Origin of the sequence: Kribbella sp. NPDC051936 (assembly GCF_040680955.1) — a bacterium.
GTDB lineage: Bacteria > Actinomycetota > Actinomycetes > Propionibacteriales > Kribbellaceae > Kribbella.
The window spans coordinates 167,464-223,118 of sequence record NZ_JBFAXS010000012.1 but is presented as its reverse complement, the minus strand read 5'-3'; the positions used below and the strand labels follow the sequence as shown (position 1 = coordinate 223,118).

54 protein-coding genes (2 of these 54 only partly in view) are annotated in these 55,655 nt (G+C 69.6%); 31 read left to right on the top strand and 23 right to left on the bottom strand.

Features of this window, described 5'->3' with window-relative positions:
* The 3 genes from AB0L64_RS37065 to AB0L64_RS37055 all read right to left on the bottom strand — a co-directional run.
* A protein-coding gene (locus AB0L64_RS37065) for an aldo/keto reductase (protein ID WP_363717651.1) crosses the window boundary here: on the bottom strand, window positions 1–738 show its 5' portion. 87 nt of this gene lie to the left of the window's left edge; the window shows 738 of its 825 coding nt (coding positions 1–738); its start codon is at window positions 736–738; its stop codon lies beyond the left edge, outside the window.
* Between the two features lie 62 nt (window positions 739–800).
* On the bottom strand, window positions 801–1,886 hold the full coding sequence (locus tag AB0L64_RS37060; RefSeq protein WP_363717650.1) for a winged helix DNA-binding domain-containing protein: 1,086 nt from the start codon (window positions 1,884–1,886) through the stop codon (window positions 801–803).
* A gap of 31 nt (window positions 1,887–1,917) precedes the next feature.
* Window positions 1,918–2,505 (bottom strand): hypothetical protein, encoded by a 588-nt coding sequence (locus AB0L64_RS37055; protein ID WP_363717649.1) that lies wholly within the window; start codon window positions 2,503–2,505, stop codon window positions 1,918–1,920.
* Window positions 2,506–2,680: 175 nt separating this feature from the next.
* On the opposite strand from AB0L64_RS37055, the gene AB0L64_RS37050 reads away from it, so the two are divergent.
* On the top strand, window positions 2,681–3,226 hold the full coding sequence (locus AB0L64_RS37050; protein WP_363717648.1) for a hypothetical protein: 546 nt from the start codon (window positions 2,681–2,683) through the stop codon (window positions 3,224–3,226).
* Here the strand turns inward: AB0L64_RS37050 and AB0L64_RS37045 are convergent.
* Window positions 3,223–3,825 carry a hypothetical protein gene (locus tag AB0L64_RS37045; RefSeq protein WP_363717647.1) on the bottom strand — a complete coding sequence of 201 codons (603 nt, stop codon included), beginning with the start codon at window positions 3,823–3,825 and terminating at the stop codon, window positions 3,223–3,225. The genes AB0L64_RS37050 and AB0L64_RS37045 overlap by 4 nt on opposite strands.
* A 16-nt stretch (window positions 3,826–3,841) precedes the next feature.
* Here AB0L64_RS37045 and AB0L64_RS37040 point away from each other — a divergent pair, with 16 nt between their 5' ends.
* Window positions 3,842–4,216, top strand: coding sequence for a hypothetical protein (locus tag AB0L64_RS37040; protein WP_363717646.1), 375 nt, complete (start codon window positions 3,842–3,844; stop codon window positions 4,214–4,216).
* 1 nt (window position 4,217) lies between these two features.
* Here the strand turns inward: AB0L64_RS37040 and AB0L64_RS37035 are convergent, their stop codons facing one another.
* Both AB0L64_RS37035 and tdh read right to left on the bottom strand, forming a co-directional pair.
* Entirely contained in the window at window positions 4,218–5,402 is a 1,185-nt protein-coding gene (locus AB0L64_RS37035; protein ID WP_363717645.1) for a glycine C-acetyltransferase, read from the bottom strand.
* Window positions 5,402–6,460: an L-threonine 3-dehydrogenase gene (tdh, locus tag AB0L64_RS37030; RefSeq protein ID WP_363717644.1), complete on the bottom strand. Its 1,059-nt coding sequence runs from the start codon at window positions 6,458–6,460 to the stop codon at window positions 5,402–5,404. Before tdh ends, AB0L64_RS37035 begins: the two co-directional genes overlap by 1 nt.
* A 176-nt stretch (window positions 6,461–6,636) precedes the next feature.
* Here tdh and pyrE point away from each other — a divergent pair, with 176 nt between their 5' ends.
* From pyrE to AB0L64_RS37005, 5 genes are all read left to right on the top strand, one after another.
* A complete protein-coding gene (pyrE, locus tag AB0L64_RS37025) occupies window positions 6,637–7,182 on the top strand; it encodes an orotate phosphoribosyltransferase (RefSeq protein WP_363717643.1) in 546 nt (181 codons plus the stop codon).
* Window positions 7,182–7,883: a hypothetical protein gene (locus tag AB0L64_RS37020; RefSeq protein WP_363717642.1), complete on the top strand. Its 702-nt coding sequence runs from the start codon at window positions 7,182–7,184 to the stop codon at window positions 7,881–7,883. The genes pyrE and AB0L64_RS37020 overlap by 1 nt, the downstream gene beginning before the upstream one ends.
* Before the next feature lie 64 nt (window positions 7,884–7,947).
* Window positions 7,948–8,814 carry a LemA family protein gene (locus AB0L64_RS37015; protein WP_363717641.1) on the top strand — a complete coding sequence of 289 codons (867 nt, stop codon included), beginning with the start codon at window positions 7,948–7,950 and terminating at the stop codon, window positions 8,812–8,814.
* Between the two features lie 217 nt (window positions 8,815–9,031).
* Window positions 9,032–12,013 carry a BTAD domain-containing putative transcriptional regulator gene (locus tag AB0L64_RS37010; RefSeq protein WP_363717640.1) on the top strand — a complete coding sequence of 994 codons (2,982 nt, stop codon included), beginning with the start codon at window positions 9,032–9,034 and terminating at the stop codon, window positions 12,011–12,013.
* A gap of 86 nt (window positions 12,014–12,099) precedes the next feature.
* Window positions 12,100–12,510: a hypothetical protein gene (locus AB0L64_RS37005; RefSeq protein WP_359931128.1), complete on the top strand. Its 411-nt coding sequence runs from the start codon at window positions 12,100–12,102 to the stop codon at window positions 12,508–12,510.
* Here the strand turns inward: AB0L64_RS37005 and AB0L64_RS37000 are convergent.
* Complete coding sequence (locus AB0L64_RS37000; RefSeq protein ID WP_363717639.1) at window positions 12,504–13,202, bottom strand: DedA family protein; 699 nt, start codon at window positions 13,200–13,202, stop codon at window positions 12,504–12,506. The genes AB0L64_RS37005 and AB0L64_RS37000 overlap by 7 nt on opposite strands.
* A gap of 60 nt (window positions 13,203–13,262) precedes the next feature.
* Here AB0L64_RS37000 and AB0L64_RS36995 point away from each other — a divergent pair, with 60 nt between their 5' ends.
* From AB0L64_RS36995 to AB0L64_RS36985, 3 genes are all read left to right on the top strand, one after another.
* Window positions 13,263–13,886, top strand: coding sequence for a TrmH family RNA methyltransferase (locus AB0L64_RS36995; RefSeq protein ID WP_363717638.1), 624 nt, complete (start codon window positions 13,263–13,265; stop codon window positions 13,884–13,886).
* Entirely contained in the window at window positions 13,876–15,048 is a 1,173-nt protein-coding gene (locus tag AB0L64_RS36990) for an alpha-amylase family glycosyl hydrolase (protein WP_363717637.1), read from the top strand. The genes AB0L64_RS36995 and AB0L64_RS36990 overlap by 11 nt, the downstream gene beginning before the upstream one ends.
* Window positions 15,049–15,141: 93 nt before the next feature.
* Entirely contained in the window at window positions 15,142–15,327 is a 186-nt protein-coding gene (locus tag AB0L64_RS36985; RefSeq protein ID WP_355695300.1) for a hypothetical protein, read from the top strand.
* Here the strand turns inward: AB0L64_RS36985 and AB0L64_RS36980 are convergent.
* Genes AB0L64_RS36980 through AB0L64_RS36970 form a run of 3 tightly spaced genes read right to left on the bottom strand, consistent with a single transcriptional unit; the run spans window position 15,316 to window position 18,942 of the window.
* Window positions 15,316–17,046: an FAD-dependent monooxygenase gene (locus AB0L64_RS36980; protein WP_363717635.1), complete on the bottom strand. Its 1,731-nt coding sequence runs from the start codon at window positions 17,044–17,046 to the stop codon at window positions 15,316–15,318. The genes AB0L64_RS36985 and AB0L64_RS36980 overlap by 12 nt on opposite strands.
* Window positions 17,043–17,888 (bottom strand): intradiol ring-cleavage dioxygenase, encoded by an 846-nt coding sequence (locus AB0L64_RS36975; RefSeq protein ID WP_363717634.1) that lies wholly within the window; start codon window positions 17,886–17,888, stop codon window positions 17,043–17,045. Before AB0L64_RS36975 ends, AB0L64_RS36980 begins: the two co-directional genes overlap by 4 nt.
* A gap of 16 nt (window positions 17,889–17,904) precedes the next feature.
* Complete coding sequence (locus tag AB0L64_RS36970; RefSeq protein ID WP_363717633.1) at window positions 17,905–18,942, bottom strand: maleylacetate reductase; 1,038 nt, start codon at window positions 18,940–18,942, stop codon at window positions 17,905–17,907.
* 139 nt (window positions 18,943–19,081) lie between these two features.
* Here AB0L64_RS36970 and AB0L64_RS36965 point away from each other — a divergent pair, with 139 nt between their 5' ends.
* Both AB0L64_RS36965 and AB0L64_RS36960 read left to right on the top strand, forming a co-directional pair.
* Complete coding sequence (locus AB0L64_RS36965; RefSeq protein ID WP_363717632.1) at window positions 19,082–19,864, top strand: IclR family transcriptional regulator C-terminal domain-containing protein; 783 nt, start codon at window positions 19,082–19,084, stop codon at window positions 19,862–19,864.
* A gap of 47 nt (window positions 19,865–19,911) precedes the next feature.
* Complete coding sequence (locus AB0L64_RS36960) at window positions 19,912–20,937, top strand: GNAT family N-acetyltransferase (protein WP_363717631.1); 1,026 nt, start codon at window positions 19,912–19,914, stop codon at window positions 20,935–20,937.
* Between the two features lie 3 nt (window positions 20,938–20,940).
* On the opposite strand, the gene AB0L64_RS36955 is transcribed toward AB0L64_RS36960, so the two are convergent.
* Window positions 20,941–21,360: a VOC family protein gene (locus AB0L64_RS36955; RefSeq protein WP_363717630.1), complete on the bottom strand. Its 420-nt coding sequence runs from the start codon at window positions 21,358–21,360 to the stop codon at window positions 20,941–20,943.
* A gap of 80 nt (window positions 21,361–21,440) precedes the next feature.
* A complete protein-coding gene (locus AB0L64_RS36950; protein ID WP_363717628.1) occupies window positions 21,441–22,460 on the bottom strand; it encodes an SIS domain-containing protein in 1,020 nt (339 codons plus the stop codon).
* Between the two features lie 139 nt (window positions 22,461–22,599).
* On the opposite strand from AB0L64_RS36950, the gene AB0L64_RS36945 reads away from it, so the two are divergent.
* On the top strand, window positions 22,600–23,319 hold the full coding sequence (locus AB0L64_RS36945; protein ID WP_167204857.1) for a GntR family transcriptional regulator: 720 nt from the start codon (window positions 22,600–22,602) through the stop codon (window positions 23,317–23,319).
* A gap of 207 nt (window positions 23,320–23,526) precedes the next feature.
* Window positions 23,527–24,552, top strand: coding sequence for a class II fructose-bisphosphate aldolase (fbaA, locus tag AB0L64_RS36940; protein ID WP_363717627.1), 1,026 nt, complete (start codon window positions 23,527–23,529; stop codon window positions 24,550–24,552).
* 65 nt (window positions 24,553–24,617) lie between these two features.
* Here fbaA and AB0L64_RS36935 read toward each other — a convergent pair whose 3' ends face one another.
* Entirely contained in the window at window positions 24,618–25,589 is a 972-nt protein-coding gene (locus tag AB0L64_RS36935) for a type IV toxin-antitoxin system AbiEi family antitoxin domain-containing protein (protein ID WP_363717626.1), read from the bottom strand.
* Between the two features lie 82 nt (window positions 25,590–25,671).
* Window positions 25,672–26,121: an HNH endonuclease gene (locus AB0L64_RS36930; RefSeq protein ID WP_344194380.1), complete on the bottom strand. Its 450-nt coding sequence runs from the start codon at window positions 26,119–26,121 to the stop codon at window positions 25,672–25,674.
* Between the two features lie 143 nt (window positions 26,122–26,264).
* On the opposite strand from AB0L64_RS36930, the gene AB0L64_RS36925 reads away from it, so the two are divergent.
* The 3 genes from AB0L64_RS36925 to AB0L64_RS36915 all read left to right on the top strand — a co-directional run bounded on the left by AB0L64_RS36925 (window position 26,265) and on the right by AB0L64_RS36915 (window position 28,821).
* Window positions 26,265–26,672 (top strand): DUF3151 domain-containing protein, encoded by a 408-nt coding sequence (locus AB0L64_RS36925; RefSeq protein ID WP_359931169.1) that lies wholly within the window; start codon window positions 26,265–26,267, stop codon window positions 26,670–26,672.
* 43 nt (window positions 26,673–26,715) lie between these two features.
* Window positions 26,716–27,462, top strand: coding sequence for a 2-phosphosulfolactate phosphatase (locus AB0L64_RS36920; RefSeq protein WP_363717625.1), 747 nt, complete (start codon window positions 26,716–26,718; stop codon window positions 27,460–27,462).
* 153 nt (window positions 27,463–27,615) lie between these two features.
* Entirely contained in the window at window positions 27,616–28,821 is a 1,206-nt protein-coding gene (locus tag AB0L64_RS36915; RefSeq protein ID WP_363717624.1) for an MFS transporter, read from the top strand.
* Here AB0L64_RS36915 and AB0L64_RS36910 read toward each other — a convergent pair.
* Window positions 28,808–29,626: a helix-turn-helix transcriptional regulator gene (locus tag AB0L64_RS36910; protein ID WP_363717623.1), complete on the bottom strand. Its 819-nt coding sequence runs from the start codon at window positions 29,624–29,626 to the stop codon at window positions 28,808–28,810. The two genes, AB0L64_RS36915 and AB0L64_RS36910, sit on opposite strands and share 14 nt — an antisense overlap.
* A 57-nt stretch (window positions 29,627–29,683) precedes the next feature.
* Here AB0L64_RS36910 and AB0L64_RS36905 point away from each other — a divergent pair, with 57 nt between their 5' ends.
* Window positions 29,684–30,169, top strand: a complete 486-nt coding sequence (locus AB0L64_RS36905; protein ID WP_363717622.1) for a VOC family protein — start codon at window positions 29,684–29,686, stop codon at window positions 30,167–30,169.
* A 296-nt stretch (window positions 30,170–30,465) separates the two neighbouring features.
* A complete protein-coding gene (locus AB0L64_RS36900; protein WP_355695268.1) occupies window positions 30,466–31,746 on the top strand; it encodes an adenylosuccinate synthase in 1,281 nt (426 codons plus the stop codon).
* A gap of 24 nt (window positions 31,747–31,770) precedes the next feature.
* Here the strand turns inward: AB0L64_RS36900 and AB0L64_RS36895 are convergent, their stop codons facing one another.
* The 3 genes from AB0L64_RS36895 to AB0L64_RS36885 form a co-directional block, all read right to left on the bottom strand.
* Complete coding sequence (locus tag AB0L64_RS36895; protein ID WP_363717621.1) at window positions 31,771–33,621, bottom strand: protein kinase; 1,851 nt, start codon at window positions 33,619–33,621, stop codon at window positions 31,771–31,773.
* Between the two features lie 30 nt (window positions 33,622–33,651).
* Window positions 33,652–35,547 carry a sialate O-acetylesterase gene (locus AB0L64_RS36890; protein ID WP_363717620.1) on the bottom strand — a complete coding sequence of 632 codons (1,896 nt, stop codon included), beginning with the start codon at window positions 35,545–35,547 and terminating at the stop codon, window positions 33,652–33,654.
* 370 nt (window positions 35,548–35,917) lie between these two features.
* Window positions 35,918–36,619, bottom strand: a complete 702-nt coding sequence (locus AB0L64_RS36885; RefSeq protein WP_363717618.1) for an SDR family oxidoreductase — start codon at window positions 36,617–36,619, stop codon at window positions 35,918–35,920.
* An 88-nt stretch (window positions 36,620–36,707) separates the two neighbouring features.
* Here AB0L64_RS36885 and AB0L64_RS36880 point away from each other — a divergent pair, with 88 nt between their 5' ends.
* The 3 genes from AB0L64_RS36880 (at window position 36,708) to AB0L64_RS36870 (ending at window position 39,055) form a co-directional block, all read left to right on the top strand.
* Window positions 36,708–37,292 (top strand): TetR/AcrR family transcriptional regulator, encoded by a 585-nt coding sequence (locus tag AB0L64_RS36880; protein ID WP_363717617.1) that lies wholly within the window; start codon window positions 36,708–36,710, stop codon window positions 37,290–37,292.
* 8 nt (window positions 37,293–37,300) lie between these two features.
* Entirely contained in the window at window positions 37,301–37,708 is a 408-nt protein-coding gene (locus AB0L64_RS36875) for a PPOX class F420-dependent oxidoreductase (protein ID WP_355695258.1), read from the top strand.
* Window positions 37,709–37,867: 159 nt separating this feature from the next.
* Window positions 37,868–39,055: an alginate lyase family protein gene (locus tag AB0L64_RS36870; RefSeq protein WP_363717616.1), complete on the top strand. Its 1,188-nt coding sequence runs from the start codon at window positions 37,868–37,870 to the stop codon at window positions 39,053–39,055.
* A gap of 85 nt (window positions 39,056–39,140) precedes the next feature.
* On the opposite strand, the gene AB0L64_RS36865 is transcribed toward AB0L64_RS36870, so the two are convergent.
* Window positions 39,141–39,947, bottom strand: coding sequence for a siderophore-interacting protein (locus tag AB0L64_RS36865; RefSeq protein ID WP_363717615.1), 807 nt, complete (start codon window positions 39,945–39,947; stop codon window positions 39,141–39,143).
* A gap of 113 nt (window positions 39,948–40,060) precedes the next feature.
* Between AB0L64_RS36865 and AB0L64_RS36860 the strand changes: the two genes are divergently transcribed.
* The 5 genes from AB0L64_RS36860 (at window position 40,061) to AB0L64_RS36840 (ending at window position 49,385) form a co-directional block, all read left to right on the top strand.
* Window positions 40,061–41,128, top strand: coding sequence for an iron chelate uptake ABC transporter family permease subunit (locus AB0L64_RS36860; RefSeq protein WP_363717614.1), 1,068 nt, complete (start codon window positions 40,061–40,063; stop codon window positions 41,126–41,128).
* Window positions 41,125–42,162 (top strand): iron chelate uptake ABC transporter family permease subunit, encoded by a 1,038-nt coding sequence (locus AB0L64_RS36855; protein WP_363717613.1) that lies wholly within the window; start codon window positions 41,125–41,127, stop codon window positions 42,160–42,162. Before AB0L64_RS36860 ends, AB0L64_RS36855 begins: the two co-directional genes overlap by 4 nt.
* Window position 42,163: 1 nt before the next feature.
* Window positions 42,164–43,057: an ABC transporter ATP-binding protein gene (locus tag AB0L64_RS36850; protein WP_363717612.1), complete on the top strand. Its 894-nt coding sequence runs from the start codon at window positions 42,164–42,166 to the stop codon at window positions 43,055–43,057.
* A gap of 89 nt (window positions 43,058–43,146) precedes the next feature.
* Window positions 43,147–44,310, top strand: coding sequence for a M48 family metalloprotease (locus tag AB0L64_RS36845; RefSeq protein ID WP_363717611.1), 1,164 nt, complete (start codon window positions 43,147–43,149; stop codon window positions 44,308–44,310).
* Window positions 44,307–49,385 carry an AAA domain-containing protein gene (locus AB0L64_RS36840; RefSeq protein WP_363717610.1) on the top strand — a complete coding sequence of 1,693 codons (5,079 nt, stop codon included), beginning with the start codon at window positions 44,307–44,309 and terminating at the stop codon, window positions 49,383–49,385. The genes AB0L64_RS36845 and AB0L64_RS36840 overlap by 4 nt, the downstream gene beginning before the upstream one ends.
* Window positions 49,386–49,438: 53 nt before the next feature.
* Here the strand turns inward: AB0L64_RS36840 and AB0L64_RS36835 are convergent, their stop codons facing one another.
* Window positions 49,439–50,656, bottom strand: a complete 1,218-nt coding sequence (locus AB0L64_RS36835) for a glycosyltransferase (RefSeq protein ID WP_363717609.1) — start codon at window positions 50,654–50,656, stop codon at window positions 49,439–49,441.
* A 10-nt stretch (window positions 50,657–50,666) separates the two neighbouring features.
* Complete coding sequence (locus AB0L64_RS36830; RefSeq protein WP_363717608.1) at window positions 50,667–51,281, bottom strand: hypothetical protein; 615 nt, start codon at window positions 51,279–51,281, stop codon at window positions 50,667–50,669.
* 106 nt (window positions 51,282–51,387) lie between these two features.
* Here AB0L64_RS36830 and AB0L64_RS36825 point away from each other — a divergent pair, with 106 nt between their 5' ends.
* Window positions 51,388–51,582, top strand: coding sequence for a hypothetical protein (locus tag AB0L64_RS36825; RefSeq protein ID WP_363717607.1), 195 nt, complete (start codon window positions 51,388–51,390; stop codon window positions 51,580–51,582).
* A 466-nt stretch (window positions 51,583–52,048) separates the two neighbouring features.
* Here the strand turns inward: AB0L64_RS36825 and AB0L64_RS36820 are convergent, their stop codons facing one another.
* Together AB0L64_RS36820 and AB0L64_RS36815 are read right to left on the bottom strand one after the other, a co-directional pair.
* Window positions 52,049–52,420 (bottom strand): FKBP-type peptidyl-prolyl cis-trans isomerase, encoded by a 372-nt coding sequence (locus AB0L64_RS36820; RefSeq protein WP_355484881.1) that lies wholly within the window; start codon window positions 52,418–52,420, stop codon window positions 52,049–52,051.
* Window positions 52,421–52,502: 82 nt separating this feature from the next.
* Window positions 52,503–52,901 (bottom strand): hypothetical protein, encoded by a 399-nt coding sequence (locus AB0L64_RS36815; protein WP_363717606.1) that lies wholly within the window; start codon window positions 52,899–52,901, stop codon window positions 52,503–52,505.
* Window positions 52,902–53,011: 110 nt separating this feature from the next.
* Here AB0L64_RS36815 and AB0L64_RS36810 point away from each other — a divergent pair, with 110 nt between their 5' ends.
* From AB0L64_RS36810 to AB0L64_RS36800, 3 genes are all read left to right on the top strand, one after another.
* On the top strand, window positions 53,012–53,872 hold the full coding sequence (locus AB0L64_RS36810; RefSeq protein WP_363717605.1) for an alpha/beta hydrolase: 861 nt from the start codon (window positions 53,012–53,014) through the stop codon (window positions 53,870–53,872).
* A 186-nt stretch (window positions 53,873–54,058) separates the two neighbouring features.
* Window positions 54,059–54,784 carry a hypothetical protein gene (locus AB0L64_RS36805; protein WP_363717604.1) on the top strand — a complete coding sequence of 242 codons (726 nt, stop codon included), beginning with the start codon at window positions 54,059–54,061 and terminating at the stop codon, window positions 54,782–54,784.
* A 68-nt stretch (window positions 54,785–54,852) separates the two neighbouring features.
* Window positions 54,853–55,655 carry the 5' portion of an SEC-C domain-containing protein gene (locus AB0L64_RS36800; protein WP_363717603.1) on the top strand. The gene runs 187 nt beyond the window's last position, so only the first 803 of its 990 coding nucleotides appear in the window; the start codon lies at window positions 54,853–54,855; its stop codon lies off the right edge, out of view.

The following is a 55,655-nucleotide window of genomic DNA, read 5'->3' as shown; positions in this document are numbered from 1 at the left end:
GTCGAAGACCTCGAAGTTCTCCTTGATCCGGCTCGGCGTGACGGTCTTCGGGATCACCACGTTGCCGAGCTGGAGGTGCCAGCGGATCATCACCTGGGCCGCCGACTTGCCGTACTTGGCGCCGATGGTCGCGAGCACCGGGTTGGCCAGCAGCTCGCCGGAGGCCAGCGGGCTCCACGCCTGCGTGACGATGTCGTTCTCGGCGTTGAACGCGCGCAGCTCGTCCTGCGGCAGCGCCGGGTGCAGCTCGATCTGGTTCACCGCCGGCCGGATCGTGGTCTCCTCGAAGATCCGCCGCAGCGCGGGCTCGTGGAAGTTCGACACGCCGATCGCGCGGACCCGCTTGTCGGCGTACAGCTGCTCGAACGCCTTCCAGGTGTCGACGTACAGGTCCCGCTGCAGCGACTGCCAGTGGATCAGGTACAGGTCGACGTACTCGAGGCCGAGCTTGGCCAGGCTCTGGTCGAACGCCTTCAGCGTGCTGTCGTAGCCCTGGTCGGAGTTCCACAGCTTGGTGGTGATGAACAGCTCGTCACGCGGGATGTCCGACGCGGCGATCGCGCGGCCGACGCCTTCCTCGTTCCCGTAGATCGCGGCGGTGTCGATGTGCCGGTAGCCGGTCTCGAACGCCGTCGTCACGACCTCGGTGACGATCGAGTCCTCGACCTGCCAGACCCCCAGGCCCAGCTGCGGGATCTCGACGCCGTTGTCCAGAGTGATGGAGGGGACTGTGCTCATCCACCCATTCCACCCGGCAAAGGGTTTCTGGCCCAGTCATCCGACGTGTGACAACAACCTCATTAACCGGTAGTAACCACTTCGTAGGACTTGGCCTCGGGCTCCAGGAAGCGGAGCAGCCCGGCACCCTCCCGCTCCAGCTCGGCCTGCGTCTTCTTCAGCGTCCGGCCGAACGGCGTGAGCGTGAGAGTGGCCACACCACGCTTCTTCTCGGTCGTCCACAGCCCGGCGACCAGGCCGTCGACGGTGTACGTCGCCTTGACCCGGAGGTTCTTCGTGAACACGGCCGGCTTGTGCTCGTCGGCGATGATCCGCTCGCGTTTCGCGTGCGACAGCAGCACGTTGTCGAACTCCGGCAGGAACCGCACCGGCGCCAGTGTCTCCGGATCGGGGCGAGGCGCGTCGGGTACGTCGTACAGCGTCTTGCCCGCCTCGTCCGTGAAGGTCTCGAGCTCGAGCTCGTCGAACAGCGGCTTCGCCTTCTGCAGACCCGACCAGGTCTGGAAGTCCGCGGGTGTGGCCGGTCCGAAGGCCTGCAGGTACCGCGTGACGAGCTCCTTCGTCCGGGCGCGACGGTGCAGCTTCTTCCCGATCCACTCCTCGGCCGGCGTGAACTTGGAGTTCGCCGCCCAGGACCAGCGGACATCCGTTGGGTACACCACCAAAGGCACCAGCATCCGCGTGCAGAACCCGAGCGCGCGCTCGTTCACGTCCGGGAACTGCTGCTGCAACGCGTCCCGCACCGCGGTGAACGTCAGAGGCTCCTTCGCGAGCAACTTCTCCGCCGCGGCAACGACCTTCTCCGGCTCCAGCCCGGCGCCACGATCGCCGAGCATCTTCAAGCCGGCCTCGAGCACCGGCGCGACCGTCACCCGGAACCGCAGGTAGTCCGCCGCGGTCACCAGATGCAGCGTCCCGCGGAACAGCGTGCCGCGCACGACGTCCCGCTCCTGGACGGCGCGATCCAGCTCGGACTCCTCGAACCCGTCGATCCGCGACCACAACCCGACGTACGGATGCTTGGCCTCCTGACCCTGCATCCCCACCAGCCGGCCCACCACGTCGACGGCCGGCACCGCTTCCCTGTCCAGCAGAAGCTGCCGCGCCAACGTCGCCCGGTTGACCGCCCGCCCGCTCATCACCGCCATGCACGCATCTTCGCGTACGGCGCCGACAAGTTCAGCTGTAGTCCTTCTCGTCGTACTTCGGGAGGCCGAGAAGCCGGCGGATCTGCGCGGACGGGGCCTTGCCGCCCGCGGCCGTGGCGAGCTTCAGGTGGTCCGCCATCTCCGACTTGCTCTCGCTGGCCGCGACCTTGAGCCAGTGTGGGCGCGCGGCCGCGTCCGCCTTCGCCAGGGCCCGCATCTGCGTCGAGACCCGGGCCGGCCAGACGGTCGACCGCAGCGCGGTGTACTCGGCGAGGTTCGCCGCGGCCACCGCCTTGGCCCTGTTCTGCAACGTCGCGAGGGACATGTTCTCGTTCGCGGCCTTCTCGAACCGCTCGAGCGCCACGTTGTACGCCCGGGTGATCTGCAGGTACTTCGCGCCGGCAGCGGCCACCGTCATCGCCGGCGGCGACGACCGCACGACCGGAACACTCCGCGCCGGGGTCGGCGGCGCATAGGCCCCGCCCGGCGCCGACGGAGTCACCGAAGGCGCACTCGACAACGCCGGCGACGGCGCCGTCACCCCCGTCCCGTCAGCGGCCCCGCATCCGGCCACACACGTCAAACACAGCACCCCGACAACGGCCAGCATCTGGCGCATAAAGCTCCTCACCCAGTGCGAACCGGACAACCCTAGCGGCGACGGCCGTCCTTCGCGCCCCGGCCCCTGAATCCTTCGGTTCCCGTGAATCTCGCCCCTTGCGGATGATCCCGAGCGGTCACCGCGGGTGCGATCTTGCTCCTGGAAGACCCGAGCGAACGAGGGAGCAGGAGTCATGGCCTTTGACACCTTCATGGCCTACGTCGGCGTGTACGACGACGTCGCCGACGCGGAGGCGGATTACCAGCTCGTCAAGGAGCTGCACACCAAAGCCAACCTGATCGACGCGTACGACGCGGCCCTCATCGAGCGTCGCGAGGACGGCAAAGTCAAGATCAGCAAGAAGCACGAGACACCGACCCGGGCCGGCGGGGTCCTGGGTGGCGGCGTGGGGTTGGCCACCGGCCTGGTCGTCGCGCTGTTCCCGTTCGCGGCGATCGGCGGCGGGTTGCTCGCGGCCACGACCGCGGGCGGAGCCGTCCTGGGCGCGGTCGCGGGACATGCCTCCGCGGGGATGAGCCGGAGCGACCTGAAGGAGCTCGGCGAGAGCCTCGACGCCGGCCAGGCCGGGCTGGTGGTCGTCGGCGTGTCCGACATGGGCGCCAAGATCGAAGCGTCGATGAAGCGCGCGAAGAAGACCGAGGCGAAGCAGATCAAAGCCGACGCCGCCGAGATCGAACGCGACGCCCGCGCCGCGGGCGCTGCTCCTGCGGCCGGTTAGCCGAACGCGGGCGGGGGCGCAGTGGCCAGGCGAGCGGGATCCGGCAGCGCCGGTTGGTTTCCGCTGATGGTGCGGATCGCCGGGCTGGCGCTGGCGGCCCTGTTCCTCGGTTCCTGTGGAGGGAACGGAGGCGTCAGCTTGCCCTCTCCGACGGTGACGCGCACCGCGAGCGGGTTGCCGTCCCCCACGGCGACGGTCCCGGAACCGACCCGCACGCCGGCGTCCGCGGAACCCGGTCGGACGCCGGCGTCGCCGGAGGTCCCGGAGCGAACCCGTACGCCGGAAGACACCGAGTCGCCGTCCCCGCCTGCTCCCACCCGGACGTCTGCGCCGGCGCAGGCAGAGCCGAGCCCCACCGAGTCGTCGGTGATCGTGGTGGCCCCGACGCCGACGCAGACGGCGCCGCGCACCTCGCCGACGCAGACGGCGCCGCGCACCTCGCCGACGCAGACAGCGCCACCCACCTCGCCGACCCGGACAGCGGCCACGCCGGCGCCGACGGCCTCGCCGTCGGTGCAGCCGTCGTCGTCCGAGTCGAGCGGCCCGCCTTCATGGCTGTGGTGGGTGCTCGCAGCCGTCGTCGTGCTCGGGCTTGTCATCGGTGTTCTGCTACTGGTGCGGTCGCGCCGCCGTGCCAAGTTCTGGCGCGACGATCTCGCATCCGCCGAGGGCGAGGTGGCGTGGTTCGCCCGCAGTCTCATCCCCGAACTCCGCCGGCTGGGCTCGCCGGCCGAAGTCGCCGGCGGCTGGAACATCGCAGCGAGCCGGATCACCGCGGTGGAGGACAAGCTGACCGCGCTCGAGCCGTCGGCCCCGGACGATGCCGCGCAGAACCGCGCCCGTTCGCTGCGCGACGCCGTACGAACGGCGCGAGGACGCATCGACGGCCTACTGACATCGCCCGGCCCGGTCCTCGTGCCGCAGGGCCTGGACGCGGTGGCCGCCGACCTCGAGCAGGCCTTGCGGCCGCCGGCGCCCCCGTTGGACTGAGTCAGCCCGCGAGGGCGTCCCGAGCCTCGATGAACGCCGCGATCGCGGTTTCGACGTCCTGGGTGGAGTGCGCCGCCGACAACTGGACGCGGATGCGTGCCTTGCCCTGCGGTACGACGGGATACGAGAACCCGATCACGTAGATTCCGAGGTCGAGCAACTTGTCCGCCAGCCGCCCGGCTTCCGCGGCGTCGCCGATCATCACCGGGGAGATCGGGTGGTCGCCGGGGAGGACGTCGAAACCGGCCTCGGTCATCGTGGTCCGGAAGAGCTTGGTGTTGGCCGCGAGCTTGTCGCGCAGGTCGCTCGACCCGCCGATCAGCTCGAGCGCCTTCAGCGACGCGGCGGTGACCGACGGCGCCAGCGAGTTCGAGAACAGGTACGGACGGGAGCGCTGCCGGAGCAGTTCGACGATCTCCCGGCGCGCGGACACGTAGCCGCCGGACGCGCCGCCGAGGGCCTTGCCGAGGGTGCCGGTGACGATGTCGACGCGGTCCTTCACGCCGAACAGCGACGGCGTACCGGCGCCGTCCGGGCCGACGAAACCGACCGCGTGCGAGTCGTCGACCATCACCAGCGCGTCGTACCGCTCGGCCAGGTCGCAGATCTCGTCGAGCGGCGCGACGTACCCGTCCATCGAGAACACGCCGTCGGTCGCGATCAGCCGGTACCGCGCGTCGGCGGCGTCCTTCAGCTGGGCCTCCAGGTCGGCCATGTCGCGGTTCTTGTACCGGTAGCGGCGGGCCTTCGACAGCCGGATGCCGTCGATGATGCTGGCGTGGTTCAGCTCGTCGGAGATGATCGCGTCCTCGGCGCCGAGCAGGGTCTCGAACAGACCGCCGTTGGCGTCGAAGCAGGAGCTGTAGAGGATGGTGTCCTCGGTGCCGAGGAAGGTGCTCAGCGCAGCTTCCAGGTCCTTGTGGATCTGCTGCGTGCCGCAGATGAAGCGCACCGAGGACAGGCCGAAGCCCCACCGGTCGAGGGCTTCCTTGGCGGCCGCGACCACCTCCGGGTGGTCGGACAGGCCCAGGTAGTTGTTGGCGCAGAAGTTCAGCACCTCGTTGCCGGTAGCAACAGAGATCAAGGCCTGCTGGGGTGACGTGATCACCCGCTCGGACTTGTACAGCCCGGCGTCCCGGATCTCGCCGATGGTCGCCGTCAGGTCGTCCCGCATCCGCCCGAACATCAGTGCTTCTCCTCCAGCGTCTCAGCCGTCCAGTCCATGATTACCTTGCCGCACTGCCCCTGGCGCGCCACGTCGAAGGCGCGCTCGAAGTCGCCGTACCCGAACCGGTGCGTGATCACCGGCGTCAGGTCGAGCCCGCGCTCCAGCATCACCGACATCGAGTACCAGGTCTCGAACATCTCCCGGCCGTAGATGCCCTTGATGGTCAGCATGTTCAGCACCACCGTGCCCCAGTCGATCGCGATCTCGTCCGACGGCAGGCCGAGCATCGCGATCTTCCCGCCGTGGTTCATGTTCGCGATCATGTCCCGCAGCGCGGCCGGCTGCCCGGACATCTCCATCCCGACGTCGAACCCCTCGCGCATCCCGAGGCTCTGCTGCGCCTGCGCGATCGACTCCTCGCCGACGTTCACCGCGTGCGTCACGCCGATCTTCCTGGCCAGGTCGAGGCGGTACTCCGACAGGTCGGTGATCACCACGTTCCGGGCGCCGGCGTGTAGCGCGACCGCGGCGGCCATCACCCCGATCGGGCCGGCGCCGGTGATCAGCACGTCCTCGCCGACCAGCGGGAACGACAGCGCCGTGTGGACGGCGTTGCCGAACGGGTCGAAGATCGCGGCGACGTCGAGGTCGACGGTGCCGTTGTCGTCCTTGTGCACCCAAGCGTTCGTGGCCGGCAGCGCGACGTACTCCGCGAACGCGCCCGGCACGTGGACGCCGAGGCCGCGGGTCTTGATGCACAGGTGCCGGCGTCCGGCGCGGCAGTTGCGGCAGCGACCGCACACCAGGTGTCCCTCGCCGCTGACCAGGTCGCCGACCGCGACGTCGCGGACCCCGACGCCGATCTCGACCACCTCACCGCAGAACTCGTGCCCGGTGACCATCGGCACCGGGACGTTCTTCTGCGCCCAGTGGTCCCAGCTCTGGATGTGCAGGTCGGTGCCGCACAACCCGGTCCGGAGCACTTTGATCAGGACCTCGTCGGCCTCGATCTTCGGCTCCGGTACGTCCTGCAACCACAGGCCTGGCTTCGCCTCGGCCTTCACGAGCGCCTTCATGCCCACATCGTCGTCCGGGGCAACCATCGGCGTCCATCGACACGTCGTGCACAGCCTTTACAGCTCCCCTGCATACTGGCCCGTGTGCGGGGCGTAGTCAGCCGACTCGGGACCGTGTTCCTCGTGGGGTGAGCAAGAAGTAGCCGCGCCCCGCCGGTGATCTAAGCTCAAGGCTCATGAGCTACGACCGGGACGGACTGCTGGAGCAGGTCAAGAGCAAGGCGATCGTGCACGGCCGGGTGACGCTGGCGTCGGGCAAGGAAGCCGACTATTACGTCGACCTGCGCCGGATCACCCTCGACGCGGCCGCGGCGCCGCTGATCGGCCCGGCGATGCTCGAGCTGACGAAGGACCTGGAGTACGACGCGGTCGGCGGGCTGACGCTCGGCGCGGACCCGGTCGCGTTGTCGATGCTGCACGCCGCCGCCCAGCAGGGCCGGACGCTCGACGCGTTCGTCGTACGCAAGGCCGAGAAGACGCATGGTCTGCAGCGGCGGATCGAGGGGCCGGACGTGACGGGCCGGCGGGTGCTGGCGGTCGAGGACACGTCGACGACGGGCGGATCGGTGCTGACCGCCGTCGAGGCGTTGCGCGAGGCCGGTGCCGAAGTCGTCGCGGTCGCGGTGATCGTGGACCGGTCGACCGGGGCGCAGGAGCGGGTCGAGGCGGAGGGTCTGGAGTACCGGTCGGTGTTCGGTCTCGAGGACCTGGGGCTCGGCTGATGCAGAGCAGCACCCTGCTGTTCGTCCTGCTGGCGATCGTCGTCGGCGTCGGCCTTGCCTGGTTCAACTACTACCGCGCGAAGAAGCGCCGGGAGCTGTTCGCCGGTTTCGCCGCCCAGCACGGCTGGTCGTACGTGCCGGCCAACCACTCGCTGGCCGGGCAGTGGGCCGGTACACCGTTCCGCACCGGCGACAACTGGCGCGTCAAGAACGTACTGTCCGGGCCGTACAACGGGCACCAGATGGTTGCCTTCGACTACAGCTACCAGACCCACACCACGAACGGAAAGGGTCAGCGGCGGACGACCACCCACAACTTCGGCGTGGTCGTGCTGCAGCTGCCGGGCGCGCTGCCGCACCTCGAGGTGACGCACGAGGGGATCTTCGGCGGCGCGGTCGCGAACGCGTTCGGGTTCCGCGACCTCCAGTTCGAGAGCGAGCAGTTCAACCGGGCGTTCCGGGTCAAGGCCGACGACGAACGGTTCGGGCACGCGGTGGTGACGCCGCGGATGATGGAGATGCTGCTCGCCCGCGGCGAGATCGGCTGGCGGGTCGAGGGCGACTCGCTGGTCGGCTGGGACAGCGGCGCGCACGACCCGACCGAGGTGCTGAACCGGCTCGCGCTGCTCGAGCAGGTCGTTCTGAACGTTCCGCCGTACGTGTGGCGCGACTACGCCGGCGTCGACCCCCGCCTGCGTTAACCACCGGGCGGACCCGGCTGGCCGTAGAGTCGCTGTCAGCACTGCCAACTCTCGGGAGCTCGTCATGGTCTGGGTCATCATCGTGATCGTCGCGGTGATCGTCGTTGCGGCGATCATGCTGATCACGTCGTACAACCGGTTCGTCAAGCAGCGGAACCTGATCCAGGAGTCGTGGCGGCAGATCGACGTCGAGCTGCACCGCCGGTACGACCTGATCCCGAACCTGGTCGAGACCGTCCGCGCGTACGCCGCGCACGAGCGGCACGTGTTCGAGGAGGTCGCCCGGCTGCGCACCCAGGCGGTGAACGTGCAGAACACCACCCCCGAGCAGCGGGCGGCGGCGGAAGGTGAGCTGTCCGGCGCGCTGCGTCAGATGATGATCTCGGTGGAGGCCTACCCGCAGCTGCAGTCGAACCAGAACTTCCTCGGCCTGCAGCGCGAGCTGACCGACACCGAGGACCGGATCGCGGCCGGCCGCCGGTTCTACAACGCGAACGTCGGCGACTACAACACGCGGATCGAGGCGTTCCCGTCGAATCTGATCGCGAGCGGCTTCAAGTTCGAGAAGGCCGGCTACTTCGAGGTCAAGGACGAGCAGGTCCGCGCGGTGCCGCAGGTCTCGTTCGGCACCATCGGCTCGGTCGCCGGTGAGCAGGCGCCGCCGCAGATGCAGCCGGGCGCGCCGTCGTCGGGGCAGATCCACCCGCAGATGCCGGGTGACCAGGGCAACTACCAGCAGGGCTACCCGCAGCAGCAGATCCCGGGCGGGTACCAGCAGCCGCAGCAGCCGCAGCCGCAGCAGCAGCAGCCGTACCAGGGCCGGCCCGGCCAGTACCCGGGGCAGTACCAGGGAGAGCCACCGGTGGGCGGGCCGCCTGCGGGTTCCCCCGCGCCACAGGACGGTCAGCCGCCATTCACCGGTGGCCAGTAGGCACCGGTCCCCGTAGTCCAGGACCCCCGACCCCGGACTCTCTCCCAGTGCCAGGCCCGGTGTGACGGCGGTCAAGTCGCCACCTCCGGGCCTGTCCTCCCCCCGGTACCTGTGTCAACTGTGCCGCACTGAGATACATCCGGCGTACATCGGCCTTCCCGGCGGGTACAGGTGGATGCCACGATAGGGCGGTTTCCAGAGTGGAGAGGTCGGACGAGTGGACAGTCTGAGGTACGGGATCCTCGGACCTCTGCGGCTCGTCCATGTCCAGGGACAGCCGCTCAAGGCCGCCAAACCGCGTCAGCTGCTCGCCACGCTGCTGCTGCACCCCAACCGGTTCGTCTCGACCGATCTGATCGCGGACGCTCTCTGGGAGAACACCCCGCCGCGGTCGGCCACAGCGAACATCCGCACGTACGTCCGCGCGCTCCGCGGTGTGCTGCAGGAGGCCGGGCTGCCCGCGCCGATCGACACGTCGGCAGCCGGGTACAGCATCGAGGTCGGGGTCGACGAGCTCGACGCCAGCCTCTTCGAGTCCCTGCTCGCCGAGGGCGGCCACTTGCGGGACGCGGGTGACGGCCGGCAGGCGATGCAGGTCCTGTCCCGTGCCTACTCGCTGTGGCAGGGCCGTCCGCTCGAGGACCTGCCGATGCCCGCCGCGTGGGAGGGCACGATCTCCCGGCTCGAGGCGCAGCACCGCGGCCTCGTCGACAGCCTGCTGGATCTCCGGCTCGAGTACGGCGACGCCAGCGGTGCCGCCGTGCTGCTCAGTGCCCGCCTCACCGAGGACCCGTACGACGAGCAGCTCTGGCGACGGCTCGTCGACGCGCTGGTGGCGGCCGGCCGGGTGGGCGAGGCGCGCGCGGCGTACGCGAAGGCGGTGCAGACGCTCGCCGACGAGCTGGACATCAAGCCCGGTCCGGAGCTGGAGGCCGCCGGCGCCCGCGCCGAGAACGGCCGCTCGGCCAACTGGCCGAACCCTGGCGTCCCCGCCGACCGTACGGCGGACCGCCCGGAACCGACCGCCCAGCCCCGTCCGATGGCCGCGCCCGAGCTGACCGATCCACTGCGGCCGCCGAGCCAGCTCCCGCTCGACCTGGCTGACTTCAGCGGTCGGCAGGACCAGCTGGAGCAGCTGCGGGACCTGGTCTGCGGCCGGGATCCGGTGCGGCCGCCGATCGCCGTCATCTCCGGCGCACCGGGGACCGGGAAGACTTCGCTGGCCGTCCGGCTCGGCCATCTGGTCCGCGAGCACTTCCCGGACGGGCAGATCTACCTGGACATGCACGGTGCGACGCACCCGCGCGACCCCGCTGCCGCGCTGACCGATCTGCTGCTCAGCCTCAACCTGCCCGACTACGCGATCCCGACCGACCCGGAGCGGCGGTCGGCGATGCTGCGGTCCGAGCTGGCGAGCCGGCGGGTGCTGATCCTCCTCGACGACGTGGCCACCGCAGGTCAGGTGACGCCGCTGATGCCCGGTACCGGCGCGTCGGCAGTGGTGGTGACGAGCCGCAACCGGCTGATGGACCTGGCCGGCGCGGACAGTACGCCGCTGGACACGTTCGACGACCGGGAGGCGGCGCTGCTGCTGTCCTCGGTCGCCGGATCGGGCCGGATCGACCCGTCGTCGCCCGAGGCCGAGGAGATCTTGTCCGCGTGCGCGAACCTGCCGCTGGCGATCCGGATCGTCGGCAGCCGGCTGGCGCAGCGGCCGGACCTGAGCGCGCGGGAGCTGGCGCGGCGGTTGCGGGACGAGACTTCGCGGCTCGACGAGCTGAGCATCGGCGAGCTCGCCGTACGGTCGAGCGCGGACCTGAGCTACGACGCGCTGAGCCCCGAGGAGGCCCGGCTGTACCGGCTGATCGGCCACTTCGCGGTGGGGGTCTTCTCCGCGCGGGCGCTCGAGTCCGTCGCCTCGCCGGCCGCCGTACGGCGGAGCCTGGACCGGCTGATCGAGGTCAACCTGGTCCGGATCAGCTCGGTCGACCACCGCGGTACGGCGCGCTATCGCGTCCATGACCTGCTCCGGCTGCATGCGCTCGGCGTCGGCGACGACGAGCAGAAGTCGCAGGCGGTGCGGGACGTCGAGGCGGTGGTCGACGCGATCCTGAACAAGATCCGGCGAGCCAACAACGCGCTGTCCTTCGAGTACTTCGGCGTCCTGGAGCACACCGGTCCGCTGACCGCGCCCGATCCGTCGCCGTTCACCGAGACCGACGCGATCGCCTGGTTCGACAGCGAGCGCAGCACCTTCGTGCCGGCGATTCGTGCGGCGGCGCAGAACGGATTGCACGAGCACGCCTGGCGGATCGCGGCCGCCTGGGGCCCGTACCTCGACCTCCGGGCCGGGTTCGACGACTGGAACGGCTCGCACCAGCAAGGGCTGCTGAGCGCGATCGCCTGCGGGGACCGGCACGGCGCGGCGATCATGCACCGCAACCTCGGCCAACTGGCCCTCTACCAGGACGACTGGGAGAACGCTCGCCGGCACTTCGACGAGGCCGCGCAGGCGTTCGCCGAGGTCGGCGACCGGCTCGGTGAGGGGATCGCCGCCGTCGGCCTCGGCACCTGGCTGCGGGAACGCGGCGAACGCGAGCGGGGCCTGGAGCAGTACGAGAAGGCGATCGAGGCGTTCGTCGAGGACGGCAACGCGAACGCCGAGGCGCTGGCGCGGACCGCCGCCGCGAACGTCTACCTGGTCCGCGGCGACCTGGTCACCGCCCGCCGGTACCTGGCCCAGGCGTTCCTGATCGCCGTACGGCGGGCCGACGCCCACCGGGAGGCCAAGGTCCGCCGCCGGATCGCGGCGCTCCGGGTCAACCAGGGACGGCACGACGAGGCGATCCGGCAACTGCGCAAGGCGCTCGCGATCTTCGACGGGATGGGCGACGACCACTGCGCGGCGTACACCCGGGCGCTGCTCGGGCGGGCGCTGATGGAGCGTGGCGAGGTGGCGGCGGCCCGGAAGACGCTGCTGGACGCGATCGACATCGGTCACCGCCTGGGCGACCGGAGCGTGGAGGGCGACGCGGCGCAGCACCTCGGCGAGCTCTATCTGTCCACCGGCAGCCTGGACAACGCCCGCCGTACCCTCGAACGCGCCGCGCGCGTGTGGCAGCAGGCAGGGAACGACGCTGCCGCGTCCGAGTGCCGGCGGCTGCTGACCGGGTCAGAGGCCGCTGTCGCCGCCGGCTGAATGTACGGCGGCTGTATACGGATCCAGCACGCTGTGAACATGCCGCGGCAAGCAGGCCGAGGACGGGGGATCGGGGGAGGACACCTATGGCCTGGGGGGAGCTTGCTGTGGAGGGGCGTGACGTCTCGCGGGTCGCGAACCCGCGGGACACCGAAGCGGCGCTGAACTGGCAACTGGAGCGAGTTGGCTCCGCGGCGTGGCTGGACTGGCCGCTGAAGTTCCAGCGGATGGCGTTCGGCTACGCGCACGACAGCGGCTGGCACGACGCGGCCGACGCGGTTCGCTGGCTCGACCACCATGCCTTGCTCCGTGAGGGGGCGGCGCCACGGGGGGCGCTGGTCTGGTACCAGGCGGCAGACCGGATCCGGGTGGCTTGTTCGCTCGGGTCCGGCCAGGTGGTCGGCCCGCTGCCGACCGGTCCGGTCGACGTCGCGGAGCTGTCGCTCCTGAGCGCCGACTGGGTCTGGTCAGACCCGCACTTCCCCTTCGGTCACTGACCGTTGCTGATCGGGTGCTTGGGGGCGGCGTGCTTCGGCGCGTCGCCGGCCCGGCCGTTGCGGTTGCGGCGGCGGGCCAGGAAGTACTCGACGACCATCGGGATCAGCGAGACCAGCACCAGCAGGATCAGCGCCGACTCCAGGTGGTCGTGGATGAACTTCACGTTGCCGAGCGCGTGCCCGAGCAGCGTGATGCCGCAGGCCCAGATCACCGCGCCGATCCCGGTCCAGAGGAAGAACTTCTTCGCGTCCATCCGCCCGGCGCCGGCGACCACGGTGATGAAGGTCCGGACGATCGGCACGAACCGGGCCATCACCAGCGCGCGGGGGCCGTACCGGGCGAAGAACTCATGCGTTTGCTCGATGTACTTCGGTTTCAGGAACCGGGCGTTCGGATTCCGGAACAGTGACGTTCCCAGCACCCGGCCGATGTAGTAGCCGGACACGTTGCCGAGGAACGCGGCGACGGTCAGCAGCACGCAGGCCAGCCAGAGCGGTACGTCGATGCTGCCTTGCGCGATGAACAGGCCGACCGCGAACAGCAGCGAGTCACCGGGCAGGATCGGGAAGAGCAGCCCGCACTCGATGAACACCACCAGCAGCGTGCCCCACAGGGCCCAGTCACCCAGCCAGTGCAGCAGGTACTCCGGGTCCATCCAGTTGGGCATCAGCATCGCGACGAGAGCAAGCACGCGGACAGGGTAGCGTCCCGACCTGTGCATGAGCTGAGCAGCGACCTACGGGGAGCGGACATGGTGGGGCCGAACGAGGTCGGCGTCGGCCCATGGGAGGGCGACTGGCCTGACGACCCGCGGCTGGATCCGGAGCTGCTGGCGGCCGGCGACCGGCGCAACGTGGTCGACCGGTACCGGTACTGGAAGCTCGACGCGATCGTCGAGGACCTGGACCGGCAGCGGAACCCGTTCCACGTCGCGATCGAGAACTGGCAGCACGACCTGAACATCGGCTCGGTCGTCCGGACCGCGAACGCGTTCCTGGCCGCCGAGGTGCACATCGTCGGCAACCGGAAGTGGAACCGCCGCGGCGCGATGGTCACCGACCGCTACCAGCACGTCCGACACCACCCAACTCTCGCTGACCTGGCGTCGTACGCCGCTGTGAACGAACTCCCGGTCATCGGCATCGACAACCTGCCGGGCTCCGTCCCGCTGGAAACCTACGACCTGCCCCGCGCCTGCGTCCTGCTCTTCGGTCAGGAGGGCCCCGGGCTGACGGAGGAGGCCCACCAGATCTGCACAGCGGTCCTGTCGATCGCCCAGTTCGGCTCCACCCGCTCGATCAACGCCAGCGCCGCGGCCGCCATCGCGATGCACGCGTGGATCCGCCACCACACCTTCGGTCAACATGTGGGCTGATCACGCGATCTGGTGGCAGGTCTATCCGCTCGGTTTCACCGCGGCCGAGTCCGTCGCCCAGCCGGCTGTCGTCCACCGCCTGCCGCAGTTGGAGAACTGGCTCGACTACGCGATCGAGCTCGGCTGCTCGGGCCTGCTCCTGGGCCCGGTCTTCGCCTCGGAGACGCACGGCTACGACACCGTCGACCACTTCCGAATCGATCCGAGGCTCGGTGACGAGGCCGACTTCGACCACCTGGTGGACGCCGCGCACGCCCGTGGCCTGCGGATCGCACTCGACGGCGTCTTCAACCACGTCGCGCGGTCGTTCGCGCATCCGGAGTGGTTCCGCGGTGGCGACGTGTTCGAAGGGCACGAGCATCTGGTCGCGTTGGACCACGGCAACCCCGATGTCGCTTCCTATGTGGGCGACGTCCTCCGCTTCTGGAACGACCGTGGCGTCGACGCGTGGCGCCTGGACGCCGCGTACGCCGTACCGCCGGGGTTCTGGCGCGCAGCACTGCCGCGGGACCGCGACACCTGGTACTTCGGCGAAGTCATCCACGGTGACTACGCCGCGTACGTCGAACAGAGCGGCCTCGACTCCGTCACGCAGTACGAGCTCTGGAAGGCGATCTGGAGCTCGCTGAACGATCGCAACTTCTTCGAGCTGTCGTACGCCCTCGGCCGGCACAACGCGCTGCTCGACACGTTCGTCCCGCAGACGTTCGTCGGCAATCACGACGTGACCCGGCTGGCGACGCGGCTCGAGGACGAGCGCCACCTCGGTCACGCGCTGGCGATCCTGTTCGTCGTGGGCGGCGTCCCGAGCGTCTACTCCGGCGACGAGCAGGCGTTCCGCGGGCTGAAGGAGGATCGCGCCGGTGGCGACGACGCGATCCGCCCAGCGTTCCCGGGATCCCCGGACGAACTCGCGCCGTACGGACTGCCGACGTACCGCCTGCACCAGGAGCTGATCGGCGTACGGCGGCGGAACGCGTGGCTCACCCGCGCCCGGACGACCGTCGAGCACCTGACCAACGAGACCATCGCGCTGCGAAGCCGGCACGGTGCCGACTGGGTCCTGCTCCTGCTGAACGTGTCGGACGAGGAGCAGCCCTTCCCGCTCGACGACACACCGCCGGTCCCGGCCCACAGCTGGAAGTTATTGACGAGTCCGTAACCTCCTTGCGCTTGCGCCCGTTGTTCTCGGTGAGACAGAAGTGAGGCCTTCTCGTCGCACTGCCTTTGCGACGGGAATCATGGGGGTTTGCTGATGAATGCTCTGTGGGACGAACTGATACACGAGCTGGGCACCGTGCGCGCCTTGAGCGCGGCTGCTCTGGAGGCGCGCTCGGAGACCTCGCGGGTCGCGCTGATCACGCTGCTGGACGCCGAGACCGCGGAGATCTCGGCCATCCTCGACCGGATCCTCCGTGCGGACGCGACGTCAGCGGCCTAGCAATCCGTTCACTGCTCGACGAAGCGTTTCGGTCGCGTCTTCCGGCTGATCGAACGCGCGGTACGCGATGTGCGCGTCGGGCCGGACGAGCAGACATCCCTCGTCCGGGATCTCGCGCACCCGCGCCCAGTCGCCGTACAGGTCGTCGAGCTCCCGGCCGGGTCCGATCACGAGCGCCTCGATCGGTACGCCGAGTTGTTCGGACACCGACTGCGTCGCCTTCACCCAGGCGTCGCCGCCGATGCCTGTGAGTAGGGTGAACCGGCCCTTCCCGACCACGTCCAGCGTGCTCACGGTGTCCGATCCGCGCGTCAGCCAGCAGTGCGGGATCCGCGCGCCCGGCCAGGTCGTGGGGTGGTAGTACAGCTCGTGGTCCCGTTCGTACGGCGGCTCCGGCGTACCGTCGTCGACGACCGCGGACGACCGGTAGCGCTGCCCGAGCTCGACGCCGTGCGCGTTGAACTCGTAGTCCTTCAGCTCGATCGCCTTCCGCAGCTCCTCGCGCTGCTCCGCCGCGGCCGGCGTGTCGTCCTTGCGGGAGTCGATCGTGCGGCCGGCCGGGGCGTCCGGCGTCATCCCCAGCGCGCGGAAGATCTGCCCGAACTGGGTGCGGCTCTTGTTGGCGCGGTCAACGATCTGCTGTGCGATCGGTGCGCGCTCGTCGTTGTAGCTGTCGAGGAGCTTCGGCGCTGCCTGCCCTTTGAGGACCAGCGCGAGCTTCCAGGCCAGGTTGTACGCGTCCTGGATCGAGGTGTTCGAGCCGAGGCCGTTGCTCGGCGGGTGCCGGTGGATCGCGTCACCCATACAGAACACGCGGCCCTTGGACGTCTTCTCGGCGTACATGTGGTTGACGCTCCACACCGACGTACTCTTCAGCTTCACGTCGATGGTGTCGTCGCCGACCAGGTTGTGCACGATCTCGGTCGCCATCGCCTCGTCGACCACGGGAGCGGGCTGGTTGATGTCGTAGCCCCAGACGATCAGCCACTCGTTCCAGGGGCGGACCATGCGGACCAGGCCCGCGCCGATGCCGCCGATCTGCGCGCCGGGCTGGAGCACCCAGTACAGGACGCTCGGCCGATGTGCGACGTACCGGCTGAGGTCCGCCTCGAACACGATGTTCATCGAGCCCTCGATGTCCATCGCGCCGGCCATCGGCAACTCGATGTCCTGGGCCACCTTGCTCCGCCCGCCGTCCGCTCCGATCAGGTACTTCGCGCGGATCTGGTACGTCGTACCGCTCAACCGGTCCCGGACCGTGGCGGTGACGCCGTCGTCGTCCTGCTCCAGACTTTCGTACTCGGTGTTGAAGCGCAGCCGCGCGCCGCGACCGGCCGCCGTACTGACCAGGATCGGCTCGAACAGCGTCTGGGGGAGATCCATCGGCAGGCAGGGACTCGCCTCCGTGTAGTCGGCCAGGCGCCGCGGATGCGTGCCCCAGGTGCGGATCCGGCCGATCTCCTCTCCGGCGAGACTCGTGCAGAACGCGGTCTGCCCCATCAGGTCGTGGGCGGTGCCCTTGTCGACGACCTGGTCCTCGATGCCCATGTCGCGCATCAGTTCGATCGTGCGCTGGTTGGTGATGTGCGCGCGCGGCGTGTTCGCGGTCCAGCCGTGCCGGGTGAGGACGATGTTGTCGATGCCGTACGTCGACAGGAACAGCGAGGCGGCTCCGCCGGCGGGGCCGCTGCCGACGATCAGGACGTCTGTGGTGATCACTGCTGCGTCTCCTCGGTGGTGGCGAGCACGAGGTCGTACTGGACGGCGTAGTAGGTCTTGCCTTCGTCGGTGTGCTCGGTGAAGTCCGCGATGAGCGACTGCTTGACGCCGAAGACCGCGTCGGTGTCGAGGTACTCGTCGCCGGCCGCGAAGACGTGCGTGATGAGACGGGCGTAACCCGGAGCCGTGACCATGAAGTGGATGTGGGCGGGACGCATCGGGCCGCGACCACCGGCCCGGAGCAGCTCACCGACCGGCCCGTCGTCAGGGATCGGGTAGGCGACCGGCTTCACCGCCCAGAACCGGTAGTTGCCATCGGCATCGGTGGTCAGATGCGCGCGGTTCTGCGGCGCGTCGAGATCCTTCTGCACGTCGTAGAAGCCGTCCTCATCGGCCTGCCACGTCTCGACGAGTGCTCCTGGGATCGGCTCGCCCTTCGTGTCGAGGACACGCCCGCTCACCAGGCACGGCTGTCCAGGGGCTCCGTTCGAGATGTCGTCGCCGAGTTGCGCCTCGGGGGAGCCCTCGACGAAGAACGGGCCGAACACGGTGGACTGCGTGGCCTCGGGCGGCTTCCGGTTCCCCAGGCCCACGGTGAGCATCGACAGCCCGAGTACGTCGGCCAGCAGGACGAACTCCTGCCGCGTGCCGGTCGAGATCTGGCCGGTCCGGGTGAGGAAGTCGATCGCGGTGAAGTACTCGTCCTCGGTGAGGTCGACCTCGCGCGCGAACGCGTGCAGGTGGCGCACCAGGGCGCCCATCACCTCCTTGTAGCGGTCGCTCGGACTGTCGTCGAAGCTGGCTACCACGGCAGCGGTCAGGTCGTCGCCTTGCAGATCCATCCGATCTCCTCGTTCATCAAGGTCGAGTACCGGACCAGGCACGGGTCAGGATGTCCCGCACCAGGTCCTTGGTCACCGGGACCGGGTTGTCCGTCGGCTTGAACCTCGCGGCCGCCTCGGCGACCTGTGCCTCGGTCAATCCCAGCTCCCGCAAGCTCGTCGGCACGCCGGCTGCCTGGAACATGTCGAACAGGCCCTGCGCCAGGTCCGTGGTGTCCAGGGCGGCTTCCAGCCGCGCTTTTGCTTGGGGGACTGAGGAAGCGTTGACGCGGGTCACCTGCGGGAGGACGGCTGCGTGCGTTTCCGCGTGCGGCAGGTTGTAGGTGCCACCAAGCAAATGGCACAGCTTGTGATGCAGCCCGGTGCCGGCCGTCGCCAGCGCAGATCCAGCCAAGCAGGCGCCGTACAGAAGCTTCTCCCGAGCACCCAAGTCGTCGGCCTCGACAAGCACGTCGCGCAACCCGCTGCTCAACGCCCGCAGTCCTTCAACCGCAGTCATCTCCGTGATCGGATCGGCCTTGGGCGTCCAGACCGCCTCCACACAGTGCGCGACCGCATTAGCCACACTCGCCGCTGTCACCTTCAACGGCAGCCCTCGACTCAAACCCGGGTCGTAAACAACCACGCGAGGCAGCACGCGCATATCAGTCCCCGTCGTCTTACTCCCACCAGCAGTCTCCCCCCACACCGGCGTCATCTCAGACCCCGCATAAGTAGTGGGCACCGCCACAACCAGCACGCCCCCACCGCCAGCCTCGGCGGTGCTGGTTGCTGTGAGAGCGATGGCTTTGGCGAGCCCGATGGCTGAGCCGCCTCCGATGGCGACGATCGCGTCGGCGCCGACGTCGCGAGCCCTGGCTCGCGCAGCGACGGCCACCTCGGTGGGCACGTGTTGTGCCACGCCGTCGATCCGTCCGGCGAAGCGGCTGCCCAGCTGCTGTTCGACCACGTCGGCCGCGTCCCGCGCGGAGTTCGTCGCCACCACGAGCGCCCGTCGTACGCCGAGCGCCTCGACCTCACCCGCGACCCGGTGGAACGAGTCGGCTCCGAACACCACCCGCCCGGGCAGGAACGTGTGGACGAACCCACCCCCGGGTGCTGTCGCCTCGGGCTCGGCTGGACGTGGCATCGGCGGCTCCGCTAGGATTTCGCTCAGCGAATAGTTCTTCTTTCAACGAAAAGCAGGCTAGCCGATGCCGGGTGACGCGTCTACAGGCACGTTTCTGCAGGGTCTGGAGCGAGGCCTCGCGGTGATCCGCGCGTTCTCCGCCGCGGCGCCGTCCTTGACGCTGAGCGAGGTGGCCCGCGCGGTCGGCATCACTCCGGCAACGGCCCGCCGGATCCTGCTCACCCTGGAAGAGCTCGGCTATGTACGCAGCGACAACCGCCGCTTCTCCCTCACCCCGCGCGTCCTCGCCCTCGGCTGGGCGTACCTGTCCTCACTCGACCTCGGCGAACTCGCCGGCCCGTTCATGGACGAGCTGAGCGCCAAGACCCGCGAGTCGTGCTCGATCGCGACGCTCGACCTCCCGGACATCGTGTACGTCGCCCGCGTACCGACCAGCCGGATCATGACCGTCGCGCTCGGCGTCGGCGCCCGGCTGCCGGCGTACCCGACCTCGATGGGCCGCGTCCTTCTCGCCGGCCTGCCCGACGACGCCCTCACGGCGTACCTCGACACGCTGCAAGCTGAGCCGCTCACCGACCGCACGCTCACGGCTCCCGAGGACCTCCGCACCGCCGTCACCCAGGCACGCGCCGACGGGTACGCGCTGGTGGACCAGGAGCTCGAACTCGGCCTGCGCTCCATCGCTGCCCCGATCCGCGACTCCCGCGGCCGCGTCATCGCCGCCCTCAACGTCTCCGCCCATGCGTCCCGCTCGACCCCGACGTCGCTGTGCGAGGAGTTCCTTCCGCACCTGCAACGGGCGGCCCAGCACATCACCACCGCCCTCACTCACCGCGGCCACTTCTGACCCAAAACCGGAAGTGATGTGTCCGGAACCGGGCCTAGCATCGGGCCATGGACCAGTCCTTCACCAGCGAAGTCATCGAATGGCGCGGACCGGCGCCGTACTACTTCGTGCCCGTGCCGGAGGAGGACGGCGAAGCACTCCGGGCCGTCGCCCTGTCGGCCAGCTACGGCTGGGGCATGCTGCCGATTCGCGCCCGCATCGGCACCACCGAGTGGAAGACGTCACTGTGGCCGAAGGACGGCGGCTACCTGCTCCCACTCAAGGACGCCGTACGCAAGCCAAAGGGCCTCGACGCCGGCGATACCGTCGAAATCCAACTCACCTTCGAACCACCGCCCCGAGGCCAGAAGCAGACCCGTGAACAGACTGCGCGCCCACGGACCAGGGAATCTGCGCGGGACGAGGCCCGAGACCGAGCGCGGGATGGGGCGCGGGACGGAGCGCGGGAGCGGGCGCGGGATGCTCGGTCGGGGAGGTCGCGGGAGCCGGTCGGGGCGGCGGAGTTGACGATCGTGCCGGCCAATCAGGCGACTGCTGCGGACCTCCGGGCGGTTTTCGGTGAGCGGGGTGACAGCGCGCGCTGCTGGTGCCAGCGGTTTCGGATGTTGCCCAAGGAGTCGTGGGCTTCGGAGGGCGCCGAGGAACTCGCCGCCCGCCTCCGCGACCAGACCGCCTGCGACAACCCGAAGGCGGAGGCAACGAGCGGCCTGATCGCCTACCTGGACGGCGAACCCGTCGGCTGGTGCGCGGTCGCGCCCCGGGCGGACCACCCGAGACTGCTCCGCGACTTCCGCGTCCCGTGGCAGGACCGCACCGAGGACAAGACCGATCCGACTGTCTGGGCGGTCACCTGCTTCGTCACCCGCGTCGGCTACCGGCGCCGCGGGATCAGCCGCGCCCTCGCCCGCGCCGCCGCCGACTTCGCCCGGGACCGCGGCGCCCGCGCCGTCGAGGGCTACCCGGACCTGGTCGACGGCGGGTACGTCGGCACCCTCGCCACGTTCGCCGACGCCGGGTACGCCGAGGCGAGCCGTCCGGGCAGACGCCGCGCCGTGATGCGCATCGACTTCTGAACCTCAGCCCTTCAGTTCTTCGAGGATCCGCAGGTAGTGCGGGTTGTTCATGATGCCGATCAGGTTGCCGAACGGATCCACGACCGACGCGGTGCGAAACCCCGTGTTGTTGCCTCGCTCAACGATTCCTTCGTTGACCGTCGCCCCGAGCTCGAGCAGCCGCGCGAGCGTGCCCTCCAGGTCGTCCACGTGCCAGTTGACGATCGCCCCCGCCGCCGTCGGCCCGACCGCGTGCGGCGCGTACTTCGCATCGATGATCCCCAGCTCGCACTGAAAATCCCCGAACCGGAACTCGACGTACGCCGGCTCCTCCGCGCTCGGCACCGCGTAGTACGCCTCGATCCCCAGCAGTTCCTCGTACCAACGCCGCGCCGCCTTAACGTCGCTCGCGTAGAAGCTGACGGTGGCAAGTCCTCGCAACATCGTGGTGGTCCTCTCTCAGGTGTCCCCGGTTGATGACCACCACGATTCCAGCCAAAGTGCTCACCGAGTGAGCACTTTGTTCAATCGGTCTGGGTGACCTTGCGGAGGCCTCGGGGGGCGTCGGGGTCGAGGCCGAGTTTGCGGGCCAGGAGCTCGATCGCGCGCTGGGCCGGGATGACCAGGGCGAGCGGGGCGAGGGTCTCCGGCAGGTCGGGGCCGGCGAGGTTCACGTCGCAGCGGGAGGCGAAGGTGGGGTCGCCGCCGATGCCGAGGATCTTGCTGCCCTTCTCGCGGACGATGCCGGCCAGCTCGGTCATCCCGGACAGGGCGGGGCCGTCGCCGGCGGCGACCAGGATCGTCACCAGATCGGCGTCGACGACCGCGATCGGACCGTGCTTCAGATCGGCGTACGACAGACCGCGGACCGGCTGCAGGCAGGTCTCCTCGAGCTTCAACGCGACCTCGAGCGTCGTCCCGAACGTCAGCCCGCGACCGCTCGCGAGCACGTCGTGGGCCCCCGCCAGCAGGTCCGCGGCCGCGTCGACCGAGCCGGACAGCATCTTGGTCGCGGCGTCCGGGACCCGCGCGATGTCGGCGTCGAGCGTCCCTGGCCGCGGTGCCAGCGCGTCGACGGCGACCGTGATCGCGGCCAGCTGGGTCGTGTACGTCTTGGTGGCCGGTACGGCGAGCTCCTGGCCCGCCTGGGTGATCAGGGCGACGTCGGCCGTCGACGCCAGCGGGCTGTTGCCGTCGTTCGTGATGCCGACGATCGCCGCGCCGTTGCGCTTCGCCCACTCGGCCGTGTCGACGATCTCCTGGGTCGCGCCGGACTGGCTGACCGCGACGACCAGCGAGTTCGAGAGGTCGAGGTTCGCGCCGTACAGCGTGGCCACCGACGGCGCCGCCAGGGACGCCTGCCGGCCGGCGTGGATCTCGGTCAGGTAGCGGCCGTAGACGCCCGCGTTGTCCGAGGAGCCGCGGGCCACGAAGATCACGTTCCGGCGCCCGGCGGCCAGCCGGGTGATGTCGTGCCGCAGCGGCAGAACGTGCTCGAACGTCGCCGCGAGCGCGGCCGGCTGCTCGGCGATCTCGGCCGCCATCCGGGTTTCCTGGGCGGGGACAGACACCACTGCGATCACTGGTCCTATCTGGTCTTAACAGGTATGCTGCGCACGATAGCAGTGAGCGGCGCTCCGGGGCACCCCCGAGGCCCGCCCAGGTCTGGAGGATCGAGATTCCATGGTGGCGACGAAGCGGGCCCAGGTCCGATCGGTGCTGGAACGGCTGATCGACGTCGAGCTGCATCCCGGGGACCCGATCCCCTCCGAACGGGCCCTGGTGGACAAACTGAACGTCTCCCGGGTGACCGTCCGGCAGGCGATCAGCGACCTGGTCGAGTCCGGCGCGCTGGAGCGGGTGCACGGCAAGGGCACCTTCGTCACCGGTCCCCAGGTCGACTCGCAGCTGCATCTCACCTCGTTCTCCCGGGAGATGCGGGCCCGCGGGCTCGAGCCGGGGACCGTGGTGCTGTCGGCCAGCGAGATCGAGGCCTCCGAGGAGACCGCCAAGGGCCTGCGGGTCGCGAAGGGAACCAAGGTGATCCGGGTCGAGCGGCTCCGCACGGCCGACGCGTCGCCGATGGCCTACGAGGTCGGCTACTACCCGTCCGCGCTCTTTCCCGGCCTGCTCGGCCGTGAGCTCGGCACTCTCTACGACGTCTTCGCCAGCGAGTACGACGTCGTCGTCACCTCCGGTGAGCAGACCGTGCGGGCGGACAACGCCGACGGTCATGTCGCCCGGGTGCTCGGTGTGGCCCGGCGGGCACCCCTGCTGGTCCTCGAGCGCACCACCTTCGCCGGCCGCAAGGTCGTCGAGCTGTCCTGGTCGGCCTACCGCGCCGACCGCTACCGGCTGCACATGGCCCTCACCCCCCGCGGCCCGCGAACCGGGTCCGCCTGACCGTCCCCGGAGCGTCCTTCGCCCCTGGAGGACATCCGGACGCAACGAACTGGATCGGTCCTGTTCACGAACTGGTCTACATCCCTGCCGATCGCTCCCCGGCCACCGGGCCGGTTCAGCAGGTGGGCCGCCGGATCCGACGAAGTACCCGGCGGCAATACTGGAGCCGAACCCACAAGAACTGTGTTGTGAGGAGTACCGCGAGACATGCCTATTGCAACCCCTGAGGTCTACGCCGAGATGCTGGACAAGGCCAAGCAGAACCGCTTCGCCTACCCGGCCATCAATGTCAGCTCCTCGCAGACGCTGAACGCCGCGATCCGCGGTTTCGCCGAGGCGGGCTCGGACGGCATCATCCAGGTCTCCACCGGCGGTGCGGAGTACCTGTCCGGTCCGACCGTCAAGAACATGGTTTCCGGCGCCGTCGCGCTGGCCGCCTACGCGCACGAGGTCGCCAAGGGCTACCCGGTGAACATCGCGCTGCACACCGACCACTGCCCGAAGGACAAGCTCGACGGCTTCGTCCGGCCGCTGCTGGAGATCTCCGCCGAACGCGTCGCGCGCGGTGAGAACCCGCTGTTCCAGTCGCACATGTGGGACGGCTCCGCGGTGCCGCTGACCGAGAACCTCGAGATCGCCAAGGACCTGCTGGCCAAGACGGCCGCGGCGAAGATCGTCCTGGAGATCGAGGTCGGCGTCGTCGGCGGCGAGGAGGACGGTGTCGCCAACGAGATCAACGACAAGCTCTACACCACCGTCGAGGATGGTCTGGCCACGGTCGAGGCGCTCGGCGTCGGCGAGAACGGCCGCTACCTGACCGCGCTGACCTTCGGCAACGTGCACGGCGTCTACAAGCCGGGCGCGGTCAAGCTGCGGCCGGAGATCCTCGCGGAGATCCAGGACGCGGTCGGCGCCAAGGTCGGCAAGGAGCGCCCGTTCGACCTGGTGTTCCACGGCGGGTCCGGCTCGACCCTGGAGGAGATCCGGGCCGCGGTCGACAACGGCGTCATCAAGATGAACGTCGACACCGACACGCAGTACGCGTTCACCCGGCCGGCGGCGGCGCACATGTTCAGCAACTACGACGGTGTGCTGAAGGTCGACGGCGAGGTCGGCAACAAGAAGGCCTACGACCCGCGCGCGTGGGGCAAGGCGGCCGAAGAGGGTATGGCGAAGCGCGTCGGCGAGGCGTGCGAGGACCTTCGCTCGACGGGCACGTCGCTGAACGCCTGACATCATCTGGTCCTCCTGTAGGGGGTCTGTGAAGGGCTCACCGCCGACGGGCGGTGGGCCCTTCGTCACATCCGGGCGAGGGTGAAGGGTCGGATTCCGGTCCGGCGGGCGGCCCGGGCGAACGTGGTGCGGATGCGGTCGGCCACGGTCGGCGGGTCGGCGAGGTCGGTCCAGGAGATCCAGCAGTGCTCGACGGGTTGCGGTCCGTCGGGATCGGCGGCGATCGGCTCGGGGAGCGGTTCTTCGGTGGAAGGCTCGAATTCCTCGCACCAGAAGGGAAACCGCGGCTCGAACTCGACGACGGTGCGCTCGTCGGGGAACCACAGGCTTTCGGCTGCGGAGACGTCGGGATCGGCTGATTCGGTGTCCGGGGGCGGCGACGGGCTGGGCGTCGGGAGGCCCGCGTCGGCGAGGATGAAGCGCAGCCGGGACTCCGCGATCGAGGCCGATCCGGTGAGCCGGCCCAGAACCTGCAGGGCACGTCTACTGCCGTGGTCGAGATTGGTCACCGCGTGGTTGAGCCTGCGCCGGTCGACGAGTCCGGCATACATCGCGGCGTCGGCGAGCACGACCGCCGGCTCCGCTGGGGCGGTCGCGGCCACCTCGGCGATCGCGCGGGCCGGTGAGACCAGACGCAGCTTGTTCCACAACTGGAGGCCGGGTCCCACGGGGTCGCGGATGTGCCGGTGGACGCCACGCTGCCGGCCGGAGCGACCGTCCGGCGCGGTCACGTGGACGCGCGTCAGGTCGAGACCCCAGACGGGGAGGGCATGCAGCGCCGCGGCCGACTGGTGGCTCGCGAACACGTTGGGCCCACTGGTCCGGAGGACGTGGTGGATCCGGCGCAGGTGGACAACCTCGTCGGTGACGAGCATCAGGGAACGATGGGCGGCATACGTGCCCCGCCGGATCCGGCGCCAGGAGCCGGAGTCGAGCAGGGAGTCGATATCAGCGTCGGGGTAACCACAGGCACGCGCGTCGGCCCGAGTGAACACGCCACCCCGGATCGACGCCATCACGGCAAGCTGAGGATTCATGCCCCAGAAAGTGCCGCGATCCGGCCGTCCCGGCGCCGGCGATTTCAGATCTGTGGAGAACTCCGGGCATAAAAAAGGCCCGTCATGTGTCTATGACGAGCTCCGCGCGGGTTGGTACCCAGGGTTGCCAGAGGAGGGGCATGTTGGCCTCGGACGGGGTGCGGTTGCCTTTGCGCTCGTTGCACGAGGCGTGGGCGGCGACCGCGTTCAGCCACTCGGTGCGGCCGCCCCTGGACCTGGGTTGGACGTGGTCCATGGTGTCGGCGTTCTCGAGGCCGCAGTACGCACACCGGAACTTGTCCCGCCGCAGGACGCCGTGCTTGCTGTACTTCATCCGGCCGGCGGCGTAGCGCCAGTGGGTCACCACATACCGGACCAGGCGGAGGACTCGGGGGACCGGGAACGGGCCGATGGTTCGCTCTCCGTGCGCCTCTTCCACCACTGCGACCTCACGAACCAGCATCCGGATGGCGTGCTGGATCGATACGGTGTGCAGCGGTTCGTACGACGCGTTCAGGACGATGACGCTCATCCGGTGCCTCCTTCCGGCCGTAGCTGGGAACCACGGCGGTTGACGCAGGGTCTCAAGCATCCGTGGCCGCCGGGTGAACGGTCAACGGATTTCGCCAGACGGTCACGTGCCGGTACGGATGCGTGATCGGCGAAGATGTGCTTATGGAATTGAACAATCTGCTGTCCGGTCCACCCGAGACATTACTACCGGTCGACCCGGCCGCGGCGGAACTCGCCGACGGGGCCGCTCCCGCGGACGTGGCCGCGAAGTACCCGACGTCGTCGCTCGCCTGGGCCGTGCTGGCCGAGGGGGCGCTGGCGGACGGGCGCACGATCGAGGGATACGCCTACGCGCGGACCGGTTACCACCGCGCGCTGGACCTGCTCCGGCGGAACGGCTGGAAGGGTCACGGCCCGGTCCCGTGGGAGCACGAGCCGAACCGCGGGTTCCTGCGTGCGCTGGCCGCGCTCGGGAAGGCCGCGGCGCTCATCGACGAGAAGGACGAGGCCGAGCGCTGCGTCACGTTCCTGCGGGACTCGTCGCCGACCGCCGCCGACGTGCTGGGCTGACACCTGCTTGTGGGGTTGGTTGTCCGGCGGAATGATCTGCCGGGTGACCAGCCCTTACGCACAGGACGGATTCGGCGTCGGGTTCGACTGGGGACCGGTCGGAGCGGAGGTCGTTGCCGGGGACATCGTCGCGGTCGTCGACGTGCTGTCGTTCACGACAGCGGTGACGGTGGCGGCCGATCTCGGCATCGACGTGTACCCGTACCGGTGGCGTGACGAGACGGCGGTCGCGTACGCCGAGCAGAACAACGCGACCCTCGCGGTCGGGCGGTCCGCGGCCGGGCCGGACGACGTCAGCCTGTCGCCGGTGTCGATCAGGCGCGTGACGGGAATCACCAAGCTGGTCCTCCCGTCGCCGAACGGGTCGACGATCTCGAAGCAGCTCAGTGACACCGGCGCGACGGTGGTCGCGGTGTCGCTGCGTAATCGGACCGCGGCCGCCGAGTGGGTGACGAAGCAGCTCACCGAGCGCCCGACGGCGAAGGTCGTGGCGATCGCCGCGGGCGAGCGCTGGAAAGACGGCTCGCTCAGGCCCGCGGTAGAGGACCTCTGGGGCGCGGGTGGCTTCCTGAGCGCCCTGCAGCGCGACGACCTGTCGCCGGAGGCGAGGGCGGCGGCAGCGGCGTACGACGCGGTCGCGGACGAACTGCCACGGATGCTGCACGAGTGCGCCGGCGGCCGCGAGCTCGCGCAGTACGGCTTTCCGGAGGACGTCGCGGTCGCGGCGGAGGTCGACGAGAGCCGCAGCGTGCCGGTGCTCCGGGACGGTAGACTGTTCCGGTCAACCTGAAGCTTTCGAGGTTTCTGCCCGTTGACAGTGCCGGCAGGCGGCGAGCGTCCCCGCTTCTTGCCGAACATGGACGGTTCTCGGCGGACGGACAGACCGAAGCAGCTGGACGCCCACGGTCGGGTCCCCGCCCCATCGGGCAGCGGAAGGTCACCCGTGCCGGCTCTCACCGGACGGATCGACGCGCCCACCAACACCTACGCAGAGGTACTGCGTACTCCTGGCGCGTGGAAGTTCTATCTCGCAGCGGCCCCGGCCCGGATCGGGATCGCGATGACCGGTCTCGGCATCGTCTGGCTGGTCCACGGATCGACCGGCTCGTACGCCGCGGCCGGTAGCGTCACCGGCGGCTTCGCCGTCGCCGAGGCGGTCGCCGGGCCGCAGGTCGCCCGGCTCATCGATCGTTTCGGTCAGACCCGCATGTTGCCGGTCACGCTGCTCGCCCACGCGGCGGCGGTCGCGCTCCTGATCGTCCTGACACTGTCGGGTGCACCGCTCGCGGCCATGATCGCGGCTGGAGTGCTGGCCGGCGGTTCGCTACCGCAGGTCAGTGCGCAAACCGGGGCGCGGTGGTCGCATGCGCTCCGGGACACGCCACTCCTGGCGACGGCGTTCGCACTGGAGTCGCTCAGCGTCGGCGTCGCCTTCATGGTCGGCCCGGTGCTGATCGGCCTGGTGAGCTCGTCCTCTGGTCCGGCGACCGGTTCTACCCTCGCGGCCGGTCTGCTGTTGGCAGGCGGCTTCCTGCTCGCAGCACAACGCGGTACGGCGCCACCGCCGACCGCACGTGGTGGGCACAGCAGCTCGAAACGCCTGCTGCACAAGCGCTTCGTAGGCCTGGTGGGTACGAACATCGGCATCGGACTGTTCTTCGGCAGCATGCAGGTCTCGGTCACGGCGTTCGCGGTCTCGCGAGGTACGCCGGGCCTGGCCGGGCCGCTCTACAGCATCACCAGCCTGGTGAGCCTCTTCGCCGGACTCGTGTACGGCGCCAGACGTTGGCGGATCGCTCCGGAGACGCAGTTCGTTATCGCCTTCGTCTGGCTGTCGCTCAGCTGCCTGCCCTTGATCGCGGCGCACGGTCCGCTGATGACTGCTGTCGCGCTGGCGCTCCCGGGCCTCGCGATCGCGCCGTTCCAGACGGTGTCGGCGGTGCTGACCGAGTCCACCGTCGACTCCGCTGTCCTGACCCAGGCCTTCACCTGGCTGAACTCGGGCGGGGCAGCAGGCATCGCGCTGGGCTCCGCACTCGCGGGCTGGGTCGTCGACGGCCACAGCGCGCAGTACGGCTTCGCCGTGGCACTGGGTGCGGCGCTGACCGCAACGATGATGGCGCTCGCGGTGAAGTTCAGCGATAGGTGATCTGCCGCTCGGCCGCGGCACGCGATGCGTACTCGGCCGGCGTGAGCCCGATCTGCTGTTTGAACTCGTTGGAGAAGTGGGCCTGGTCGAAGTAGCCGAGCGACGCGGACAGCTCCGCGAGCTCGGCGACCTCGCCCTGGGCCAGCAGCTCCGCGCCGTCGTGCAGCCGGTAGCGCCGGAGCACCCATTTCGGGCCGACACCGACGTACCGGCGGAACAGCCGCTGCAGCGTGCGGATCGGTACGCCGAAGCGCTCGGTGATCTCGTCCACGCGGGCCAGCGTGCGATCCGCGGCCATCGTGGTGACGATCTCCCGGACCAGCTCGTACGACGGATCCGGCGGCGCCAGGTGATCACGCAGGAACGCCTCGAACACCGCACGCCGCCGGACATCGGACTCGGCCTCGAACATCAGGTCCGCGAGCCGGTCGCCGTCCGGGAACACCGCGGTCAGCGGCAGCACCTCGTCGCGGAACGAGCCGACGTCCAGCCCTGTGATCGCGCCGAAGCCGCCGGCCCAGAACTTCACACCGAACGCGCGCCCCCGCCCGCGCAGCTCCCGCTCGAACTTGCGGGTGCAGACGCCGTGCACGAACGCGCCACCCGGCTGCTCGAACGTCACGTTCACACTCGGGAACGGCAGCACCTCGGCCGTGTACGGCTCGTCCAGTTCCCACTCGACGATCCAGTACCACTCCACGAAGCGCCCGGCCTCGGGCCCTGGCGCGAGCCGGCTGAGCGAGCGGTGCCGGGCCTGCTCCCGCGGATGCAGGATGCCCTTCTCGCTGTCGGATGGCTGGGTCACAAGGGGCTGTCGCTTTCTTCCAAGACCGTTCGGCGGGCAGCGGATTGACTGTGTGTCATGACGACGAACACGGTAAACCCCATCCCCGACGGTTATCACTCGCTGACCCCGTACCTCGCGGTGCCGGACGGGCCGAAGGCGATCGAGTTCTACCGTGAGGTGTTCGGGGCCGAGGTGGTCAGCCGGCAGGACATGCCGGACGGGCGGGTCGGACAGGCCGAGCTCAAGTTCGGGAACTCGATGCTGCAGCTCAGCGACCAGATGCCGCAGATCGGGCTGCGGGCGCCGAACGGCGAGTGGGTGCACTCGTCGCTGGTGCACTACGTGCCGGACGTGGACGCGACGTACGCGAAGGCGATCGAGGCGGGCGCCACGTCGGTCGAGCCGGTGCAGACCTTCATGACCGGTGACCGGTTCGGCACCGTGATCGACCCGTTCGGGCACCGGTGGGCGATCCTGACGAAGGTCGAGGACGTCTCGCGCGAAGAGGCTGACCGGCGGGTGAAGGAGTGGCTGGCGTCGAGCCCGGAGGGCCTCGAGTAAAGAGGAAGCGGCCCGCCGGAACCGTCCCCTGCGGCAGTTTCGGCGGGCCGCTGACTAAGAGTGTGCACGCGATCACGCAAATTGGCAACCCGTCACCTGATGAAACAGAGACTTCAAACGATCGCTTAAGAATTGTGGACAGGCCCGAAACGAGTGCGCCGGTGTCCGGTAGGCTTTGGTCGCAAGAGCCTGGATGCGTCGCCGGATGAATGTCCGGTGAACGTCTCCGGGCTTCACCGTTTCCAGCGCGGGCCGCCACGGGGTGTGAGGCCGGCGCGTGAAAGAGGAGGGCTGAGATGCCCGCAATCGTGCTCGTCGGCGCCCAGTGGGGCGATGAGGGCAAGGGTAAAGCGACCGATCTGCTCGGTAACACGGGCGAGGTCATCGACTACGTGGTCAAGTTCAACGGCGGCAACAACGCCGGGCACACGGTGGTGATCGGGTCCGAGAAGTACGCGCTGCACCTGCTTCCGAGCGGCATCCTGACACCGGGTGTGACCCCGGTGATCGGCAACGGGGTCGTGGTCGACCTCGGCGTGCTGTTCGAGGAGCTCGAGGCGCTGCAGGCGCGCGGGCTGGACACGTCGCGCCTGGTGGTGAGCGCGAGCGCGCACGTGATCCCGCCGTACAACCGGACGCTCGACAAGGTCACCGAGCGCTTCCTGGGCAGCCGCCGGATCGGGACGACGGGCCGCGGCATCGGCCCGACGTACGCCGACAAGATGAACCGGATCGGCATCCGGATCCAGGACCTGTACGACGAGAAGATCCTCGAGCAGAAGGTCACCGGCGCGCTGGAGCAGAAGAACCAGCTGCTGGTGAAGGTGTACAACCGGCGCGCGGTAGAGATCCGCGAGGTCCTCGACGAGCTGCTCGGGTACGCCGACCGCCTGAAGCCGATGGTCGCCGACACCAGCCTGCTGCTGAACAAGGCTCTCGACGACGGCAAGACCGTGCTGATGGAGGCGGGTCAGGCCACGCTGCTCGACGTCGACCACGGCACGTACCCGTTCGTCACCTCCTCGAACGCGATCTCCGCCGGCGCCTGCACCGGCACCGGCATCCCGCCGACCCGGATCGACCGCGTGATCGCGGTCGTGAAGGCGTACACAACACGGGTCGGCGAGGGTCCGTTCCCGACCGAGCTGCTGGACGCCGACGGTGAGTGGCTGCGGACCCAGGGCGGCGAGTTCGGTGTCACCACCGGTCGCCCGCGCCGCTGCGGGTGGTACGACTCGGTCATCGCCCGGTACGCCGCGCGCGTGAACGGCGTGTCCGACTTCGTCCTCACCAAGGTGGACACCCTGACCGGCCGCGAGCGGATCCCGGTCTGCGTCGCGTACGACGTGAACGGCGTCCGGCACGACGAGATGCCGATGACTCAGACCGACTTCCACCACGCGACGCCGATCTACGAGGAGTTCGACGGCTGGTCGGACGACATCTCGGGCTGCCGCACGTTCGACGAGCTGCCCAAGGAGGCGCAGACGTACGTCCGCGCCGTCGAGTCGCTCAGCGGCGCCCGGATCTCCGCCATCGGCGTGGGCCCGGAGCGCAGCCAGATCATCCAGCTCTGAGACGAGCCGAAGGCCTCCCCGTCGTCAGTTGCCGATGATGGGGAGGTCCCGGATGAACGGGGCGTTCCGCAGGTCTCCGAAGGTCGGACGTTCGATGTTCGGCGTCTGGATCGGCGAACGCGCCCAGTCGGCGCCGGCGCCCTGTGCCGCCTGGTAGAACGTGAGGCCGCCGATGGCCAGCAGGACGACGGCGACGAGTGCGGACAGCCAGTGCCGCCGGAAGATGTTGCGTGCCGTGATGTGAGCGCCGCGGCGCAACGAGCTGCCGCCCGGCCCCCACCAGCAGCAGAACAGTGCGGTCAGGGCCGCGCTGCCGAACCCGACTGCGGACAGCGGCTCCCAGTCGAGCCCGTACGTCGAGGCGGCGACGCCGGTGACGATGCCGCCGACAACCGCCGCTGTCAGCAGCGGGAGGATCAAGCAGGGCAGTGTGATCAGGGCTGCGATGGCGAGCTGCAGCGGGCTGGCGGCAAACGCGACCACACCGTCCGACCGTCCGGACCGGCCACGGACCTGACGGCGCCGCATCAGCGCCGTGCTCGAGCGGTCGACCGTCCGGGCCAGCACCAGCAACAGGATCGCGACGACCGTGCCGAGTCCTGGCGTCAGAGCGACGAGCCCGGTCAGCGCGAGCATGAAGCCGACGATGACCGCCGTACGGCGACCGGTCGGCGGAGCCTTGACGGGCTTCTCCGGATGCGCGGGCTGCACCGGCACCGGATGCGCAGGCTGAGAAGGCTGCACCGGCTGCTGGTAGGGCGCACCAGCTTGGTACGGCGCGGGCACATAAGAAGCCGGACCGTACGGCTGCACAGGCGGCGCCTCCGCGACAGGCTTCTTCGCGGCGGCGTCCCGGATCTTGTCCCGGATCGGAGTGAACGCGGACAGCGGCGGAATCACCGGCGGAACCAGCTGCGCCACCTCGGTCGGCGTAGGCCCTGCCGGCACCGCGGCCGCAGGCTCCTCCGTCGGCATGAGCTTGGTGACCAGCCTGGTCGGCGCTGCGGCGGCCACGGTCGGCGTTTCATGCGGCGGGAGCGCGTCGCGTCCCTCGGCGTACCGGTTGAGGCCGGTCATGACCTCTTGCTGCGTCGGCCGGTCGGCCTTGTTCGGTGAGAGCGCCGCGGCGAGCAACGGCTTCAGCCGCGGGTCCAGCCCGTCCAGATCGGCCTGGCCGGAATGCACCCGGGCCAGCACGGCCTCGAACGGTCCCTTGCCGAACGGGCGACGCCCGGTCGCGGCGAACGCGACCGTGGCGGCCCAGCCCCACCAGTCGGCGGACTCCGACACCATCTCGCCCTCGATGAGCTCAGGCGCCAGGTAGCCCGGCGTACCGATCACCAGACCGGTCTGGGTGAGTCGCAGGTCGTCGGCGGCCTGGGCGATGCCGAAGTCGATCATCACCGGCTTGCCGTTGCACATCATCACGTTGCCGGGCTTGAGGTCGCGGTGGATCACCCCGACCGCGTGGATCGCCTGCAGCGACTCGGCCAGGCACCCGGCCAGCGGCAGCCACTTGCGCGGCGTCAGCGGCCCGCGCTCGTCCACCTGTTCATCCAGCGGCCGGCCGGGGACGAAGCGGGTCACCAGGTAGGGCTGCTCACCCTCCAGGTCATGGTCGAGGATGCCGGCCACGCCGGGGTGGTTCACCTTTTGCAGCGTGGTCGCCTCACGCTGCAACCGCGCGCGGGCGATCGGGTCGTGGGCAACATGCGGCCGCAGGACCTTCAGCGCGACCTCTTGGTGCTCGGCGCCCTCGGCGAGGTACACGACGCCCATGCCACCCTGTCCGAGCCGCCGGATCAACCGGTAAGGCCCGACCCGCTCTTCCACCTCCTCCTCGCTGGTGGAAGGCGGTCCCCCTGTGACTGACATGCCATCTACGGTACGTCGGCATCAGACCAATCAGGTGATCGGCAGCGTGAAGGTCAGCAGACCCGCGCCGACGGCGTTCGTGATCCACGGTCCGGCGCGCAGATGGGCCTGGTAGGTGAGGCTGGTCGCTCCGGTTGGCGGACCCGACAACTGGAGGACCAGCTGACCCGACTGGTAGGCGACCGAGGTCACCGTGACCCCCGAGCCGTCCACCCGGAAGTCAGCAGCGACGCCGTCCTCCACACTGAGCGGATCGGTGGACCGGAGCTGGACGATCAGCTGTGAGCCGCTGGCCGTGACAGTGCGCGGGTTCGGCGGAGCCACACCGGCCGACGGCCCGCCGTACAGGTCGCGCGCGAGGACGGCGTACGTGTGGTCGCCCATGTCGCGATACCCGCCGGCATACGCGTAGTGGCAGCCGTCGTGACCGGACAGGCCCGTGGTCGACAGCACGGTGACGCCGAGGGTGTCACCCATCTCGCGCTGTGCCTCGCGCAGGTTGGTGCTCGTCGAGTTGCCGCACGGCGACGTACGCACTTGGTAGACGTAGTACTTCGGCATCGGGCCGAAGTCGGTGCGCCAGTCCTGGAGGAGCGCCGTGAAGCCGCTGACGTGCACCGCCGCGTTGTCGTTGTCGGACTCACCCTGGTACCAGAGCACGCCGCGGATGTGGCCGATGACGCCCGCGGCCACCAGGCGCTGCCGAAGCCGGCCGTAGTTGGTGGTGATGTCGTCCGGGTTCGCGTCGTTGCGCTGGAAGAAGCTGATCGGCTGCCCGCCGTGCGCTCCGTTGATCAGTGCGATCGGAACCTTGTACTTGTCGACGAGCTGCCGACCCATCCGGATCGCCCACTGCCCGACCGAGCCGGACTGCCGCGACACGTCGCCGGTCGCGTAGTTCCAGACTCGGTCTGCCGCCGAGATCGACGGATCGGAGACGGGGCTGCCGAAGCTCCGCAGGTACGGCGATTCCTCGCCGCTCGCGGCGCCGTTGTACATCGACGCCTCGGCGTTGGACTGCCCGTGCACGACGTACACGTCACCGGCGACGATGCCTTCGCGTCGTGCGACGACCCGGCCAAGGGCCTTCAGCTCGAACGTGTACTCGCGCAGCCCAGCCTTGATCCGCGGGGTGAAGCGGAAGTCTCGGGACGCGGAGGTGTAGACCTCGGTCTCGCCGTTGCCGGTCACCGTCAGCTGCACGCTCTTGACGCGCGGATCCGTCATGCGTCCGGCAACGGGCACAGTCGCGCGATTGTTGGCGTCACGCGGTACCAGCTGCCGGTCCTGAGGAGCCTGCGTGAGGCTGACGAGTGACGTGCGGACGTACGCCGTCAGTCGGCGCTGTGTGTACTGCGCCGCGTTGCCGGCGAACGTCCAGTCCGGGTCAGCTGTCGGCCGCGCACCGATGCCGAGCGACAGCAGGCTGGTGTCCGACTGGGTGAAGGTGTTGATCGCGAACACCGGCTTCGCGGGCACGCTCGACGGTCGCGTCGCGCCTACCTGCGACACCTGGAACGAGCCGTAGCCGAGCGGCGTTGTCGGGCTGTCGTCGGCGTCGTACGTCGTGGCCGATCCGTTGGCGACCTGGGCGCCAGCCGTCTTCGCGTACTGGTTCGGCCACATCTCCAGGTAGCCCGACTGGCCGGTGCCCTGGGTCACGCCGGGCACGTTGGAGCTCACGTCGAGATCGCCGACACGCTGGCGCACGATCTCGCCCGGTCTGGTCGGCAGACCGATCCGCCGGGCGTCGGCGCTGAATGGTTCCATCGCGGTCCACACCCACTGCAGGCCGTCCGGCCCGTTCAGCTCCAGGCAGTACCCGACGCGGTCGAAGCCGGTGCCGATCTCCGCGGTCCGGTCGAGGCTGTACGGCGGGGTGGTGTTCAGGTAGTTGGCCCGTTCGGGCAGATCGAGCTGCAGCACCGGTGTGAAGCCTGCAGATGCCGCATCGCAGCCGCTGGCAGCTGCGGCTTGGGTTGGAGCGCCAGTGAAAGTAGCGCCGGTGACAGTGAGGCCGGCGAACAGCGGGAGCAGGGCAACAGCGGCAGCACGTCGCATGGGAGGACCTCCGGGGCGGCGGGGGTGTCTCCACCAGATGTAGCTGCTCGGTCACCCCGAGTGCGAGCGGTAAGCGCTCAGCGGTCCGAACCGTGCGCCGAGAGGCTGGCCGGAACCTTGCGAACACCGCCTTCGCGGCCACTGGCTCGCGTCGGCGCCGCCCAAACTCGGCGCCGACGTCGCGGCCGGCATCGCGGGTGTCATGGAGTACACCCGCGACCGCGACGTCTTCGTGTCAGCGGGCCAGCTCGGGATATACGGCGGTCAGGTCCAGCGCCGTGGCGGCCTTGGCGCCGCGGGCGGTGTCGTCGGCGAGGACCTCGAACGCGCCGGACTCGATGCCGTCGAGCGCGTGCTTGGCGATGTCCTCGGGGCGCGACTTCGGTGCGGTCACGGCGGTCACCATGTCGGTGTCGACGTAGCCCATGTGCAGGCCGGTCACGCCGATGCCGCGGTCCAGCAGTTCGAGACGGATCGCGTTGGTCTGCAGCCAGAACGCGGCCTTTGTCGCGGAGTACGCGCCGTGCCGGGCGACCCACGACAGGGCCGAGTGCGCGTTCAGGATGTGGCCGCCGCCGTTGCGCTCGATGATCGGGACGAACGCGCGGGTGAGCTGCAGCGGGCCGAAGAAGTTCGCGTCGAAGACCGCGCGGACGTCCTCGATCGAGGCATCGAGGTAGCTGTTCGGCGAGCTCGCGCCGGCGTTGTTGATCAGCACCGTGACGTCCGGTGCGGCCGCGGCGAGCGCGTCGATCGAGGCCTGGTCGGTGACCTCGAGCGGCAGCGGCACGACCCGCGGGTCGGTGCTCGGCCGCGGGGTTCGGGCGGTCGCGTAGACCTTGGCCGCGCCACGGGTGAGCAGGTCGTCGACGATCGCCTTGCCGATCCCGCGCTGCCCGCCGGTGACGAGGACGACGGCGCCTTCGAGTGTGGTCATGAGAACTCCTGAGCTGGAAACCGATCTGTTTCGGCCACCGTAAACCGATCGGTTTCCGAATTCAAATCGAGCCGGTACGCTTCAGTGCATGAGTACTTCGGCGACACCCCGCGAGCGGCTGCTGGACGCCGCGGGGGAACTCTTCTACCGCGACGGCGTCAACATCGGCGTGGATGCGCTGTGCAAGGCCGCCGGGGTGTCGAAGAAGTCGATGTACCAGTTGTTCCGGTCGAAGGACGAGCTGATCGCGGAGAGCCTGGCCAGCCGCGGACCGGCGTACCAGGCGCTGTTGCAGCCGGGGCCGGAGGACGATCGGTCGCCGCGGGAGCGGATTCTGGCCGTGTTCGAGCGGCAGGACGACATGGTTGCTGGCGGCAATTACCTCGGGTGCCCGTACGTGAGTACGGCGGTGGAGCTGAAGAACCCCGAGCACCCGGGGTCGGTGGTCGCGCGGCACTTCAAGCAGCAGCTCACCGACTTCTTCCACCGCGAGCTGGTGAAGGCCGGCGCGGGGGACCCGGCGACGCTGGCGGTCCAGCTCACGATGATCTTCGACGGCGCCGCCGCGCGCGCGGTCGTCCGTGCCCAGCCGCTGAACGGCATCGGCGCGGTCACCGCCGCCGCCCTCCTGGAGGCCGCCGGCCTGCACGCCGCGGAACTCGCGTTCCGGTGAGCGCACAGGTGAGCGGTTCGGCAGAGATCCCGGCGGTGTTCCACGACCTGCTGTCGTCGAAAGCGGTCGCGATGGTGGGCACGATCGGCCGGTCCGGTGAGCCGCAGGTGACGCCGTTGTGGTTCCTCTGGGACGGCGAACGGGTCCGCATCAGCCTCGTCGACGGGCGGCAGAAATTGCGGAACCTGCGGCGCGATCCGCGGATCTCGCTGGTGGTCGTCGACCCGGCGCGGCCGACGTACTACGTCGAGCTGCGCGGCCGGATCGACGACCTGGTCCCGGACCCGGAGCTGGCCCTGGAGCAGGCGGTCGCCCGCAAGTACACCGGCGGCTGGTCGGACGTCGAGCCGCCGGGGACGACGCGGTACGCGACGAGCGTGATCGTCGACCGGATCACCAGCCAGCTCGGGCATTAGCGGGACACGAACGCCCTTTGTTCCATGGGAAATGGGACAAAAGTACTCCGTGTTCCAGAAGAAGTTCCGGTACCGGCGGGGTCTTGACCCGGCTGCCGGGCGTCGTGAAACTGCCGTGGAAACCGCTGTCCTACCGCCCCCGAAGACAGGACACCGCCCATGCGAAAGATGCCCTTCGTCCTGGCCGCGGCTTGTGCCGCGCTGGTTGCCGGGACCCTCACGACTCCGGCTGTCGCCTCCTCCCAAGCCGTCGACGCGCCGGCCGTGTTCACGCACCCGGGTGTCGGGTCGAGTCAGGCCCAGCTCGACTTCGTCCGCGCCAAGGTGCAGGCCGGCGCGCAGCCGTGGACCGACGCCTTCAACCAGGCCAAGAACAGCGCGTACGCGTCCCTGTCCCGGACGCCGAAACCCCGCGCGGTCGTGGAATGCGGTCCGTACTCGAACCCGAACTACGGCTGCACCGACGAGCGTGAGGACGCCATCGCGGCGTACACCGACGCGCTGCTCTGGTACATCACCCGCGACGACCGGTACGCCCAGAAGTCGATCCAGCTGATGGATGCGTGGTCCGCGACCATCCAGGACCACACCAACAGCAACGCGCCGCTGCAGACCGCGTGGTCGGCGTCGTCGTGGCCGAAGGCCGCGGAGATCATCAAGCACGTGTACGGCAACTGGCCGAACGCCGGCCGGTTCGCCACCATGCTCCGCAACGTGTACGTCCCGGAGATCATCAACGGCTCGAACTCCAACGGGAACTGGGAGCTGAGCATGACCGAGGCCCTGCAAGGCATCGGGGTGTTCCTCGAGGACAAGGCGATCTACGACAAGGCGATCGCGCTGTACCGGCTGCGCGTCCCGGCGTACGTCTACCTGGAGTCCGACGGCGCGTTGCCGAAGACGGTGCCGAGCCAGAACCTCAACACTCGCGACAAGATCGTCAGCTACTGGCAGGGTCAGGGCACGTTCGTGACAGGGCTGACTCAGGAGACCTGCCGCGACTTCACCCACACCGGCTACGGCATCTCGTCGATCTCGCACGTGCTGGAGACAGCGCGGATCCAGGGCATCGACATGTACCCGGAGTTCGGCGAGCGGCTGCGACAGGCCCTCGGCTTCCAGTCCAAGTGGGAGCGCAACCTGGAGCCGGTGCCGTCGTGGCTGTGCAACGGGACACTGCACCGCGGCCTCGGTCCGATCACCGAGGTTGGCTACAACGCGCTGCACACTCGTCTAGGCATCGCGATGACGAACACCCAGGCGCTGACCGAGTCCCGCCGTCCGGCCGGCTCCAACAACCTGTTCGTCGCGTGGGAGACACTGACCCACGCGGAGAACCCGTCCTAGCAAGTCTTCCGGGAGGGTCGGACACGACCGGGGCGGTGGGGTGGGGAAGAAATTCAACACTGCCCTCCGGCTCTCCCGGATGCCTTCAGCAGTGCGCTTCGCCGCGCTTCCAGTAGCCCTGGAACGAGATAGCGCTCTTCGGCATCCCGATCGCGTTCACGAGGTGCCGGCGTACCTCCTTGATCATCGAGGACTCACCGGCGACCCATGCGTAGTCGACGTCGAACGGCAGCGCTGCTGACTTCACCGCGTCCACCAGCGAGCCGTCGGTCACCCAGGTGACGTCGGCCGAGCCGGCCAGCGGGCGGATGTCCGCAGCATCCGGTACGGCGATGAACACCGTCGCCTGGATCCCAGCGGGGAGTTCCTCGAGGATGCCCGCCACCGCAGGCAGCGCAGTCTCGTCCGCGACCAGGACCCGGCGCACGCTGGTCGCCGGTGGGACGTAGTCGACGCCGGAGTGCAGCAGACCCTTCGTGCTGGTTTTGTCGACCGCGAACGGCAGCAACAGGCCAACCTGGTCACCCAGCTCGGCCTCACTGACCCAGGCCGAAGCGGGGCCGTTCACTCCGTGCAGCACGAACTCGACGTCCAGCTCTGCCACCTCTGGCCGGAGGGCCCGCACGGTATAGGTCCGCATGATGAAACGCTCGTCGACCGGCTGGGCGCACCACTCGGCGTACCACTCGGGTCCGGACGGCAGCTTGATCGCGCTGCCGTCGGGAGGAGACAGCAGGACCTTGATGCGCTGGTCCGGGCCGGCTGTGACTGCCTCCGCGATCCGCGGTGCGACGAACGTCACGCGGCGCAGGTGCGGGCTCAGGTCGTCAACGGCCGCCACGGTGGCCAGGAGCGAGTCGAACACGATCGGCCGCTCGAGCACAGTCGTCATGCCTGGTTTCTCCATAAACTTGGCAGGGGGACCTCGGATGCGGACCCGTGGACGGCCGGGTTATTCTGAGGCGTCTAGAGGTTAGCCTTACCTAAGAGGATTCCGAAAGTCCAATGCCCCCGCCCTCTGCCACGGTCGACGCCGGCCCGGAGACCGCTGCGCCGTCACGCCCGCGCCGGGCCCGGCGGACCACGCTGGTCCTCGGGCTGGCCGGCTGCGTCGCACTCCTGGTCCTGGTGTCGCTGCTCAGCGTCGCGATCGGCTCCAAGCAGATCCCGCTGTCCACGGTCATCGACGCGCTGCGCCACTACAACGAGGCCGACACCGACCAGGTGATCGTGCGGTCGCTGCGGGTCCCGCGGACGCTGATCGGTCTCATGGTCGGTGCCGCCCTCGGCCTGTCCGGGGCGTTGATGCAGGGCGTGACGCGGAACCCGCTGGCCGATCCGGGCATCCTCGGCGTCAACGGCGGCGCCGCGTTGTTCGTTGTCGGGGGCATCTACTGGTTCGGGTTGTCGACGCTGACGTCGTACGTCTGGCTCGCCTTCCTCGGCGCGGCCGCGGCGTCGGTCGCGGTGTACCTGCTCGGATCGCTCGGCCGGGAGGGTGCGACGCCGGTGAAGCTCGCGCTCGCCGGTGCGGCGCTGACCGCGATGCTCGGGTCGCTGACGACGGCGTTGCTGATCGGGGACGTCGACACGTTCGACCAGTTCCGGTTCTGGTCGGTGGGGTCGTTCGCCGGCCGCGGCTCCGACATCGCGGCCCAGGTGGCGCCGTTCATCCTGATCGGGATCGTGCTGGCGCTGTTCTGCGGGCGGGTCCTGAACGCGTTGTCGCTGGGGGACGACGTGGCCAAGTCACTCGGTCAGCGGGTAGGACTGGCCCGCGCGTTCGTCGCGGTGGTCGTCGTCCTGCTGTGTGGCGCTGCGACCGCGGCGGCCGGACCGATCGGGTTCATCGGGCTGACCATCCCGCACGTGGCGCGGCTCGTGACCGGGCCGGACTACCGCTGGATCCTGCCGTACTCGGCCCTGCTCGCTCCGATCCTGCTGCTCGGCTCCGATGTGATCGGCCGGGTCGTCGCACTGCCCGGCGAGTTGCAGGTCGGCATCGTGACCGCGGTCCTCGGTGCCCCGTTCTTCATCGCGCTGGTCCGCCGGCGGAAGCTGGCCGACCTGTGACGGCCGAAGCGGTTCACGTCATCGCCCGGGCGCGGTCCGCTCGGCAGACCCGCTCACTGGTCGTCATCGCCGTCCTGGCGGTCGTGGTGTTCGCGACGTTCTGCGTCTCGCTGTCGCTGGGTGACTTCAAGATCCCGGTGGTCGACGTGGTGAAGACGCTGTTCGGCGGCGGCGACCGGGCGACCGAGTTCATCGTCAACCGGCTGCGGCTGCCCAGGGCCCTGACCGGTCTGCTGGTCGGTACGGCGCTGGGCCTGTCCGGCGCGATCTTCCAGAGCATCGCGCGGAACCCGCTGGCGAGTCCCGACATCATCGGCGTGACGTACGGCGCGAGCGCGTTCGCGGTGTTCGCGATCGTCACGCTGGGGCTCACCGGGGTCGCGGTGTCGGCGTTCGCGATCGTCGGCGCCGTGCTGACCGCCTTCATCATGTACGTGCTGGCGTGGCGGCACGGGGTGTCGAGTTACCGGCTGATCCTGATCGGGATCGGCATCGGCGCGATCGCCACCAGCATCACGTCGTACCTGCTGACCAAGGCCCGGGTGGAGATCGCGCAGCAGGCGCTGATCTGGCTGACCGGGAGCCTGAACGGGCGGGACTGGTCGAACGTACGGTCGCTGGCGGTCACGTTCGTCGTCCTGCTGCCGGTGATGGTGCTGTTGGTCCGGCAGTTGCGGATCCTGCAGCTCGGGGACGAGACGGCGTACGGGCTGGGCCTGCGGGTGGAGGGGGCGCGGCTCGGGCTGATCGTGGTCGCCGTCCTGCTGGCCGCGGTGGCGACGGCGGCGGCCGGGCCGATCGGGTTCGTGGCGTTCGTCGCGCCGCCGATCGCGCGGCGGCTGACCCGGTCGCCGGGGCCGGCGATGATCGCGTCCGGTCTGCTCGGCGCGCTGGTGGTCGGCCTGTCGGACCTGGTCGCACAGCACGCGTTCGGAGACACCCAGCTGCCGGTCGGTGTGGTGACGGGTGTGGTGGGTGCGCCGTACCTGATGTTCCTGCTGGCGCGGGCGAACCGAGTCGGGAGTGGTGGCTGAGATGGAGGAGAAGTCCGTGGAGCACAGCTTGGCCGCCGACGGTCTTGCGGTCGGCTACGACCAGCGGGAGATCATCCACGACCTGTCGGTGCGGATCCCGACCGGGAAGATCACGGTCATCGTCGGCGCCAACGCGTGCGGCAAGTCGACGCTGCTGAAGACGCTGGCGCGGCTGCTGAAACCCTCGCGCGGGACGGTGCTGCTCGACGGGAAGAGCATCCAGCAGATCCCGACCCGGGAGGTGGCGACCAAGCTCGGCCTGCTGCCGCAGTCGCCGACCGCGCCGGAGGGGATCACGGTCGCGGACCTGGTCGGCCGCGGGCGGTACCCGCGGACCCGGTGGATCCGGCAGTGGTCGCGCTCCGACGACGAGGCGGTCGCGGCCGCGATGACGTCGACCGACGTGCTGTCGATCGCGGACCGGCCGATCGACGAGCTGTCCGGCGGGCAGCGGCAGCGGGTGTGGATCGCGATGGCGCTCGCGCAGGAGACCGACATCCTGCTGCTCGACGAGCCGACGACGTTCCTCGACCTGACGCACCAGTTCGAGGTGCTCGACCTGCTGGTCGACCTGAACCGGTCGCAGCACCGCACCATCGTGCTGGTGCTGCACGACCTGAACCAGGCCTGCCGGTTCGGCGATCACCTGATCGCGATGAAGGACGGCGCGATCGTTGCCGAGGGCAACCCGTCGCGGGTGATCACCGAGGACGTGGTGCAGGACGTGTTCGGGCTGGCCGCGAAGGTCGTGCCCGATCCGGTCGCCGGTACGCCGATGGTGGTGCCGATCGGCCGGCACCGGTCCGTCCAGGACACCGCGGCGGCCAGTCCGGCAGCCGCGGCGCTGGCAGCCAGTGCCGCGGCCAACGGCGTCTGCCGGCCCATCGACCGCTAGCGCCGCGGACCGGGGTACGCCGGGTTGCCGTACCCCGTACGGCAGAAGCGGATCGGTTTTCGTCGGTCGGGATGGTTATGGTGGCGGGCATGTTGTCAGCGCTCGCGTATCACCGGTCCGTCCTGGCGGTCGTCCGCCAGGTGGACGAGCGTGCGTGGACGGCGTTGCATGGCGGTCCGGAGGGTTCGCTCGACGAGCTGCTGCTGCGGAATGCCTATCGGCTGGAGACCGACGCGCATCCGGCGGTGTTCCGGGCCGGGCAGCGGGCGGCCGCGGCGCTGGAGCTGGATCCGGACATCGACTATTTCCAGGTCAGCGGCGAGCCCAACGCGGCGTACCTGCACCAGGCCGGCAAGGCCGTGATCCTGTTCCGAGGGGCGTTGCTCGACCGGCTCGACGAGGACGAGCTGACCGCCGTGATCGGCCATGAGTTGGCGCATCGGCTGCTGTGGCAGGCCGACAGCGGTGCGTATCTGGCCGTCGACCGGCTGCTCGACGCGGCAGCGGGTGACGCGCGGACCCCGTCGCAGTACCTCGAGACGCATCGCCGCTGGTCGCTCGCGACCGAGTTGTTCGCGGACCGGGGCGCGTTGACGGCGTGCGGTGACCTGACCACCACGATCCGCGCGTTGCTCAAGCTGGAGACAGGTCTGAGCACGGCGGACCCCGCGGCGTACCTGCGGCAGGCCGAATCGCTCGATCTCCGCTCGGGCAGTCGAGGGATGTCGCACCCGGAGGCGGTCGGACGGGCCTGGGCGTTGAAGAACTGGCTCGACGGCGAGGACGTCGAGGTCCTGGTGACCGGGCCGCTCGACGTGGACGCGCCTGATCTGCTCGACGCTGTGTTGCTGCGCGAGCTGAGCCGGGACTTCGCGGCAGCGGTCGCGTACGCCGACGGGCTGCGGACCGATGCTGTCGCCGCGGCCGCCGCCGGCTTCGCGGATCCGCCCGGCCCGCTCGGAGTGCCAGGGGGCGCTGTGCGCTTCGACGAACCGTTGGCGGTGCGTCCGGTGGACGGTGCGCCGCTGCCGCGACCACGCCCGCTGGCCGCGGCCACCAAACGCTACCTGTCGTACTTGTTGCTCGATCTCGCCACAGCCGATCCGGAGACCGGAGACGCCGGGCTGATCGCCTCGCTGGTCGTCGCCCGCCGGTCCGGGCTGCCTGGGTACGTCGACATCGCGGACGACGAGCTCGGGTGGAGCGACAAGCAGCGGACGCGCTTCGTGCAGGCTGCGGAGGTGGCCGGATGAGCGCCGAGGACCTGGTCGCGCTGGCCGTTTCGCAGGGAGGTCTGGGCAACGACGCGTTGCTCGCGGCCGTGCTGCCGCTGTTCCACGAGACGGCCGCGGTGCACGAGCGCGGGCTGGTCGCGCCGCTGCGCGGCCTCGACCGGATCGTGGTCGACGAGCAGAACAGGCTCGGTTTCGCGCCGGAGGACGCGGGCCGGCCGACGCTCGCCCCCCAGCAGGTCGACGCCCGGCAAGGGAAGCGGCCGTCGGCCGTGGAGGTGGTCGCGCAGCGGCAGGCCGACCTCGACCTGGGGGAGAGCGGCGGCCGCGAGACCACCGTCGTGCCCGAGCCGGTTCCGGACGCGATCGCCGCGCCGACGCTGGTGGCCGGATGGCAGAGCTGGGAACACGTCGTCGGGCACCACGACCAGCTCACCGACATCTTCAGCCTGGGCCAGCTGCTGCTCGCGCTCGGGTGCGGCCTCGACCTGTCCAGAACCGCGGACGTCGCCGCCCTGATCGATGCCCGAGGCAACTTGTACCGGCTGGACCCGGACCTGCATCCGGTGATCGTCTCGGTCGCGGCGCAGATGGCCGAGCCGGACCGGCACCGGCGCGCGCAGGACCTGCACTCGCTGATCGAGCAGCTGGAGAACTACCGCGACCAGCCGCTCGACTTCGACGTCGAGGCGATCGTCCGGGGCGCGGCGGACCGGCGGACGGCGGTGCTCGGCGCGCTCCGCGACCGGCTCTTCGACCTCTCCCGGCGGAACCGGCTGATCAACTTCCGGGCGACCGCGCAGACGCTGAACCTCACCGAGGTCTCGGTCCCGCTGATGCTCGACGTCCGGACGATCCGCTCGGAGCAGCTGTTCACGTGGCGCGACGACCTCGCGGGGCCGCTGCTGAAGAAGCCCCAGCCGCTCGGCAAGTGGATCCGGTACGACGAGGCGCCGTACGCCGCGAACACGCTGGACAAACTGATCTCCACCGCGCGCCGGGACCGGGCCGACTACGGGCAGGACCAGCTTCGTCTGGTGCCGGCGTTTCTGCGCTGGCACGACCTGAAGAACGATCGGGACACCCGCCTCGCGTCGCCGTTGGTGCTGGCGAAGGTGCAGCTGACGAAGAAACGCGGCGTGCGGGACTCGTACACGTTGCACGTCACGGATCCGATCGCCGAGGTGAACCCGACGCTGCGGCACAGTCTGCGCCAGCTGTACGGGATCTCGTTGCCGGAAACTGTCGACTTGTCGGCACCCGGTGCGTTGCGGGAGCTGCACGAGCGGCTCGCGAAGGAGATCCAGGCGACCGAGCCGGGGCTGCAGCTGCATCTTCGGGAGAAGCCGCGGATCGACCTGGTGCGGCAACGCGCGATGACGCGCCTGCGGACGTACGACCGTCGCCGGCACGGGAACGTCGCGACCGGGTTCGGCGGGAAGCAGTATCCGTATTCCTATCGGCGGACCGACTACCAACCGCTCGGCGTGCAGATCTTCCGGACGCAGATCGCGCAGCAGATCCTGCCGCTCGGGATCGCGCTCGGGGAGGAGCCGCGGCGACCGGGCGCGATCGAGACCGACGTGTACTCGCTCGACACCGAGGGCGGGCCGTACTCGTGGGACGTCGACCTGTGCGCGGTCTCGCTGGCGAACTTCAACTACCGGACGCTGGGGCTGGTGCGTGACTACGACGAGCTGCTGACGACCGGCGAGTCCGCGGCCTCGTTCGATCACCTGTTCTCGGACCGGCCCCGGCCGGTCGGCACCGTGCTGCCCGAGCTGCCGTCGGCCGATCGCCATCTGGTGGTGCCCGCGGACGGCTCGCAGGTCGCGGCGATCGCGCGGGCGCGGCGCGGCGAGAGCTTCGTGATCCAGGGACCGCCCGGGACGGGCAAGTCGCAGACGATCACCAACCTGATCGCGGACTTCGTCGCGCGCGGGAAGCGGGTGCTGTTCGTCTGCCAGAAGCGGGCCGCGCTGGACGTCGTGCATGCGCGGCTGGCGAGCCGGCGGCTGGACGGTCTGTGCGCGCTGATCCACGACTCGCAGGGCGACAAGAAGGCGTTCGTCCACGGGCTCCGGGACACGTACGAGTCGTGGTTGTCCGCGGAGGACGACCTGGACGCGCTGACCGCGCGCCGGTCGGAGCTCGTGGCGCGCGTCGATCGGCTGCTGGCGACCGTCGATGCGTACGAGGAGCAGTTGGCCTCCGGCAGCCCTCGTCTTCGCGACCTCGTGAATCGCTTGGCCGAACTGCACACGCACGCCTGGACGCCGGACGCCGAGCAGAACGCACGGTTCGGGGTGGGGCTGCCGGCGATCGGGGACTGGTGGGCTGCGCGGGACGTCGTCCGAGAGGTGGCCACGGGGCTGGCCGCGGCGGATCCGTCGACCGGCGGGGTGCTGGCGCGGAGCTCGCTCGCGTTCGTCGTGGCCGATCGCTGGGACGACGCCGAGCTGCCGACCGCGGCACGTGAGCTCCGCAGCCGGTGGGACGCGGCGGCGACCGCCCTGGCGGCGATCGACCTGTCGAACGACCCCGCTCCCGAAGCCGAAGCCGCGGCCGGAGGGGGTGCCGGAGGCGGGGCGGTGGCTGTGCACGACGTGCGTGAGTTGGCGGGGCTTGGGCGGTTGCTGGAGCCGTTGGCTGCGTTGGATCGGGTCGAGGCGATCGTTCCGCGCTCGCCGGCAGCGCAGGATCTGGCGGCGGCCGCCGCGGAGCGGGAACAGCTTGTGGGCGCCGAGCAGGCTGCATGGAAGGAAGCTGCCGGTTGGAAGGAGCCCTTGGCGCCGACGGATGCGCGGGCCGCGCTGAAAGTTGCTCAGAGCAAGGAAGGTGGGTTGTTCTCCTTCCTCAGTGGGGATTGGCGCCGGGTGCAGAGCCTGGTCCGCAGCCGCTTCGACGCGACGGCCCGGGCCGTACCGCCGTCGGTCACCGACATCCTCACCGACCTGATCGCCGCGCAGTCCGCCACGGCAGCGGTGGCACAACACGCCGAACAGAGCCGGCTCGACTGGGGCGTGGACGACCCGCGCCACCTGATCGACCAACTTGCCGCCGTGCGCAAGAACATCCCTGACTGGCGCTTCGTCCTCCGCGACGGCGCACCCGCTCAGCTCTCGCGCCTGGCCGACCGCTTCGAGCAGGCCGAGGCGCCGACGCGCGACCTGCTCGCCTACCAGTGGGACGCGCTGACGGTCGACGACCTCCGCGAACTGCTCGGTCGGCTGGAGTCCGAGAGCCCGACCGCCCGTGCGGTCGCGTCCCGGCTCCACGACCTCGCCGGCGTCCCGTCCCCGGTCCGGACGGCACTCCGTCACCTCGACGCCACGCCCGACCAGCTCGAGTACGCCGTGTGCGCCGCCGAGTGGGAACGCGCTCGTGCGGCCGCGCCGCTGCAGCTGTCCTCGGAGCGGGTCGACGCGATCGTCGGCGAGCTGAGCATGGTGTACGACGAGCTGACCGCGCTCAACGCCGAAGTCGTCGTCGCGCAGGTCCGGCGCCGTTTCCTCGCCGAGGTCGACCACTCCGAGCGCAGCGTGACGGGTATGTCCACGGAGGATCGCGAGCGCAAGAAGACCTTCGCGACCGGGCGGCGCGAGCTGGAGCACGAGTTCGGCAAGGTCATGCGGTACCGGTCCATCCGCGACCTCGCATCCGGTGCGCCCGGCGAGGTCGTGTCCGTCCTGCGTCCCGTGTGGCTGATGAGCCCGTCCTCGGTGTCCGAGACGTTGCCGCTGACCGCGTCGTTCGACGTCGTGGTGTACGACGAAGCGAGCCAGATCCCCGTGGAGGAAGCGATCCCGGCGCTGCACCGGGCGCCGCAGGTGATCGTCGTCGGTGACCAGATGCAGCTCCCGCCGACGCAGTACTTCCGTGTCCGGACCGAGAGCGACGACCTGCAGGTGGACGACGAGGCCGCCGAGCAGGTCGGGATCGCGCTGACCGAGGACAGCTTCCTCTCGATCAGTGCGCTGCGGCTGGCGTCGACGATGCTGACGTGGCACTACCGGAGTCGCTCCGAGGCGCTGATCTCGTTCAGCAACGCGGCGTTCTACCAGGGCAAGCTCGCGACCGTTCCGGACCGCCTGCCACCGCACGCCGCGCCGCCGTGGACCATGCAGGCGGACGCCCCGGTGTCGGACGTGTGCGACAGCGTGCTGGCCGGGAGCATCACGTCGGTGCGACTCGTCGACGGCGTGTACGTCCGGCGGACCAATCCGGCCGAGGCGCGATGGATCGCCTCGCTGGTGCGGGAGCTGCTGGCGCGCGAGACCGGTAAGAGCCTCGGGATCGTGGCGTTCTCCGAGGCGCAGCAGGGCGAGATCGAGCGGGCGCTGGACGAGCTCGCCGAGCACGACCCGGCGTTCGCCGCGCTGTACGAGGCCGAGCAGGTGCGGACCCACGGCGAACAGGACGCCGGGCTGTTCGTGAAGAATCTGGAGAACGTGCAGGGCGACGAGCGCGACATCATCCTGATGAGCGTCTGCTACGCGGCCGGCCCTGACGGCCGGATGCTGATGAACTTCGGCCCGATCAACACGTCGGGCGGCGAGAAGCGCCTGAACGTGATCTTCAGCCGGGCGCGCGAGCACATGGTCATCGTCAGCAGCATCGAGCCCGACGCGATCACCAACACCTACAACGACGGCGCGAACACGTTGCGCCGGTTCCTGGGGTACGCCGCGGCCGTCTCCCGGGGTGACCAGGCCGCCGCCAAGTCCGCGCTCGCGTCGTACAGCCTGCGGACCACGCCCGCGGTCGGCGCCCGCCCGATACCCGTCGTCGAGCAGCTCGCCGCGGCGCTCGAGGCGCGAGGTGTGGAGGTCGACCTCGCGGTGGGCGAGTCCGTCTTCCGCTGCGACCTGGCCCTGAAGCTCCCCGGCGACGTCGGCCACCGACTCGCGGTGCTCGTCGACACACCGGAGCGGGTCGCCGCCGACACGCTCCTGGAGCGTCTCACCACCCACCCGACCGCCCTGAAGACCACCGGCTGGCGAGTCCACCACGTCCTCACCACCGACTGGTCTCGTTCCCCCGACGCAGTCCTCACCCACCTCCTCGAGGCCCTCCACCGCCCAACCGACAAGTAACCTCGGCAGCAGTTCGGCGAAGCGGCCGTGCGTCTGGTCAGTCGGCCGGTCGACTAGCTGCCGGCTGAGCCGTCGATGAGGAGCTGCGCGGCGACCGTCGCGCCGTCGGGCTTGATCGCAGCGGCGACGTCTGTCGCTCGCGAGCGGATCTCCGGGCCAAACACTTCGCCGAGCGTGTCGGACAGCGAGTCGACGGTCTGCGTCGAGCCCTCGTACGACGTACCGATGCCCAGTGCGACGACCCGGGACGCCCAGTACGGCTGGTCTCCGAGGAGCGGCACGACAACCTGCGGTACGCCGGCGCGCGCGGCAGCTGTCGTGGTGCCGGCGCCACCATGGTGTACGACGGCTGCCAGTCGAGGGAAGAGCGCTTGCTGGTTGACCTCGCCGATGACAAGACAGTCGTCGCCGTAGTCGGCCAGGTCCAGCTCCGACCAGCCCCGCGAGAGCAGCACACGCCGCCCATGCCGGCGACTCGCCTCGACGGCGGTGCGGGCGATGTCCTGCGGCGCGTGCGCGGACATGCTGCCGAACCCGACGTACACCGGCGGCTCTCCGGCGTCCAGGAACGTCTCCAGCTCCGCAGGGAGCGCACGGTCGTCCGGCAAGAACCATGCACCGGTCTGTACGACGTCGAGCTCGGTCAGGCCCTTCGACGGGCACAGGGTCGGGTCGGCCGCGAGCCACGGCTGATCGGTCAGTACGTAGTCCCGGATGTTCTCCACGGGCGGTAGGCCGAGTGTTGCGCGGCGGCTGTTCACCGCGGGGCCGTACAGGGCGTTGACGCGCTGAGCGTCCTGCTCCCACAGCACGCGCCTGTCGGTCTCGTCCTGCGGTGACGGAGTACCTGGCCGGGCGCCGGGCGAGTAGTGCCGCGAGGGTAGTCCGAGGAGGTGGTAGCACGCGAGGACGTAGCGAAGGCCGAGCCGGTCAGCCACGTCCCGCGCACCGGCCGGCATCAGCCCGGTCGCGACCAGCGCGTCACTGCCCCCAGCCACGGCGCTGAGTGTTTCGAATCGCGCGGCGACCAGCTCTGACGCCAGTTGGAACGGGTCGGGCCGAGCCGCCGACTTCGCGCGGGACACCACCGACCGCACCGGCGGGCCGAGCGGCACGAGCGGGACCTCGGCTCGCCGCAGGAGTACGGCGAAGTCCTCGTCCGGCGGCGCGCAGACGACTGCCTCGGCGCCGAACTGGCGGAGCGCCACCGCGAGAGCGACGAGTGGTTCGACATCTCCGCGTGATCCCCAAGCCGTCAACACAACACGCACGTGCGATCCCCTACCTGTCGGTCGGTTTCCTACGGAACTGATACAGCACGAGGCCGGCCAGCAAGGCGCCCGAGGTGCCCAGTGTCAGGTCGCCGAGGGTATCGGTGTAAGCGGTCGCGAGCTCGGGCGAGTTGCGGACGAAGGTGACGTACTCGCCGACTTCCCAGACGATCGCGGCGGTGGCGCCGAAGCCGAGGGCGACGAAGGTGGTGATCGGGCGGGACAGATCGCGGGGCGCGAAGGCCAGCAGCACTCCGGCGGTGAGGAATCCCCAGAGGACGAAATGCATCGCGTCGTCCCACCAGTCGACGGTGTCGAACAGGTTCAGCCGGTTGCCGATCAGGTCGATCAGCCACGGCAGGGTCATCAGCAGGTCCGCAGCCCAGGGAAAGCTGCGGTGCAGCGTGCTGCGCGTCCGTCCGTACGCCCACCACCACAGCGGCAGGACCATCCCGCCGATCGGGTACACGATCAGCCGGGCGGTCGAGGCCTTTGTCTTGATCCCGCTGAGATCCGGCCAGATCAGTGCCGACAGCAACAACCCGAACAGCAGCACCTTGGCGAGCACGGCGGCGTACCGGACCCAGTCCGCTCGCACCGCGCGTGTGGCAACCATCGTCGTCATACCACCAGTCAATCCGGCCGCCGCGTCCGGCGGATGAGTACAACTACCGGAACATCAGACACCCAGCCAGCCGCGACGGGAAGCTTCGTGGCCCAGCTGGAAGCGGGTGACGCCCAGCGTGCGGGCGGCGGCTGCACGCGACGCCGGAGCGCGGTTGCTCGTCGTGGTGAACAGCGGTGCCGGTCAGTACTACGACCTCGCCGGCGGGACCGACCTGCCCGTCTACTCGCTGACGGCGGCCGAGGGTGGGCCGTTAGGAGCTGGCCACGGTCGTCAACCGGTTCGTCGGGCCGACCGGTGAGCTCGCGTTCGAGAGCCGGGCCGACTGCCGCATCGGTTTCTGGCCGCCGTGCCTGCAGGTGACCGAGCCGATCCACCTCGGGACCCAGCCGGTCGACTTCGTGTCCACGCAGGAGGGGACGGACTGGTACGAGCAGACGAACCACCCGCAGAGCTGGGAGCAGCGCGGCGAGCGGCACACCTACAAGCCGCTGTCGGTGCAGACGAACTCCTGGTTCGCACCGGCCGACGAGCTGGAAGCTAGGAACGAGGACGGCGAGCGCGTGGGACCTCCGTGCGCAGACGACGGACTCGAGCGACTGGGTGTATGCCGACGGGGGCGTCGTACCTCTCGCTGCGGGCGATCGCGACCGACGACGCCGGCAACAAGGTCAGTCAGGAGGTGATCCGGGCGGCCGCGATCCGGTGACGACATGAGACAGCCGGCAGCGACCCAGGAGGTCACTGCCGGCTGTTTGTCTGTGTGCTCAGCTGACGCTGATCAGGTCCACGACGAAGATCAGGGTCTCGCCCGGCTTGATCGCGCCGCCCGCGCCACGGTCGCCGTACCCGAGGTGCGGCGGGATGACGAGCTTGCGCCGGCCGCCGACCTTCATGCCCTGGACACCGGTGTCCCAGCCCTGGATGACCTGGCCGACGCCGAGCTGGAACGCCAGCGGGGCGCCGCGGTTGTACGAGGCGTCGAACTCCTCGCCGGTGGAGTGGGCGACGCCCACGTAGTGCACATTCACCCGCGAACCGGCCTTGGCCTCGTCGCCGTCGCCTACGGTGATGTCGGTGATCTCGAGATCCGCCGGCGGCGGACCGTCCGGAAAGTCGATCTCTGGCTTCTCAGTCATACCCCCAGCTAAGCAGACCGGCCGCCGACCGCCGACGTACCCCCGGTGGTTCCGCTGTGGGCGGAACCACCAGGCTTGTCCGTCAGTACTTGCGCCAGATGTCCTCACCGGAGGCGCACTCGCCGCGCCATCGCCAACCGGTCACGACCTCACCGGGCTGGAACGCGGCCGCGGTGGTCTTGCCGGTGCCCTGGTTCTGGTCGGCGGGACCGTAGTGCAGGCAGATCCTCCAGCGGTAGCCGCCGTACGTCGTGGTCAGCGTGATGTGGTCGGCGCCGGGGTAGCGGACTCCGTTGTTCCAGACCCAGCCGCCGTAGGGACCGGTGGTGAGCGAGATGGTCGCGTTGCCGGCGTTCTGGTACCGGAGACTGCTGGAACCGTCGGATAGCGTCTGGTAGACGCAGGCGCTGCCGGCATTGCAGGTGGCCGCGCTGGCCGTAGGTGCCGTGGCGATGCCGACAGCGGCTGTGGAAAGACGCACCGGCTTTCAGTTCGCTTTCACGGATCAGCCTTCTGTCCCGGGCGATCCGGACGGTTTAGGCTCCCGATAGGCCGACCAATGGGGGTGGGCCGGACCCGTGGGGAGATGTGATGACGGAGCCTGTGACCCGGACGCTCGACGTACCTGGGGCGACGTTGACGTACGACGTTCGTGGGGACCTGGCGCAGCGGCCGGTGCTGCTGACGATCGGGTCGCCGATGGGGGCCAGCGGGTTCCCGACGCTGGCGTCGTACTTCGAGGACCGGACTGTGGTGACGTACGACCCGCGGGGCGTCGAGCGGAGTGTCCGCGACGGCGAGCTGACCGAGCTGTCGCCGGAGGACCACGCGGCCGACCTCGCTGCGCTGATCGACCACCTGGACGTCGGGCCGGTCGACATCTTCGCGAGCAGCGGCGGCGCGGTCAACGCGCTGGCGCTGGCCGCCCGTCGCCCCGACCTGATCAACACGCTGGTCGCGCACGAGCCGCCGCTCGCCGGGATCATCCCGGACCACCAGAGCGCGCAGGCCGCGATCGCGGACATGTACGAGACCTACCAGCGCGTCGGCCTCGGGCCCGGCATGGCGAAGTTCATCGCGCTGGTCATGTACGACGGCGAGATCCCCGTCGACTACACCCAGCAGCCCGCGCCGGATCCCGCGATGTTCGGCCTGCCGGTGGAGGACGACGGGTCGCGGACGGATGCGCTGCTCGGGCAGAACCTGCGCGGTTGTACGTCGTACCAGCCCGACTTCGACGCCCTCGGCAAGGTCCGGGACCGCATCGTGGTCGGGGTCGGCGAGGAGTCGCACAACGCCCTCGCCGGCCGCGGCGGAAAGGCCGCGGCCGAGCGGCTCGGTCTGACGCCCGTCGTGTTCCCGAGCAACCACGGCGGCTTCCTCGGCAACGAATACGGCCAGCCCGGCAAGCCCGAGGAGTTCGCCGCCAAGCTCCGCGAGGTCCTTGGCTAGATCCGCGAGCCGGCGCGGCGTTGGTCCGCCCGGCCCACCCGCACCAGCCATTTCAGGGGTTCACCTTCGCCGTTGCCCCTTCACCTGCTGTGTGCGAGGGGCGAAGGGACAATCTGCGAGGTGAACCCCTGCAATGGAACCGGCGCGGCGGGGGGCTTGGACGGGACTGGGTTAGAGTCACGGTCTGTGATCAGAACGCTTGGCTTGGTGATCGGTCTCTCGGTGGTACTGACGACCGTTGGCGCGGCGGCCGGTCCGCGGACCTCGGATGCGGCGACCGAGACGTACGCGGAGTATTCGCTGATGTTCGAGAAGGCCGCCGGCCAGTACTTCGCCGGCGGCGCCGCGGCCGGTCAGTGGGCCTGGACTCCGCTGTCCGCGGCCGAGTCCGACATCTCCTGGGGCGACCCGAAAGCTTGGCCGCCTGCCTCCGCGGAACACTTCGTCCACGACGACGACTGGGTCCTCCTCGAGGGCTACAACGACGGCGCCGGCCGCCCACTCACGCAAATCCAACGCGTCACCACCGAATCCCTCGGTGACACGAACTGCATCAACATGCGGCCCCTCCCGTCCGACGGCAGCCGCCAGCACTACGTGAAATGGACCATCCCAACCACCGGTTACTGCCTGGACGCCACCGGCACCATCAAACCCCCCAACAGCTCCACGACGGTCAACTTCCGCCACCTCCAGAAGTGGCTACCGCCCCACCCCTGCTCCAACCCGTACTACGCCGGCCGAACCTGCATCACCCAGTACGAGCAGTGGTGGGACGACAACCAACACGCCTTCTCCGGCCAGCTCACCCGCACCGTCGAGCTCGCCAAGGGCCTGGGCATGGCCTTCACCAACCGCACTACAGTCCCCCTGGAGTGGAACGCCGACGGCCGCAACTACTGGCACTACTGATCTTCTGCTCGCCGCCCTCGCAGTAGGTCCAGCCGGATGGTCCTGCGCTGATACCGTGGCGTGTGCGCATGAACGGTGTGTTGTCGACGGAAGACATCGATCGCATCGCGGAGGAGGCGATCGACAGCGAGTCGCCCGAGTTGCTCGCGGCTTCCTTGGTCGATGCCGTAGAGCATGGCCGATTGAAAGACGATGCTGATGTCTCCTATGCCCTGATCGTCGCGGCCGAGATCACCGCTGATGCCGGCCGGCCAGATGCCGCGATCGCCTTGGCAGAGCGCGGTATCGAGGCCTACGAGCGATCCGGCAACGAGTCGGCGTGCTACCCGATGGCGGTTCGCGCGGACGTGCTGTTTCTCGCCGGCCGCGACGAGGAGGCGATGACGCAACTCTCGCTTCTGCGTGACCAGCTGACGCACGACTCCGAGGCAGCGACTCTTCTCAGCGACGTGCTCGTGTCGAACGGTCGAGCGGAAACCGCCGAGGCATGGCTGACGGAGGCACTGGGCGTTGCTCTCCGGCGTCACGACGAACTGGACTCCGAACCTTCGGCCTCGGCGTCCGACGAGGTCGCGATGGTGGCATTCGAACTCCTCCAAGCTCGCCATGCTGTGCGCCACGAGCTTGAACTGCCGCACGACGATCACGACGACCTGGCGGACGAGTTGCTGGATGCGCTGGACGAGCCGGACGACGAGCCGGTCTTGATGTTCCTGCCAAAGCCGGAGTACGACGAAGCCCTCAGCCGCTGGCCGCAGCTGGTCGCCGACTGTGGCGCGACGTGGGACGAGCATCGAGCGATGACAGAGCGAGACTTCACATCCTTCGCAGAGCACGGCGCGGTCCGCTTGGCGGCCGTGGTCGGTTCGGC

What these genes read in the sequence shown, in the direction of transcription:
- AB0L64_RS37035 (WP_363717645.1), bottom strand. Translation starts at nt 5,402, where the DNA reads ATGTTCGGGCGGATGCGGGACGACCTGACGGCGACCATCGGCGAGATC.
- AB0L64_RS36820 (WP_355484881.1), bottom strand. Translation starts at nt 52,420, where the DNA reads ATGACTGAGAAGCCAGAGATCGACTTTCCGGACGGTCCGCCGCCGGCG.
- AB0L64_RS37060 (WP_363717650.1), bottom strand. Translation starts at nt 1,886, where the DNA reads ATGGCGGTGATGAGCGGGCGGGCGGTCAACCGGGCGACGTTGGCGCGG.
- AB0L64_RS36960 (WP_363717631.1), top strand. Translation starts at nt 19,912, where the DNA reads ATGGACCAGTCCTTCACCAGCGAAGTCATCGAATGGCGCGGACCGGCG.
- AB0L64_RS36810 (WP_363717605.1), top strand. Translation starts at nt 53,012, where the DNA reads ATGACGGAGCCTGTGACCCGGACGCTCGACGTACCTGGGGCGACGTTG.
- AB0L64_RS36840 (WP_363717610.1), top strand. Translation starts at nt 44,307, where the DNA reads ATGAGCGCCGAGGACCTGGTCGCGCTGGCCGTTTCGCAGGGAGGTCTG.
- AB0L64_RS36895 (WP_363717621.1), bottom strand. Translation starts at nt 33,621, where the DNA reads ATGTCAGTCACAGGGGGACCGCCTTCCACCAGCGAGGAGGAGGTGGAA.
- AB0L64_RS36830 (WP_363717608.1), bottom strand. Translation starts at nt 51,281, where the DNA reads ATGACGACGATGGTTGCCACACGCGCGGTGCGAGCGGACTGGGTCCGG.
- pyrE (WP_363717643.1), top strand. Translation starts at nt 6,637, where the DNA reads ATGAGCTACGACCGGGACGGACTGCTGGAGCAGGTCAAGAGCAAGGCG.
- AB0L64_RS36850 (WP_363717612.1), top strand. Translation starts at nt 42,164, where the DNA reads ATGGAGGAGAAGTCCGTGGAGCACAGCTTGGCCGCCGACGGTCTTGCG.
- AB0L64_RS37045 (WP_363717647.1), bottom strand. Translation starts at nt 3,825, where the DNA reads ATGACAAGCCCGAGCACGACGACGGCTGCGAGCACCCACCACAGCCAT.
- AB0L64_RS37050 (WP_363717648.1), top strand. Translation starts at nt 2,681, where the DNA reads ATGGCCTTTGACACCTTCATGGCCTACGTCGGCGTGTACGACGACGTC.
- AB0L64_RS36955 (WP_363717630.1), bottom strand. Translation starts at nt 21,360, where the DNA reads ATGTTGCGAGGACTTGCCACCGTCAGCTTCTACGCGAGCGACGTTAAG.
- tdh (WP_363717644.1), bottom strand. Translation starts at nt 6,460, where the DNA reads ATGAAGGCGCTCGTGAAGGCCGAGGCGAAGCCAGGCCTGTGGTTGCAG.
- AB0L64_RS36885 (WP_363717618.1), bottom strand. Translation starts at nt 36,619, where the DNA reads ATGACCACACTCGAAGGCGCCGTCGTCCTCGTCACCGGCGGGCAGCGC.
- AB0L64_RS36975 (WP_363717634.1), bottom strand. Translation starts at nt 17,888, where the DNA reads ATGGATCTGCAAGGCGACGACCTGACCGCTGCCGTGGTAGCCAGCTTC.
- AB0L64_RS36990 (WP_363717637.1), top strand. Translation starts at nt 13,876, where the DNA reads ATGTGGGCTGATCACGCGATCTGGTGGCAGGTCTATCCGCTCGGTTTC.
- AB0L64_RS36870 (WP_363717616.1), top strand. Translation starts at nt 37,868, where the DNA reads ATGCGAAAGATGCCCTTCGTCCTGGCCGCGGCTTGTGCCGCGCTGGTT.
- AB0L64_RS36865 (WP_363717615.1), bottom strand. Translation starts at nt 39,947, where the DNA reads ATGACGACTGTGCTCGAGCGGCCGATCGTGTTCGACTCGCTCCTGGCC.
- AB0L64_RS37005 (WP_359931128.1), top strand. Translation starts at nt 12,100, where the DNA reads ATGGCCTGGGGGGAGCTTGCTGTGGAGGGGCGTGACGTCTCGCGGGTC.
- AB0L64_RS36935 (WP_363717626.1), bottom strand. Translation starts at nt 25,589, where the DNA reads ATGAATCCTCAGCTTGCCGTGATGGCGTCGATCCGGGGTGGCGTGTTC.
- AB0L64_RS36965 (WP_363717632.1), top strand. Translation starts at nt 19,082, where the DNA reads ATGCCGGGTGACGCGTCTACAGGCACGTTTCTGCAGGGTCTGGAGCGA.
- AB0L64_RS36950 (WP_363717628.1), bottom strand. Translation starts at nt 22,460, where the DNA reads ATGGCGGCCGAGATCGCCGAGCAGCCGGCCGCGCTCGCGGCGACGTTC.
- AB0L64_RS36930 (WP_344194380.1), bottom strand. Translation starts at nt 26,121, where the DNA reads ATGAGCGTCATCGTCCTGAACGCGTCGTACGAACCGCTGCACACCGTA.
- AB0L64_RS36900 (WP_355695268.1), top strand. Translation starts at nt 30,466, where the DNA reads ATGCCCGCAATCGTGCTCGTCGGCGCCCAGTGGGGCGATGAGGGCAAG.
- AB0L64_RS37055 (WP_363717649.1), bottom strand. Translation starts at nt 2,505, where the DNA reads ATGCGCCAGATGCTGGCCGTTGTCGGGGTGCTGTGTTTGACGTGTGTG.
- AB0L64_RS36945 (WP_167204857.1), top strand. Translation starts at nt 22,600, where the DNA reads ATGGTGGCGACGAAGCGGGCCCAGGTCCGATCGGTGCTGGAACGGCTG.
- AB0L64_RS37015 (WP_363717641.1), top strand. Translation starts at nt 7,948, where the DNA reads ATGGTCTGGGTCATCATCGTGATCGTCGCGGTGATCGTCGTTGCGGCG.
- AB0L64_RS36995 (WP_363717638.1), top strand. Translation starts at nt 13,263, where the DNA reads ATGGTGGGGCCGAACGAGGTCGGCGTCGGCCCATGGGAGGGCGACTGG.
- AB0L64_RS36845 (WP_363717611.1), top strand. Translation starts at nt 43,147, where the DNA reads ATGTTGTCAGCGCTCGCGTATCACCGGTCCGTCCTGGCGGTCGTCCGC.
- AB0L64_RS36880 (WP_363717617.1), top strand. Translation starts at nt 36,708, where the DNA reads ATGAGTACTTCGGCGACACCCCGCGAGCGGCTGCTGGACGCCGCGGGG.
- AB0L64_RS37020 (WP_363717642.1), top strand. Translation starts at nt 7,182, where the DNA reads ATGCAGAGCAGCACCCTGCTGTTCGTCCTGCTGGCGATCGTCGTCGGC.
- fbaA (WP_363717627.1), top strand. Translation starts at nt 23,527, where the DNA reads ATGCCTATTGCAACCCCTGAGGTCTACGCCGAGATGCTGGACAAGGCC.
- AB0L64_RS36860 (WP_363717614.1), top strand. Translation starts at nt 40,061, where the DNA reads ATGCCCCCGCCCTCTGCCACGGTCGACGCCGGCCCGGAGACCGCTGCG.
- AB0L64_RS36985 (WP_355695300.1), top strand. Translation starts at nt 15,142, where the DNA reads ATGAATGCTCTGTGGGACGAACTGATACACGAGCTGGGCACCGTGCGC.
- AB0L64_RS36925 (WP_359931169.1), top strand. Translation starts at nt 26,265, where the DNA reads ATGGAATTGAACAATCTGCTGTCCGGTCCACCCGAGACATTACTACCG.
- AB0L64_RS36905 (WP_363717622.1), top strand. Translation starts at nt 29,684, where the DNA reads ATGACGACGAACACGGTAAACCCCATCCCCGACGGTTATCACTCGCTG.